The sequence below is a fragment of the Achromobacter sp. T5-5 genome (genome assembly GCF_055397965.1).
The window spans coordinates 3,217,628-3,272,778 of record NZ_AP027919.1 but is presented as its reverse complement, the minus strand read 5'-3'; the positions used below and the strand labels follow the sequence as shown (position 1 = coordinate 3,272,778).

Annotated in this window: 57 protein-coding genes (2 of these 57 running past the window's edge); 25 read left to right on the top strand and 32 right to left on the bottom strand. The window is 67.4% G+C overall.

Annotated features, from left to right (window positions below; translation table 11 throughout):
* Nucleotides 1-586 carry the start of an APC family permease gene (locus ACZ50Q_RS14895; RefSeq protein ID WP_464078808.1) on the bottom strand. It extends 767 nt beyond the left edge of the window, so only the first 586 of its 1,353 coding nucleotides appear in the window; its start codon is at nt 584-586; its stop codon lies beyond the left edge, outside the window.
* Between the two features lie 402 nt (nt 587-988).
* Here ACZ50Q_RS14895 and ACZ50Q_RS14890 point away from each other — a divergent pair, with 402 nt between their 5' ends.
* Entirely contained in the window at nt 989-1,375 is a 387-nt protein-coding gene (locus ACZ50Q_RS14890) for a DUF6152 family protein (RefSeq protein ID WP_464078807.1), read from the top strand.
* An 18-nt stretch (nt 1,376-1,393) separates the two neighbouring features.
* Nucleotides 1,394-1,879: a DUF6644 family protein gene (locus ACZ50Q_RS14885; RefSeq protein ID WP_464078806.1), complete on the top strand. Its 486-nt coding sequence runs from the start codon at nt 1,394-1,396 to the stop codon at nt 1,877-1,879.
* 60 nt (nt 1,880-1,939) lie between these two features.
* Here ACZ50Q_RS14885 and ACZ50Q_RS14880 read toward each other — a convergent pair whose 3' ends face one another.
* On the bottom strand, nt 1,940-2,875 hold the full coding sequence (locus ACZ50Q_RS14880) for an SMP-30/gluconolactonase/LRE family protein (protein WP_464078805.1): 936 nt from the start codon (nt 2,873-2,875) through the stop codon (nt 1,940-1,942).
* Nucleotides 2,876-3,068: 193 nt separating this feature from the next.
* Between ACZ50Q_RS14880 and ACZ50Q_RS14875 the strand changes: the two genes are divergently transcribed.
* Complete coding sequence (locus tag ACZ50Q_RS14875) at nt 3,069-4,391, top strand: tetratricopeptide repeat protein (protein ID WP_464081998.1); 1,323 nt, start codon at nt 3,069-3,071, stop codon at nt 4,389-4,391.
* A 33-nt stretch (nt 4,392-4,424) separates the two neighbouring features.
* Here ACZ50Q_RS14875 and ACZ50Q_RS14870 read toward each other — a convergent pair whose 3' ends face one another.
* Complete coding sequence (locus ACZ50Q_RS14870) at nt 4,425-5,789, bottom strand: ATP-binding protein (protein WP_464078804.1); 1,365 nt, start codon at nt 5,787-5,789, stop codon at nt 4,425-4,427.
* The gene (locus tag ACZ50Q_RS14865) at nt 5,786-6,457 is read right to left on the bottom strand and encodes a response regulator (protein WP_076520884.1); all 672 of its coding nucleotides are present in this window, start codon (nt 6,455-6,457) and stop codon (nt 5,786-5,788) included. Before ACZ50Q_RS14865 ends, ACZ50Q_RS14870 begins: the two co-directional genes overlap by 4 nt.
* Before the next feature lie 195 nt (nt 6,458-6,652).
* On the opposite strand from ACZ50Q_RS14865, the gene ACZ50Q_RS14860 reads away from it, so the two are divergent.
* Genes ACZ50Q_RS14860 through ACZ50Q_RS14840 form a run of 5 tightly spaced genes read left to right on the top strand, consistent with a single transcriptional unit; the run spans nt 6,653 to nt 10,850 of the window.
* Entirely contained in the window at nt 6,653-7,213 is a 561-nt protein-coding gene (locus ACZ50Q_RS14860; RefSeq protein ID WP_231952147.1) for a thermostable hemolysin, read from the top strand.
* Nucleotides 7,210-8,703 carry an AMP-binding protein gene (locus tag ACZ50Q_RS14855; RefSeq protein ID WP_464078803.1) on the top strand — a complete coding sequence of 498 codons (1,494 nt, stop codon included), beginning with the start codon at nt 7,210-7,212 and terminating at the stop codon, nt 8,701-8,703. Before ACZ50Q_RS14860 ends, ACZ50Q_RS14855 begins: the two co-directional genes overlap by 4 nt.
* 7 nt (nt 8,704-8,710) lie before the next feature.
* The gene (locus ACZ50Q_RS14850) at nt 8,711-9,382 is read left to right on the top strand and encodes a TenA family transcriptional regulator (protein WP_464078802.1); all 672 of its coding nucleotides are present in this window, start codon (nt 8,711-8,713) and stop codon (nt 9,380-9,382) included.
* Complete coding sequence (locus ACZ50Q_RS14845) at nt 9,379-10,194, top strand: SDR family oxidoreductase (RefSeq protein ID WP_464078801.1); 816 nt, start codon at nt 9,379-9,381, stop codon at nt 10,192-10,194. Before ACZ50Q_RS14850 ends, ACZ50Q_RS14845 begins: the two co-directional genes overlap by 4 nt.
* 35 nt (nt 10,195-10,229) lie before the next feature.
* Nucleotides 10,230-10,850: a tetratricopeptide repeat protein gene (locus tag ACZ50Q_RS14840; RefSeq protein WP_464078800.1), complete on the top strand. Its 621-nt coding sequence runs from the start codon at nt 10,230-10,232 to the stop codon at nt 10,848-10,850.
* A 30-nt stretch (nt 10,851-10,880) separates the two neighbouring features.
* Here ACZ50Q_RS14840 and ACZ50Q_RS14835 read toward each other — a convergent pair whose 3' ends face one another.
* The 7 genes from ACZ50Q_RS14835 to ACZ50Q_RS14805 all read right to left on the bottom strand — a co-directional run bounded on the left by ACZ50Q_RS14835 (nt 10,881) and on the right by ACZ50Q_RS14805 (nt 17,116).
* Nucleotides 10,881-12,674, bottom strand: a complete 1,794-nt coding sequence (locus ACZ50Q_RS14835; protein WP_464078799.1) for a PHA/PHB synthase family protein — start codon at nt 12,672-12,674, stop codon at nt 10,881-10,883.
* Nucleotides 12,675-12,748: 74 nt separating this feature from the next.
* The gene (locus ACZ50Q_RS14830; RefSeq protein ID WP_092575987.1) at nt 12,749-13,162 is read right to left on the bottom strand and encodes a hypothetical protein; all 414 of its coding nucleotides are present in this window, start codon (nt 13,160-13,162) and stop codon (nt 12,749-12,751) included.
* 150 nt (nt 13,163-13,312) lie between these two features.
* The gene (locus tag ACZ50Q_RS14825; protein WP_092575990.1) at nt 13,313-14,047 is read right to left on the bottom strand and encodes a helix-turn-helix domain-containing protein; all 735 of its coding nucleotides are present in this window, start codon (nt 14,045-14,047) and stop codon (nt 13,313-13,315) included.
* Nucleotides 14,048-14,221: 174 nt separating this feature from the next.
* Complete coding sequence (locus ACZ50Q_RS14820; protein WP_092576304.1) at nt 14,222-14,875, bottom strand: response regulator; 654 nt, start codon at nt 14,873-14,875, stop codon at nt 14,222-14,224.
* Nucleotides 14,872-15,960, bottom strand: a complete 1,089-nt coding sequence (locus ACZ50Q_RS14815) for a PAS domain-containing sensor histidine kinase (RefSeq protein WP_464078798.1) — start codon at nt 15,958-15,960, stop codon at nt 14,872-14,874. The genes ACZ50Q_RS14820 and ACZ50Q_RS14815 overlap by 4 nt, the downstream gene beginning before the upstream one ends.
* Nucleotides 15,961-16,115: 155 nt before the next feature.
* Nucleotides 16,116-16,631: a flavodoxin family protein gene (locus ACZ50Q_RS14810; RefSeq protein ID WP_464078797.1), complete on the bottom strand. Its 516-nt coding sequence runs from the start codon at nt 16,629-16,631 to the stop codon at nt 16,116-16,118.
* A gap of 29 nt (nt 16,632-16,660) precedes the next feature.
* Nucleotides 16,661-17,116: a CBS domain-containing protein gene (locus tag ACZ50Q_RS14805; protein WP_076520874.1), complete on the bottom strand. Its 456-nt coding sequence runs from the start codon at nt 17,114-17,116 to the stop codon at nt 16,661-16,663.
* A 138-nt stretch (nt 17,117-17,254) separates the two neighbouring features.
* Here ACZ50Q_RS14805 and ACZ50Q_RS14800 point away from each other — a divergent pair, with 138 nt between their 5' ends.
* Entirely contained in the window at nt 17,255-18,628 is a 1,374-nt protein-coding gene (locus ACZ50Q_RS14800; protein ID WP_464078796.1) for an MBL fold metallo-hydrolase RNA specificity domain-containing protein, read from the top strand.
* A gap of 78 nt (nt 18,629-18,706) precedes the next feature.
* Here the strand turns inward: ACZ50Q_RS14800 and ACZ50Q_RS14795 are convergent, their stop codons facing one another.
* Both ACZ50Q_RS14795 and ACZ50Q_RS14790 read right to left on the bottom strand, forming a co-directional pair.
* Nucleotides 18,707-19,552, bottom strand: coding sequence for a L,D-transpeptidase (locus ACZ50Q_RS14795; RefSeq protein ID WP_464078795.1), 846 nt, complete (start codon nt 19,550-19,552; stop codon nt 18,707-18,709).
* Between the two features lie 12 nt (nt 19,553-19,564).
* Nucleotides 19,565-19,990: a universal stress protein gene (locus ACZ50Q_RS14790; protein WP_464078794.1), complete on the bottom strand. Its 426-nt coding sequence runs from the start codon at nt 19,988-19,990 to the stop codon at nt 19,565-19,567.
* 413 nt (nt 19,991-20,403) lie between these two features.
* On the opposite strand from ACZ50Q_RS14790, the gene ACZ50Q_RS14785 reads away from it, so the two are divergent.
* From ACZ50Q_RS14785 to ACZ50Q_RS14775, 3 genes are read left to right on the top strand one after another with little or no spacing between them, the layout of a single operon-like run.
* Nucleotides 20,404-21,243 (top strand): universal stress protein, encoded by an 840-nt coding sequence (locus tag ACZ50Q_RS14785; protein ID WP_092576000.1) that lies wholly within the window; start codon nt 20,404-20,406, stop codon nt 21,241-21,243.
* Nucleotides 21,244-21,277: 34 nt separating this feature from the next.
* On the top strand, nt 21,278-21,727 hold the full coding sequence (locus tag ACZ50Q_RS14780) for a universal stress protein (protein ID WP_464078793.1): 450 nt from the start codon (nt 21,278-21,280) through the stop codon (nt 21,725-21,727).
* The gene (locus ACZ50Q_RS14775) at nt 21,724-22,707 is read left to right on the top strand and encodes a zinc-dependent alcohol dehydrogenase family protein (RefSeq protein WP_464078792.1); all 984 of its coding nucleotides are present in this window, start codon (nt 21,724-21,726) and stop codon (nt 22,705-22,707) included. Before ACZ50Q_RS14780 ends, ACZ50Q_RS14775 begins: the two co-directional genes overlap by 4 nt.
* 66 nt (nt 22,708-22,773) lie before the next feature.
* Here the strand turns inward: ACZ50Q_RS14775 and ACZ50Q_RS14770 are convergent, their stop codons facing one another.
* The 17 genes from ACZ50Q_RS14770 to ACZ50Q_RS14690 form a co-directional block, all read right to left on the bottom strand.
* On the bottom strand, nt 22,774-24,534 hold the full coding sequence (locus ACZ50Q_RS14770; protein ID WP_464078791.1) for an adenosylcobalamin-dependent ribonucleoside-diphosphate reductase: 1,761 nt from the start codon (nt 24,532-24,534) through the stop codon (nt 22,774-22,776).
* Nucleotides 24,535-24,562: 28 nt separating this feature from the next.
* On the bottom strand, nt 24,563-25,021 hold the full coding sequence (locus ACZ50Q_RS14765; RefSeq protein WP_076520865.1) for a universal stress protein: 459 nt from the start codon (nt 25,019-25,021) through the stop codon (nt 24,563-24,565).
* 97 nt (nt 25,022-25,118) lie between these two features.
* Nucleotides 25,119-25,841, bottom strand: coding sequence for an arsenical resistance protein ArsH (gene arsH, locus ACZ50Q_RS14760; RefSeq protein WP_092576011.1), 723 nt, complete (start codon nt 25,839-25,841; stop codon nt 25,119-25,121).
* On the bottom strand, nt 25,834-26,256 hold the full coding sequence (gene arsC / locus ACZ50Q_RS14755) for an arsenate reductase (glutaredoxin) (RefSeq protein ID WP_092576014.1): 423 nt from the start codon (nt 26,254-26,256) through the stop codon (nt 25,834-25,836). The genes arsH and arsC overlap by 8 nt, the downstream gene beginning before the upstream one ends.
* Nucleotides 26,257-26,334: 78 nt before the next feature.
* Complete coding sequence (gene arsB, locus ACZ50Q_RS14750) at nt 26,335-27,366, bottom strand: ACR3 family arsenite efflux transporter (protein ID WP_092576016.1); 1,032 nt, start codon at nt 27,364-27,366, stop codon at nt 26,335-26,337.
* Between the two features lie 82 nt (nt 27,367-27,448).
* Entirely contained in the window at nt 27,449-27,949 is a 501-nt protein-coding gene (locus ACZ50Q_RS14745; protein ID WP_464078790.1) for an arsenate reductase ArsC, read from the bottom strand.
* A 9-nt stretch (nt 27,950-27,958) separates the two neighbouring features.
* Complete coding sequence (locus ACZ50Q_RS14740; RefSeq protein WP_464078789.1) at nt 27,959-28,471, bottom strand: ArsI/CadI family heavy metal resistance metalloenzyme; 513 nt, start codon at nt 28,469-28,471, stop codon at nt 27,959-27,961.
* A 13-nt stretch (nt 28,472-28,484) separates the two neighbouring features.
* The gene (locus ACZ50Q_RS14735) at nt 28,485-28,811 is read right to left on the bottom strand and encodes an ArsR/SmtB family transcription factor (RefSeq protein ID WP_464078788.1); all 327 of its coding nucleotides are present in this window, start codon (nt 28,809-28,811) and stop codon (nt 28,485-28,487) included.
* Between the two features lie 84 nt (nt 28,812-28,895).
* Nucleotides 28,896-30,050, bottom strand: coding sequence for an iron-containing alcohol dehydrogenase (locus ACZ50Q_RS14730; protein ID WP_464078787.1), 1,155 nt, complete (start codon nt 30,048-30,050; stop codon nt 28,896-28,898).
* Between the two features lie 4 nt (nt 30,051-30,054).
* Nucleotides 30,055-30,663: an ANTAR domain-containing response regulator gene (locus ACZ50Q_RS14725; RefSeq protein WP_092576035.1), complete on the bottom strand. Its 609-nt coding sequence runs from the start codon at nt 30,661-30,663 to the stop codon at nt 30,055-30,057.
* Nucleotides 30,660-31,799 carry a transporter substrate-binding domain-containing protein gene (locus ACZ50Q_RS14720; protein ID WP_464078786.1) on the bottom strand — a complete coding sequence of 380 codons (1,140 nt, stop codon included), beginning with the start codon at nt 31,797-31,799 and terminating at the stop codon, nt 30,660-30,662. Before ACZ50Q_RS14720 ends, ACZ50Q_RS14725 begins: the two co-directional genes overlap by 4 nt.
* Nucleotides 31,796-33,307: an amidase gene (locus ACZ50Q_RS14715; protein WP_464078785.1), complete on the bottom strand. Its 1,512-nt coding sequence runs from the start codon at nt 33,305-33,307 to the stop codon at nt 31,796-31,798. The genes ACZ50Q_RS14720 and ACZ50Q_RS14715 overlap by 4 nt, the downstream gene beginning before the upstream one ends.
* Before the next feature lie 13 nt (nt 33,308-33,320).
* Nucleotides 33,321-34,025 carry an ABC transporter ATP-binding protein gene (locus ACZ50Q_RS14710; protein WP_464078784.1) on the bottom strand — a complete coding sequence of 235 codons (705 nt, stop codon included), beginning with the start codon at nt 34,023-34,025 and terminating at the stop codon, nt 33,321-33,323.
* A complete protein-coding gene (locus tag ACZ50Q_RS14705; RefSeq protein ID WP_464078783.1) occupies nt 34,009-34,743 on the bottom strand; it encodes an ATP-binding cassette domain-containing protein in 735 nt (244 codons plus the stop codon). Before ACZ50Q_RS14705 ends, ACZ50Q_RS14710 begins: the two co-directional genes overlap by 17 nt.
* Entirely contained in the window at nt 34,740-35,732 is a 993-nt protein-coding gene (locus ACZ50Q_RS14700; protein WP_092576049.1) for an ABC transporter permease subunit, read from the bottom strand. Before ACZ50Q_RS14700 ends, ACZ50Q_RS14705 begins: the two co-directional genes overlap by 4 nt.
* Entirely contained in the window at nt 35,732-36,601 is an 870-nt protein-coding gene (locus ACZ50Q_RS14695) for an ABC transporter permease subunit (protein ID WP_076520848.1), read from the bottom strand. Before ACZ50Q_RS14695 ends, ACZ50Q_RS14700 begins: the two co-directional genes overlap by 1 nt.
* A 7-nt stretch (nt 36,602-36,608) precedes the next feature.
* Nucleotides 36,609-37,850: an urea ABC transporter substrate-binding protein gene (locus ACZ50Q_RS14690; protein WP_464078782.1), complete on the bottom strand. Its 1,242-nt coding sequence runs from the start codon at nt 37,848-37,850 to the stop codon at nt 36,609-36,611.
* A 508-nt stretch (nt 37,851-38,358) separates the two neighbouring features.
* Between ACZ50Q_RS14690 and ACZ50Q_RS14685 the strand changes: the two genes are divergently transcribed.
* From ACZ50Q_RS14685 to ACZ50Q_RS14630, 12 genes are all read left to right on the top strand, one after another.
* A complete protein-coding gene (locus ACZ50Q_RS14685) occupies nt 38,359-39,501 on the top strand; it encodes a formylglycine-generating enzyme family protein (RefSeq protein WP_464078781.1) in 1,143 nt (380 codons plus the stop codon).
* 45 nt (nt 39,502-39,546) lie between these two features.
* Nucleotides 39,547-40,506 (top strand): AAA family ATPase, encoded by a 960-nt coding sequence (locus ACZ50Q_RS14680; protein WP_464078780.1) that lies wholly within the window; start codon nt 39,547-39,549, stop codon nt 40,504-40,506.
* Nucleotides 40,507-40,529: 23 nt separating this feature from the next.
* Nucleotides 40,530-41,465 carry a DUF58 domain-containing protein gene (locus tag ACZ50Q_RS14675; protein ID WP_464078779.1) on the top strand — a complete coding sequence of 312 codons (936 nt, stop codon included), beginning with the start codon at nt 40,530-40,532 and terminating at the stop codon, nt 41,463-41,465.
* Nucleotides 41,462-41,953, top strand: coding sequence for a DUF4381 domain-containing protein (locus ACZ50Q_RS14670; protein WP_092576062.1), 492 nt, complete (start codon nt 41,462-41,464; stop codon nt 41,951-41,953). Before ACZ50Q_RS14675 ends, ACZ50Q_RS14670 begins: the two co-directional genes overlap by 4 nt.
* Entirely contained in the window at nt 41,940-42,941 is a 1,002-nt protein-coding gene (locus ACZ50Q_RS14665) for a vWA domain-containing protein (RefSeq protein WP_464078778.1), read from the top strand. Before ACZ50Q_RS14670 ends, ACZ50Q_RS14665 begins: the two co-directional genes overlap by 14 nt.
* Nucleotides 42,932-44,440 carry a VWA domain-containing protein gene (locus ACZ50Q_RS14660; protein WP_464078777.1) on the top strand — a complete coding sequence of 503 codons (1,509 nt, stop codon included), beginning with the start codon at nt 42,932-42,934 and terminating at the stop codon, nt 44,438-44,440. Before ACZ50Q_RS14665 ends, ACZ50Q_RS14660 begins: the two co-directional genes overlap by 10 nt.
* A complete protein-coding gene (locus tag ACZ50Q_RS14655) occupies nt 44,437-45,825 on the top strand; it encodes a BatD family protein (protein WP_464078776.1) in 1,389 nt (462 codons plus the stop codon). The genes ACZ50Q_RS14660 and ACZ50Q_RS14655 overlap by 4 nt, the downstream gene beginning before the upstream one ends.
* On the top strand, nt 45,825-46,853 hold the full coding sequence (locus ACZ50Q_RS14650; protein WP_464078775.1) for an HAD family hydrolase: 1,029 nt from the start codon (nt 45,825-45,827) through the stop codon (nt 46,851-46,853). The genes ACZ50Q_RS14655 and ACZ50Q_RS14650 overlap by 1 nt, the downstream gene beginning before the upstream one ends.
* 44 nt (nt 46,854-46,897) lie before the next feature.
* Complete coding sequence (locus ACZ50Q_RS14645) at nt 46,898-48,520, top strand: arylsulfatase (RefSeq protein WP_464078774.1); 1,623 nt, start codon at nt 46,898-46,900, stop codon at nt 48,518-48,520.
* Nucleotides 48,521-48,605: 85 nt separating this feature from the next.
* Nucleotides 48,606-51,113: a spermidine synthase gene (locus tag ACZ50Q_RS14640; protein WP_464078773.1), complete on the top strand. Its 2,508-nt coding sequence runs from the start codon at nt 48,606-48,608 to the stop codon at nt 51,111-51,113.
* Between the two features lie 67 nt (nt 51,114-51,180).
* Entirely contained in the window at nt 51,181-51,963 is a 783-nt protein-coding gene (locus ACZ50Q_RS14635; RefSeq protein WP_464078772.1) for a bestrophin-like domain, read from the top strand.
* Between the two features lie 9 nt (nt 51,964-51,972).
* The gene (locus tag ACZ50Q_RS14630; protein ID WP_076520836.1) at nt 51,973-52,956 is read left to right on the top strand and encodes a hypothetical protein; all 984 of its coding nucleotides are present in this window, start codon (nt 51,973-51,975) and stop codon (nt 52,954-52,956) included.
* Nucleotides 52,957-52,973: 17 nt separating this feature from the next.
* Here the strand turns inward: ACZ50Q_RS14630 and ACZ50Q_RS14625 are convergent, their stop codons facing one another.
* Entirely contained in the window at nt 52,974-53,954 is a 981-nt protein-coding gene (locus ACZ50Q_RS14625; RefSeq protein ID WP_464078771.1) for a helix-turn-helix transcriptional regulator, read from the bottom strand.
* 94 nt (nt 53,955-54,048) lie between these two features.
* Here ACZ50Q_RS14625 and ACZ50Q_RS14620 point away from each other — a divergent pair, with 94 nt between their 5' ends.
* A complete protein-coding gene (locus ACZ50Q_RS14620; protein WP_092576080.1) occupies nt 54,049-54,324 on the top strand; it encodes an H-NS histone family protein in 276 nt (91 codons plus the stop codon).
* A 403-nt stretch (nt 54,325-54,727) separates the two neighbouring features.
* On the opposite strand, the gene ACZ50Q_RS14615 is transcribed toward ACZ50Q_RS14620, so the two are convergent.
* On the bottom strand, nt 54,728-55,151 hold the 3' portion of the coding sequence (locus tag ACZ50Q_RS14615) for a (R)-mandelonitrile lyase (protein WP_464078770.1). The gene runs 50 nt beyond the window's last position; the window shows 424 of its 474 coding nt (coding positions 51-474); its start codon lies off the right edge, out of view — the gene reads right to left on this strand; the stop codon is at nt 54,728-54,730.

Sequence of the window (55,151 nt, the reverse complement as noted above, 5' to 3'; positions counted from 1 at the left end):
ACAGGGGGGCGGCCGGCGCCGCCGCATCGACGGACCCGCCACCCGAGGCGGTGAGGCTGGCAAGCAGCACCGCGGCCAGGGCGATGAGGGTCAGCACGGTAAAGAACCATTGCAGGCGCTTGGAATACCGCGTGCCGACCATGTTCAGGCCGGTCAGCAGGACGACGGAGATTGCCGCATGCACGGCGGGTCCCTGCGACCCCAGCGGCAGCAGCCGTTGCGCATAATCGCCGTAAATGAAGGCCACCACCGCGATGGCGCCGGTCTGGATGACGGAACAGCGGGCCCACGCAAACATCAGGCCCACGCGCGCGCCCCATGCCCGGGTGAGGTACAGGTATTCGCCGCCCGCGCCGGGGTACGCCGAGCCCAGTTCCGCATAGCACAGCGCGCCCACCAGCATGACCAGTCCGCCGGCGCACCAGAGGCCGATGTAAATGGCCTCGGATGCGGCGTGCTGCGCCACCAGCGGAGGAAATCCGAAGATGCCGATGCCGACGACCACGCCGACCAGCACCACCGTCGCGTCCATGACCGACAGGCCGGCGCGCGCGCGTTCGTTCAGGGTGTCGGGAACGCTGCTCATGAGCGTGCGCGCCGGAGAATCGGGGCGGCGCGCACGGAAAGGCCGTCTGAAGGGGAATGGTCGGGCGGTCGCGCGGTCGGGGTCGAGGGCGGATTCGCGAGGGGACGCGGACGGAGCAGTGACATGCAATTCTCCTGGAGGGGGCGCGCGACGAAGGATTCGAGGCAACTATCGGCATATGCTGACAATTGTCTGAACATAAAGCGACCGTAACCCAAAGACGAAAGTTCCGCAGGGTTTTCCTGGGGGAGCCTGCGCGCCGCATCGCCGCCGGTGCCCGAAAGCGGCGGTTTCCTGCACCTTGTCTGGCCGCGCCACACTGCTATGCTCTTTTGACCGACGATCGCGTCCGCGCGAGGCCGGGACAGGACAGCAGGCGACCGCAACTTCAGGAGGCACGACATGAAGCTTTCCCCACGCGCGTCCATTGCAGCACTGGCGCTATGCGCATCGGCCGGGGCCGTCCCCTCGGCGATGGCGCACCACGGCTGGAATTGGGCCGAATCCGAACAGATGACCCTGGAGGGCACGGTCGAGCAGGTACAGATCGCGCCGCCGCACCCCACGCTGAAGGTCCGGGCCAAGGACGGGCTCTGGACCGTCGAACTCGGCAACCCCTCGCAGACCAAAGAGGCCGGATTCGTCCAGGGATCGGCCAAGCCGGGCGACGCCATTACCGCCGTGGGCAACCGCGGCCAGGACGCCGCCAACAAGCGCATGAAGGCCGTGCAGGTGACGGTGGGCGGCAAGACCTACGACATCTATCCCAGCCGCATCAAAAAGCCCTGAGCGCGCGCGCCGGTTCCGATGCCAGAACTGCTGCGGCTCGCGCTCGAACAGCTTGAATCCGTGCCGCCGTCGCTGTGGCTGCGCCGGTCGGGCACCTTGTATCTGCTGGTCAATGCCGCCCATATCGGCGCCATCGGCCTGCTGATCGGCTCCATCGTGCCGCTGGACCTGCGATTGCTCGGGATCCTCAAGCCCGGACCGCTGGCCGTCCTGGCGCCCGTGCTGGCGCGCACCGCGGCCACGGGCCTGGCGCTGGCCGTGCTGACGGGCGCCATGCTGTTTTCGGTGCGGCCCTTCGATTACCTGCAGAATCCGGCGTTCGGGGTGAAGATGGGCCTGCTGGCGGCGGGCGCGGCCAACGCCTGGCTGGTGCGGCGGGGCGGGGCGTGGGCCGGCGTGGCGGCCGGGCGCCAGCCATCGGGTGCGCTGCGTGTGCAGGCGGCGGCCTCGCTGGCGCTGTGGCTCGGGTGCCTGGTGGCGGGGCGTTGGATCGGATTCCTGTAGCGGCCAGCCTACCCCTTGGCCGGGCGCTGGCGGCAGGGACGCGCCGGCCACGCACGCCGTTCAGCAGTGGGCTGCGCCCTGCGCATTCACGTACAGCGCGAACAGGCATTGCCCCGTGACCATGAAGAGGCGATTGCGCCGCGGCCCGCCAAAGCACAGGTTGGCGCAACGGTCGGGCAGGGCGATCCGGCCGATCGCCGTGCCGTCCGGCGCATACACCATCACCCCGCTCAGGGCCGGTCCCGGTCCCCAGCCCGCCCAGACATTGCCCGCCGTGTCGCAGCGTATGCCGTCCGGAATGCTGTCGCCATGCGCCTGGACAAAGACGCGTCCGTCGTCCAGCGCGCCATCGTCCCGCACCCCATAAACGAGGATCCGGTTCGGCGCGGAGCCGTTGTCGACGACGTATAGCAGGCTTTCGTCCGGCGAAAAGCAAAGTCCGTTGGGATTCCGGATGTCCCGGATCACGGCCTGCAGCCGCCCCGAGACCGGGTCCAGCCGATAGACGTGCGTGGGCAGCTCGGGTTGCGCCTGGTAGCCCTCATAGTTGTTGAGAATGCCGAACAGCGGGTCCGAGAACCAGATCGACCCGTCGCGGCGCACGATGACGTCATTGGGGGCATTGAGCCGTTTGCCCTCGAAACGGTCCGCCAGCACCGTCAACGTGCCGTCGTACTCGGTGCGCACCACGCGGCGTTCGCCATGTTCGCAACTGATGAGCCGGCCCTGGCGGTCGCGCGTGTTGCCGTTGGCGTAGCCGGACGGTTTACGGTACACGGACACCGCGCCGGTTTCGTCGTCCCACCGCATGATGCGGTTGTTGGGGATGTCGCTCCAGAGCAGGCACCTGGCGTCCCCGAACCAGACCGGGCCTTCGCCATAGCGGATTCCCGTCGCCAGGCGTTCGACGGCGGCGTTGCCGATCCGGATATCCTGGAATCGGGGATCCAGCACCGTGATGGCCGGATCGGGGTAGCTTTCGCTGGGTTCCCACATAGGACCTCCTGTGACGGCAGCCTGCCTGCCCGGGTATCGCCGTTTGGTTCTGCGCCCTGGAACCATAGCGCCGCGCTGCGCCGCCGCGCAAATCCGGTGCAGGCGCACTAGCGCGACTGCGCTTTGCCCGGCGGCCGCGTTCATGCTTATATTTTTGGAGCCCTACGCGGGGGCGGCATCCAAGGAGAGCACCATGGCGCTGAGCGACGTGCGGGGCAATCCCGTTTCGACGGATGAACAGGCGTCCATGGACGCCTACGAACGGGCGCAGACCCTGTTTCACGGCTACTACGGCGACCCCTTGGACATCATCGACCAGGCCTTGGCCGACGACCCCGTGTTCGTCATGGGCCACCTGTTGCGGGCCGGGATGATGATCACGGCCAGCGACAAGTGCGTCGAGCCGCTGCTGCGCGAAAGCGTGGAGGCGGCGGAAGGCCTGTACGACATCGCCAATGAGCGCGAACGGCGCCACACGGCGGCCGCGCGGGCATGGCTGGATGGCGAGTTCTCCCATTCCCTGCGGCGCTACGCCGACATTCTGATCGACTATCCCCACGACACGTTGGCGCTGCAGGTCGGCCATATCGGCGACTTCCTGCTGGGCCGTTCCACCATGCTGCGCGACCGTGTGGCCGGCATCCTGCCCGCCTGGAACCAGGGCATGCCGGATTTCGGCTATGTGTTGGGCATGTATGCCTTCGGGCTGGAAGAGACCAACCTGTATGACAAGGCCGAAGCCCAGGGACGCCGCGCGCTGGACCTGAATCCCCGCGATCCGTGGGCCGTGCATGCCGTGGCCCACGTCCTGGAGATGCAGGGCAGGGTGGACGAGGGCATCGCCTGGTTGAACGGCCGCCGCGATGACTGGTCCACCGACAACATGCTGTCGATCCACAACTGGTGGCATCTGGCGCTGTTTCATCTGGACCGGGACGAGACCGACGAGGTGCTGGCGCTTTACGACAAGCGCCTGCGCGAATCGTCCACCGGGCAGGTGCTGGACCTGATCGACGCCTCCGCGATGCTGTGGCGGCTGTTGCTGCGCGGGGTCGACGTCGGCCCGCGCTGGCGCCAGTTGGCCGACGTGTGGCAGGCGCGCGCCGGAACGGGGTATTACGCCTTCAACGATGTGCACGCCCTGATGGCCTACCTGGGTTCGGGCGACGGGGCCGCGGCGCAGCAATTGATCGAGGCCATGGAAGCCGCCGCGCAGGAAGCGGGCACCAACTCCATGATGACGCGCGACGTGGGACTGCCGGTGGCGCATGCGCTGGTGGCCTTCGTGCGCGAAGACTACGCGCTGACCGTGGACCTGCTGCGGGACGTGCGCCTCATTGCGCATCGTTTCGGCGGCAGCCACGCCCAGCGCGACGTGCTGGCGCTGACGCTGGTCGAGGCGGCCCTGCGTGAAGGCGCGCGCTCGCTGGCGAAGGCGTTGACCGCCGAGCGCATGGCGTTCAAACCCAACAGTGCTGGCAACCGCAAGCTTGCCTCGCGGGCTGCGGCGCTGTAGCCGTATCGCGGCGTGGCCCGCGAGGCCGCCGCGCTACGCGCCGCGCATGATCGAAACGCGCAGGCCAGGACCGAAATCGTCCGCGGCTTCACGCATGGAGAACCTGACGAGCATCCCGTGATTGCGCGCAATCCGCCGGGCGATCGACACGCCCAGGCCGCTGCCCGATTCCTCATTGCCCGCCGCGCGCAGGAACCGGTCTCCCAGTCTGGGCAGGATTTCGGGCGCGATGCCCTGGCCTTCATCGTCCACGGTGATCTGCGCGGCTGAAAATTTCAGCCGCACCTGCGAATGGCGAGGGCCGTAGCGGATCGCGTTGTCCAGGATGTTCTTGAGCATGATCGTCAGCGCCGTCTCGTCGCCGGCCATCGGCAGCGGCAACACGCCGGCCTCGGGCCATTCGATGGCAATGTCGATGTCGCGCCGGTCCGCGATCCAGAGGCAATCGCCCACCGCCTGCTCGGCCACGGCCCGCCAATCGACCGAGCGGTCAAAGCCGCTGTGGTTCGTGGAATCCAGCCGGGCCATCGTCAACAGTTGCGAAACGAGCCGATCCAGCCTTTCCATGCCGCGCGTCACGCTGGTGCGCGCAAGCTGCGCCTGGGCGGGATCGCCGGTGCGCTGGACCACGTCCCATTGCGCCCGCAAGGCGGCCAGCGGCGTGCGCAATTCGTGCGCGGCGTCCGCGGTGAGGCGGCGCTCCTGCTCGATCAGGGCGGCGACACGGGCCAGCAGGCCGTTCATCGCCTTGACCAACCCCCGCAGCTCGCCGGGCACGTCGGCAATCTCCAGTTGCGAGGCGTCGTCCGGGCTGCGGCGTTCCAGCTGATGCGAAAGGTCGTGGACCGGCTTGATCGCCCGCCGGACGGCGATGATCAGCAGGACGATCAGCACGGGCAGGCCAATCAGCCACGGCACGATCTGGCTCGCAATATAGGCCACGACGAGATCGTTGCGTTCGCCCACGCGCTGGCCGACGGCAACGCGCGTCTGGCCGGAAGGATCGTCCAGATACACCAGGCGCCAGGGCACGCCATTGACGATGCTGTCGACGAAACCTTCCCGCTCTGCCGCGCGAGGAAACTGCAGCGCCTCTGGGTCCAGCACCAGGGGTGCGCCTTCGTTGCGCCAGATCGCCACGGACAGGTCGCCCAGGCCCGCGTCGCCGTAATCGCCTGAGGCGGGCGAGCGCGCTGGCACCGGCGCCGGCACCGAGGTGGCCGACGCCGGGATCAGTGCCGCCACGGCGATCGTCTGCTGCGCCAGCCGCAGCATGTCGGTGTCGTAGAGTTCGTTGATCTCATGGGAGGCCCGCCAGTAGGTCCCGGCAATGGCAATCAGCCAAGCCAGGGGCGCTGCGAGCAGCACCGCGAAAATCAGCCTGCGTTGCAGCGTCATGGCTCGGCGTCCACCTGTCCCAGGGCATATCCCGATCCGCGCACCGTGCGCACGATCTTGGGATGGATTTTCTTGCGTAGATGGTGCACAAACACCTCCAGCGCGTTGCTCTCCAGATCGGCGTCCCAATCGTAGAGTTTGTCGCGGATGAAGTCGCGCGTGAGCACGCGGTTCGGATGCGTGAGAAACAGCTCCAGCAGCAGGGCCTCCCGCGTCGTGAGGTCCACCTTGTGCCCCTTCCAGCGCACCTCGTGCAGGGCAGGCTGGTATTCCAAATCGCCGTGACGCCACACCGGTTCGGGCTTGCCCGCCACCCGCCGGGTCACCGCCCGCAGACGGGCCGCCAATTCATCGAGCGTGATGGGCTTGATCAGGTAGTCATCCGCGCCGGCATCCAGCCCCGCGATGCGGCTGTCCACGGACTCGCGCGCCGTCAGGATGACGACTGGAAGGTGGCGGCCGGCGTTACGCCAGCGCGTCAACAAGGCGACGCCGTCCTCGCCGGGCAGTCCCAGGTCCAGCACGACCGCATCGTAGTGCACCACGTTCATGGCCTGGTCGCCATCGCGACCGTTGGCAAACCAGTCGACGGCATAGCCGAGCAGGCGCAGGCCGGACTTCAGGCCATCGCCGATCAGGGGGTCGTCTTCGATGATGAGAATACGCATGTGAAGCTTTGCGACACGTTTGAGGCAGGTTCGACGCAGATTAGCACCGCCGGACCGTTAATTTCTCATTAAGGTTCCTTGCCTAAGCTGCGCCCCATCATGAACCAACCCGAGCAGATGGACGCCAGCATGCCGTTGACAAAGTGTTCGCTCCCCCCAACACGACTGGCGAGTCCATTGCGGATGCCGTCCCCCGTGTCGACCCTGCATATCCACGCGCCCGGCGACCCCTTGCGCGCAGAGGTGGAATCCTACATCCGCCAGCGCTACCAGGAACGGTTTGGCGCCAGGCTGAACGAATGGCTGCCCACGCTGGTCAGCGTGCAGACCAATGGGGAAATCATTGCCGCCGCCGGCTACCGGGGCGCCGAAACGCCGCTGTTTTTGGAGCGATACCTTGCGGCGCCCATCGAGCAGTATCTGCGCGATGAGGATGCGCCGGTTGCGCGCCGCCTTATCGTCGAGGCGGGCCAGTTCGCCGCGGTGCGGCCGGGAGCGGGCAGGCTGCTTGTCCCGCTGCTGGCGCGCCACCTGCACCAGCAAGGGTATAGCTGGGCCGTCAGCACCTTGACCCGAGAGCTGCACCATCTTTTCGCCCGGATGGGCTTGGCCCATCAACCCATCTCGGCGGCCACGGCGCATCACCTGGACGAGAAAACGCGCAGCGACTGGGGCAGCTACTATGCGCACGCGCCCCAGGTCTTTGCCGGCCGCCTGCACACCATCGTCGAACGGTTCCAGGAGATCGAGGCATGAACGCGCAGGAATTTCTGTCTCTCGTGCGCGAACCCGGCAGGGCGGACCGCCTGGCGGTGCAGGATGCATCGCAATCCTTGAGCTACGCGGACCTGGCGCGCCAGGTGGATGCGTGCGCCGAACGCATCGCGGCGCGTCCGGCGCGCCCGGCCCGTGTCCTGGCCTCGGTCATGGATAACGGCGCAGACTGGATCATTCTTGATCTTGCGTGCCTGCAACTGGGAATCGTGCACGTGCCGCTGCCCTTGTTCTTCACGCCGGCGCAATGGCTTGCCACGATCGACGCAGCGGGCGCGGACGTCGTTGCGGGACCGGACTCCCTGGCGCCCATCCTGCTCGAACGGGGTTTCGAGGCGAACAGCGGGCGGCCGGACAGCCCGTCCTTGTTCCATCGTTCGGCGACGCCGGTGGCGTTGCCGGACCGGACGGTAAAGATCACCTTCACGTCCGGCTCGACGGGCGCGCCCAAGGGCGTATGCCTGGGCGCCGAGGAAATGCTCAACGTCGCCAGCGGCCTGGCGGCGGCCACCCGCCCGCTGAACGTGCGCCGTCATCTCACCGCCTTGCCGCTGCCTGTCCTGCTGGAAAACATCGCGGGGGTCTATGCCGCCCTGATCGAAGGCGCGGCAATGATCACGCAGCCCTTGGCTCGGATCGGGCTGCAAGGGTCGTCGCGTTTCGACCCCGCCATGTTCCACGCCGCGCTGGGCGCGTCCGACGCCCAAAGCGCCATCGTCCTGCCCCAGATGCTCCGGGCATATACCGGATGGCTGCGCACAACGGGCGCTCGCGCGCCGAGCGGTCTGCGGCTGTTGGCGGTGGGCGGCGCGGCGGTGGGGCGCGAACTGTTGGCCGCCGCTCGCGGAGAGGGGCTGCCGGCCTACGAAGGGTATGGCCTGTCCGAGGCCTGTTCGGTGCAGACCCTGAACCTGCCGGGCGACGATAGCCCGGGCTCCGCAGGCCGCCCCTTGCCGCACGCGCAAGTGCGGATCGCCCCCGATGGCGAAATCCAGGTCGCCGGCAGCCCCGCGCTGGGCTACCTCGGACAGGACACGGCGCTTCCTCGCTGGTTGCCGACCGGCGACCTGGGCCGCCTGGACGACGCGGGCTTCCTGCACGTCCAGGGGCGCAAGAAGAACCTGCTGATCACCGGCTTTGGCCGCAACGTGTCGCCGGAGTGGATAGAAGTCCTGCTGACGAGCCAGGCTTGCATTGCGCAGGCCGTGGTGCTGGGCGAGGGCCAGGCCGAACTGGGCGCCGTGATCTGGCCGCAGCCCGGCATCGGCGAGGCGCAGCTGCACGCGGCCATCGAACGCACGAACGGCGCGCTGCCTGACTACGCGCGCATCGGTCCCTGGATGCTGGCGCGGGACGAGTTCACGGTGGCGAGCGGCCTGTCCACGGCGAATGGACGCCCGCGCCGCGACGCCATTTCCGCCTTGCACGCAGATCAACTTTTTCCGCGGAAAGCCGCGCAACCCATCCTGTAGAGACGACATGACCTTTTTCGAACAATTGCTGGACGGCACCCGGCAGAGCCGCGAGTCGCTGGTGACGATACCCATCATCCAGGACTGCCTGCAGGGCAAGGTCACCTTGCCCGCCTATGCCGCGTTCCTGCGCGAGGCCTACCACCATGTCAGCCACACCGTGCCGTTGATGCATGCCTGCCGGGCGCGGATTCCCGAGCGCCTGGCCTGGATGCGGGCAGAGATCGATGAATACATCGAAGAGGAAACCGGGCACGACGCCTGGATCCTGAACGACCTGCGCGCGCTGGGCGACGACCCCGATGCCGTCCGCCGCGCCGGGCCCGGTCCCCAGACGGAAGTCATGGTGGCCTACGCCTACGACACGATCTCGCGGCGCAATCCCGTCGGATTCTTCGGCATGGTGCACGTGCTGGAGGGCACCAGCGTCACGCTCGCGCTGAACGCGGCCGACCAGATCCAGCGCGCCCTGGCATTGCCTGCCTCGGCGTTCAGCTACCTGCGCTCGCACGGCACCCTGGACCAGGCGCACACGGCGCACTTCGCCGAGTTGATGAACCGGCTGGACAGCGCCGAAGACCAGTCCGCCGTCATCCACGCCGCCAACATGTTCTATCGCCTTTACGGCGCGATTTTCCGCGCCTTGCCGCGCGCCCAGCCGCAAGAGGAGGCCGCATGAGCCCCAGGGATGCTTCCGTCGTGCTGACCGGGGCCGCCGGCGGCCTGGGCAGCGCCATCGCCCAGCGGCTGTTCGAGGAGGGCGCCCGCCTGCTGTTGGTCGGCCGCACGCCCGGCCCCTTGCTGTCGCTGGCCCGGGCATTGAATGGCGGCGCGGGGGACCGGTCTCGCGTGGATGCGCTGGTCGTGGACGTGACCACCGACGAGGGCCGGCGCGCGATCATCGACGCCGCCGCGGCCCGGCGGGTCAATGTCCTGATCAACAACGCGGCCATTTCTGCGTTTGGCCCCGCGCAAGACCTGAATCCCGACGTGGCGCGCCGCATCGCCGAGACCAACATCGTGGCGCCGATGTTGTTGACCGCCGGAATGTTGCCGCTTCTGCACAGCCGCGAACGGGCGCAGATACTGAACATCGGCTCGACATTGGGCAGCCTGGGTGTCCCCGGATTCGCGGTCTACGGGGCGAGCAAGGCGGCGTTGCGCCTCTACACCGAAGCGTTGCGCCGCGAACTTGCCGACTCCGCGATCCGCGTCCAGTACTACGCGCCGCGCGCCATCGACACCAGCTTCAATACGCCGCAGGTGCAGGCGTTCAACAGCGCGACCGGTTCGGCCAGCGACTCGCCGCAAGCCGTGGCCCGCTGCGTGGCGCGCATGCTGCAAAGCGAGTCGCGCCAGCGGTATGCGGGCACGCTGGAGGCGATTGCCGCCCGCCTCAACGGCATATGCCCCGAATGGCTTGACGGCGCGTTTGCCAAGCACCGCCGGGCGCTGACGTCCTCGAAATTTCCTTCCGGAGCCTCTTCATGATCCAGAACACCCTTGCACGCCAAGGCCTTGCGGGCATGCTCGCCAGCCTGGCGATCTCATTTTCCGCCGGCGCCGCCTCGCCCGCGCCCGATCTCGACGAGGGAATCCGGGCGCTGCAGACGGACTGGGCCACGATCCAGTACGCCGTCCCCGCAGACAAGCGCGCCGCGCGCTTCGAAGCGCTATCGAAGCAGGCGCACGAACTGACTGCCCAATTCTCCGGGCGTGCGGAACCGCACATCTGGGAGGGCATCGTCCTCAGCTCCTGGGCAGGCGCCAAGGGCGGGCTTGGGGCGCTTGGTCTGGCCAAGCAGGCCAAGGCCGAATACGAAACCGCCATTGCGATCGACAGCAAGGCGCTGGGCGGATCCGCGCTGAACAGCCTGGGCGTCCTGTACTACAAGGTGCCCGGCTGGCCGGTGGGGTTCGGCGACAACAAGAAGGCCGAGGAGCTGCTGAAACAGGCCCTGGCCGTGAATCCGGACGGCATCGACGCCAATTACTTCTATGCCGACTACCTGATGTACCGGAATCGCAAGGCCGAGGCGATCCCCTATCTGGAAAAGGCCTTGAAGGCGCCGCCGCGACCGGGCCGGGAAACGGCCGATGAGGGCCGCAGGGCCGAAGCGCGGGCCCTGCTGAACCAGGCCAGGTAGGCCGTCGATGCGACGCGCCGCCGCGGGCGGTCAGCCCTGGCGGACGTAGCTGCCCGGGGCAGCCATCAGCGCGTCCGAATCGGCGTCCGGCTCGCCCAGCCTCGGATTGGCGGGGCGGGGCGCTCCCGATCGGTGGGCCAGCCATTCCACCCACGTCGGCCACCACGACCCGCCACACAAGTTCGTCGCGGCCAGCCAGTCATCGGGCCCGGCGCGCAGTCCGTTCTTCGGCCGCGGGCACAGCCGGTGCCAGCGGCCGGGATGCCCCGGTTCGCTGACCACGCCGGCATTGTGGCCGCCGCTGGTCAGGACGAAGCGGATGTCGGCATCGGTCAGGTAGTGGAGCTTGAACACGGAACGCCACGGCGCAATGTGATCATTGACCGTGCCCAGGGCGAATATGGGCGTGCGGATGTTGCGCAGGGCGATCGTGCGGCCGTCGACCTCGTAGCGGCCGGCGGCCAGTTCGTTCTCCAGGAACAGCTTGCGCAGGTACTCGGCGTGCATCCTGTAGGGCATGTGCGTCGAATCCGCGTTCCAGGCGACCAGGTCCGTGGGGTGGGCGCGCTCGCCGAGGAGATAGGTGCGCACCGCGCGGCCCGCCACGTCCTCGATGGGCCGCAGGGACTGGAAGGCGGCCGCCATCTGGTCGGCCGACAGATAGCCCTGCGCCCACATGACGCTTTCCAGGAAGTGGACCTCGCTGGCGTCGATGTACAGGCCCAGCCCGCCCGGTTCGCTGAAGTCGGTCTGCGCGGCCAGCAACGTGATCGTCGCCAGGCGGTCGTCGGTCTGGCTGGCCATGGCCGCCGCCGCGATCGACAAGAGCGTGCCGCCCAGGCAATAGCCCACCGCATGCACCCGTTGGCCGGGTACGCAGCGGTTCACCGCATCCAGCGCCGCCATGAAACCCAGCCGGCGGTAGTCTTCCAGGGACAGATCCCGGTCCCGCGCGCTGACGTTGCGCCAGGAAATACAGAAGACCGTGAAGCCTTGCGCCACCAGATACCGGATCAGGGAATTGCCGGGCGACAGATCCAGCACGTAGTACTTCATGATCCAGGCCGGCGTGATCAGGATGGGTTCGGGGCGCACCTCGTCGGTGGACGGCGCATATTGGATGAGTTCGATCAGGTGGTTGCGAAACACCACCGCGCCAGGCGTTACCGCGACATTGACGCCGACCTTGAAGTCCTCCAGCCCGTGTTCCGGCAGGCCCCAGGCCTTGCGCGCGAGATCGTCCGCAAGATGGCCCATGCCGGCCAGCAGGTTTAGCCCATGCTCGGCAGCCGTGCGTTCCAAGACCTCCGGGTTCGACCAGGGAAAGTTCGCGGGCGCGAACAGGTCGCACCATTGGCGGGCGCAGAACGAAACGAGGTCGGTGTGATGGGAAGAGACCCCGGGGACGCCGCAGGTCGCGTCGGCCCACCACTGCCGGACTTCCCGAAAGCCATGCTGCCACAACTGGAAGGGTTCGGTTTGCCAGGCGGGCGTGGCGCAGCGGCGGTCGGACGGCGCGTCCGGGCACGCGGGCGGGCGCCCGGACATCAGCAGCGCGGCATGCGTGGCCAGTTCCTGGACGGCATCGTGCCATTTCAGGGCCAGTTCCAGTTGCCGGCCAGGGGCCGCGTGCAGATGGAGCAGCCAGTCGGACAGCGCGAGCGCAACGGCGTTCGGCGAGATGCCGCCCGTCAGTTGCGCAAGAAAGGCCGCCCTGAAATAGTCCAGCGCCGCCAGGGAACTATCCGTCCCGGGCACGGCATTCGCGCAGGGAATGGGCTGCCCGGCTTCGCGGGGCAGCCACACGTCAAAGGCCGGCTTCACAGGAGAACGTCATTGGAGAACGTCATTGGAAAACTTCACTGGCGGGCGTCATCGGCGGGGTGGATGCGCCGGCATCAATGGCTGGCGCGCGCCATCGCGCTTCTGGCGTTGCCGTCCGCCAGGAACTTCGCGGTGCTTTCCGCGATCTGCGACATGCGCTCCTGCCATGGATTCTTGCTGTCGCGCAGCGCGGCGGCGGTCGTGGTCGAGGCCTCGCGCGTGATTTTCTCCACTTCGCGCAGATAGCCGAACTCGCGGTTCATCAGATCGGTCACGAATTTCTGCTGCAGGGCGCAGACCGCCGCGAACGAGTTCGCGGAATCGATCTCGGCGTTGACTTCCTGCGCAAACGCCAGCATTTCCTTGTCGGTCTTCAATTGCAGGGCGCGCAGTTGCCGCGCGAATTCGAAGTAGCCGGTTGCCGCGGCCATCGCGGAATGAAGGCCGTACTTGTACAGCGCCACATAGGGCTCGTAGTCGGGTTGCATGGAACCATCCTCCAGGTCGATCGGGCCGTTCTACCGAACGATGCGCATCGCCGATAGGCGTTATCCAGACAGGTTAGGTCGTCCAGCCGCCGGGATGTTGACCAAACTCAACTTCCGCAGGGACTGCCTGCGCGTCCCCGGGCGGTTTGCTCAGCCGCAGCTCATCTGCCGAAGGGCTTCGACGTCCCGGATCTCCAGTTGCCTTCTGCGGACGTTGACCAGCGAAGCTTCCTGCAGACGCCCCAGCACGCGGCAGACGGTTTCGACCTTCATGCCCAGATGGTTGGCGATGTCCTCGCGCGTCATTTTCAGGGTGAAGACGTGCGGGGAATAGCCATTGGCCGACATCTGATCGGACATGCCGATCAGGAAGTCGGCGACGCGCTCCTCGGTCTTCATGCAGCCCAGGGTCAGCAGCAGCCTGCGGTATTGGTCGATGTCGTGGGCGATGAGCCGGTGGAACTGCTGGGCGAAGACAAAGTCGTCGCGGCACTTCGCCAGCACGTCGCTGAAAGGCAGAATGCAGACCATCGAGTCTTCCAGCGCGATGGCGTCGCAACGGTGCGTGCCGGTTTCCACGGCGTCCATACCCAGCAGCGCACCCGCCGAGGGAAACCCCGTGATCTGCTCCAGCCCGGCCCGGTTGGTGACGCGCATCTTGACGGACCCCGACCGCAGCTCATACAGGTTCTGCAGCGCATCCCCGGCCCGGAACACGGATTCCCCCCGCCGGACCAGCCGCCGGCAGCGTATCGCGGAGGCCGGCGCGGTCGACAGGCCGTCGGCGGCCGCGTGGCACAAGCGTGCCAGGGCGCATCGTTCGCAGCCGGAGGGCAGGGTACCCTGCCATGTCCGGGAGCCGGAGAAAACAAGGGGTGTGTCCATGGCCGCACCTCACTGGGTTGGATGATGGGGGTATCCCGCCTGATGCCAGGAACCCTCCATTCGTGCCTGGCTGAACGTAGTATCGGATGCGGGCTCAGGTCCGGCTATCAGCGCGGATCGCCAGTTTTTGCGCGCGGATGCTGACAGGTGTAGGAATATTCCTACACGGCGCGGTCAGCCGCCCGGCGCATCCTGGTCGTCGACCAGGCGGTGCCGGATCGCATAGCGCACCAGATCGGCCTGGTTGCGCAGATTCAGTTTGATCAGGATCCGGCTCTTGTAAGTGCTGACCGTCTTCACGCTGACGAACAACCGGCCTGCGATGTCCGAATTGCTCATGCCGGACGCCAGGTGGCGAAAGACCGACAGCTCCCGATCCGACAGCAGCATATGCGGCAGCGCGCCCGCATCCGTATGCCGGTCAAAGGCAATGCTTTCGGCGAGCGACTGGCTCAGGTAACGTCCGCCGCCCGCGACTTTGCGCACCGCCTGGACCAGTTCTTCGCTGGCGCTGTCCTTGGTCAGGTAACCGGACGCGCCGGCCTTGATCGCCTGGACGGCGTACTGCTGTTCGCCGTGCATCGTCAGCACCAGGATCGGAACGCTCGGGTGCACGCTTTTTATGTGCCGGATCAGGTCCACGCCATCGCGGCCCGGCATGGACATGTCCAGGACCAGCAGGTCCCATTGCCGCTCGCCCAGCAGTTTCATCGCTGCGGCCCCGTCTCCGGCCTCGCCCTGGACACAGATGTCTCCGGCCTGCTCCAGCAGGCGGCGCAGGCCTTCGCGCAACAGCGTGTGGTCATCCGCCAGCAAGACGGTGATCATGTGGCCTCCCATGGCGTGTCGGACTCTCGGGCCGGTATCCAGACCTCCAGCCGGAATCCGCCTTTCTTGCGCGTGTGGATCGTCACCTCGCCGTTGAGCAGCCGGACCCGCTCGCGGATGCCTTGCAGACCGAGCGAGAGCGGCAGCTTCTTGGTCAGGTTTTCCGGCGTGGCGCCCACGCCGTCGTCGCGCACGGTGAGCGCGCAATGCGTCGCATCGCAGGCCAGCCGAACGTGGACGGTAGTGGCCTGGGCGTGTTTGGCGATATTGGTCAGCGCCTCCTGGACGACGCGAAACAGGGTCGTGGCAACCTGCTTGGGCGGCTCCGAGGGGCCGATCTGGATGTCGGTCTCGGTGTCGATGCCGTATCGGGACACGAAATTTGCGACCAGCCATTCGACCGCCGCGGCCAGCCCCAGGTCGTCCAGCATGACGGGCCGCAGGTCGGCCGCGATGCGCCGCAAGGAGGCAAACGTGCCTTTGATGAGCTTGCGGATCGCCCGCACGCGCTCCCGCGCGTCGGTGTCGCCGGGCGCAAGACCGGCTTCCAGCTGGGACAGTTCCATCGTCAAGGCCGTCAGGCTCTGTCCCAGATCGTCGTGAAGCTCGCGCGCGATGTGCTTTTTTTCCTGTTCGCGCACATGCAGCAAGGCGTTGGACAGGCGGGTCAGTTCATCGCGCGAGGCGCGCAGCGTCTGGTCGATGCGCTGGCGCTCGGTGATGTCGCGCAGGAAGATGGTCAGAAAGACGCCCGACTCGGTGCACGTCTGGGAAATCGACGCCTCCATCGGGAACTCTTCGCCATTGGACCGCAGGCCCCAGAGCGGGGCGCCCAGTCCCATCTGGCGTTCGGATATGCCGGTGTCCATGAAGCGCTTGACGTGCTTGGCATGGATGGAGCGGAAGCGCACGGGGATGAGGATGTCCACGCTGGCGCCTATGGCCTGCGCGGCCGTGCACATGAATACGCGCTCCGCCGCGGCGTTGAACATCACGATGCGCTGCAACTCGTCGACCGTGATGATCGGTTCGGTGGCGGACTGGATGATATCGAGCAGCGGAGGCGCACCAGGGGAGAGCGTCATTGCAGGATATGTGTGCCAGGTTCGGCCCGTCGTGCGGGCCATGGATCATTGCAACACACATTTCCGCGAACAGCGATAGCCGCGTGGCATGGTCCGCTGAATGCACTAGTGCTCGTGCATTCAGCGCCGTGCCTGCGGCCGGCATGGCGCGCGATTCAGTCCACCGAGGACAGCAGGGCGTCTCTGGTCCCCCCCGATCCCGCCGCGAGGGTCTGGTCGCGGAACCGGCAGAGCGCGGCATCGCACTCCTCGGCCAGCACGTCGTACTGTTTCAGGAGCAGGATGGTCCTGGGCTTGGAGCCCGCAATGGCCGCGACGTCGTCCACCGCACGGAACCCGCCATATCCCGACATGACGCAGATGACGGAGTAGGCCCGGATCAAGCGGCCCTGCGCCTGCAGGAATGCGCGCATCGGGGCGGCCAGCGATCGCAGCCACACGGGCGCGATCAGGATCACATGGTCGTATTGGTCCAGGGCAGGGCCGTCGAACCGAAATTCCGGGCTGCGCTTAAGGAAGCAATCGACGACGCAGCGCAGATCCCCCGCGAGTCCCGCGCGGGGCTTGGCGTCCCGCACTTCATGGGCCGGCCAGCCGGTCATCGATGCCAGACGCTCGGCCACCGCGCGCCCGGTGCCCGTGCGCGAATAGAAAACAATGCCGATCCGCATGGCGATCGCTCCTTGGCGCAATGGCGGCCTCAGGATTCCTGGGCGAGCAGCGCCCGGAGTATGTCGCGCCGGCTGACCACGCCGACCAGTTTTCCCTTGCTGGTCACCGGGACGCGCTTGATGCCGCGCTTGAGCAGCACATCCGCGATTTCGGCCAGGTCGGCGGACTCGTCGACGGTGATCGCCGGACTGCTCATCACGGCGGACGCCGTCTGTTCGCCCAGTTGCAGGCTGTGCAGGAACTCCAGGTTCAACGCCTCGCCCTCGGCCAGCAGGGACAGCCAATGGTCCATTTTTTTCTGGTGCGCACTGTCCTGGCGCCGCACCAGATCGCCTTCACTGACCACGCCGAGCAGCGCGCCGTCGTCGCCGGTCACCATCACCGCGCTGATGTCCTGATTCAGCATGGCATGCATAATCTGGGAGACAGGGGTCCTGGCGGATACGCAATAGGGGGCTGCGGTCATGAGGTCGCGCGCTTTCATGGCTTTCTCCAGGGTGACGGGGCGTACCCCGGCATGTGCTTTGTTCCGTTAGTCCGTTATATGGTGACCCTGCGAACGGCAGCCATCTTGATTTTCGTCAAGCAAGAACCTGCCCGCGACGACGTCCGGAGATGACCCATGGCACACAAGCTGCGATTGCACTTTTGCGGCGCCGCCGGCACGGTGACCGGCTCGCGCCACCTGCTCGATGCCGCCGGTCGATTGATCCTGCTGGATTGCGGGATGTTCCAGGGCGTCAAGCCGCTGCGGCAGCTCAACTGGGCGCCGTTTCCCGTGGCGCCGTCAAAGATCGAGGCGGTGGTGCTCTCGCATGCCCACCTGGATCATTCGGGCTATCTGCCCCGGCTGGTCCGCGAGGGATTCGCCGGTCCGATCTACTGTTCGGAAGCCACCTTGGACCTGTGCCGGCTGCTGCTGCTGGATAGCGCCCATCTGCAGGAGGCCGACGCCGACTACCTGAACCGGCACGGGCTGTCGCGGCACCGGCCGGCGCTGCCGCTCTACACCGTGGCCGATGCCCACCGCGCCATTGCCGCGCTGCGGCCGCTGCCGTTCGGCCAGATGACGGCGCTTCCGGCCGGCCTGCAATTCCGGTTCACGCGGGCCGGGCATATCCTGGGCGCCGCGATCGTCGAATTTGCCTGTCCAGGCGCAAGCCTGGCGTTTTCGGGAGACCTGGGCCGCTATGACGACCCGCTGATGCCGCCGCCCGAATCCGTCGCCGCCTCGGACTATCTGATCGTCGAATCGACCTACGGCAACCGGCGCCACGGTACGGAAAGCGTGTCCGACGCGTTGGCGGCCATCATCGGCCGCACCATCAAACGGGGCGGCACCATCGTGATTCCCTCGTTTGCCGTCGGTCGTGCGCAACTGCTGCTGTTTCACCTGTGGCAACTCAAGCAGGCGGGGCGCATTCCGCGCGACCTGCCAATCTACCTGGACAGCCCCATGGCGAGCAGCGCCGTCGATGTCTATCTGCGTCACAGCGCCGACCAGCGGCTGTCGCGCCACGACGCCCGGGCCGCGTACGGCGTGGCCACCTGCGTGGCCGACGTGGAGCAGTCCAAGGCGCTGGACCGCTCGCCGATGCCGAAGATCATTCTTTCCGCGAGCGGCATGGCGACGGGCGGGCGCGTCATTCACCATCTGAAGCACTATGCCAGCGATCCGCGCAATACGGTCCTGTTCGCCGGCTTTCAGGCGATGGGCACCCGGGGCGCGGCGATGCTGGACGGCGCCCGCATGGTCAAGATCCACGGCGAATACGTGCCCGTGCGCGCCGAAGTGGACAATCTGTCGATGCTGTCGGCGCACGCGGATGCGGACGAGATCATGCGCTGGCTGGGCGGGTTTTCCAGGGCGCCCAGGCACACGTTTATCGTGCACGGTGAACCGGACGCCGCCGATGCGCTGCGCCTGCGCATCAAGGACGAACTGGGCTGGCGCTGTCACGCCGTCGAGCAGGCGGAGACCGCGGTGCTGGATTGAACGCGGCAGGGGGCTTAGCCTCCATGCTGGTACGGCGATCTGTGGTCCGGCACCGGTCGGGCCTTGGCGGCCCTGTCCTCATGGCGGGTCCCGTCGGCGATCCGGCGCGGGCGACCAGGCCGGCCGCTCGTCACGCACCGTCTCGACGACGATCAGGTAGCGGCCCGCGCCGAGGACGGGCGTGCGGTCCCGCCGCAGTACCCAGGGTGTAGAGACCAGCTCGGCGGCGAGTTCGTATTCCGCATCCAGCAGGCCCAGGCGGTCGATCAACTGGTTGAGGGTGGCGGGGATGCGAATGCAGCCCTTGGACTGCGGGGTGCCGAGCCGGGGCTCCAGGACGCGCGGGTCGGTTGCGTGCATCTGCAGGCGCATGGTGCTGACGCCGTCCGGCGTCCAGCCTTGCCGGGCGTCCTGCCAGCCAAAATCGTACACACGCATGCCTTTCGCGCCATAGCCCAGGATGCCCTTGGCGTTGGGCGTGCCCTCGGCGCGGAAGTCGGGATTGGACAGCGTGTGGGCAAACACCCCGGCAGGCGTTTCAAAGTGATCGAATTGTCCGACCCGTCCGGTGGAGACCGGCGCGGCGCCGACGTAATGGGGCGGCTCCCCGACGCGCAGCCAGTACAGGATCGCCGCCTGTACCTTGACGTTGCGGTCGACGACCAGGACGTACTGCGGTCCCAGCGGTAATACGCCGGCCGCGTGCAGGGACTGTTCGGCCAGGGCGCCGTACCTGGCTTGCTCGTCTTCCGGCAGCGCGAGCGCGGGCGAGACTTCCTGCCGGAAGGCGCGCTCGACCTCCTCGGGCAACACCTGCGCCAGCACGGGCACCGCGCCGAGGCATACCGCGATTGCGCCGAGCACGTGGCGCGCGCAGGCGGCCGCACTGGAACGCCATGCGCCGCGAGGAGTTCGCTTGCGCATGGCGGCCTCGGCCTAATTGATGAGAACCACGGGGACGTGGGTGGTGTGCAGCACCTTCAAGGCCACCGACCCCAGCAGCAGGCTGCCCGCCGCGCCCAGGCCCCGCGATCCCATGACGATGTGGTCGCAGCCTTGTTCGGTGGCGTAGGCGGTGATGGTCGTGGCGATCTGCCCCACGCGCATGGCGGGCTGGTACATGACGCCTGCCTTGTCCAATGCCGCTTTCGCCTCGTTGAGCGCGGCCTTGGACTCATCATCGTAGTAGTCCTGGATCATCTCTTTGGAAATGAACGCGCGAACCGTCCCCGACACGATGGGCATCTGCACGTTCAGGAGATGGATGGTGCAGGGACCGTATTCCCGGACGTGTTCGATCATGTAGTTGACCGCGCGCAGGCAGTTTTCGGATCCGTCGATGGGGATGAGCACGTTCTTCACAATGACCTCGCGGGTTGGGGTGTCTCGGAAGACAGCCAGGGCTGTCCGGTTCCATCATGACGCATACCTTGCCGCAGCCATTGACGGCGGTCAATGTTTGCATCCGTCCTTGCCGTGCGAGGGCTCATCCATCTGGCCGGCGGGCCGCCTCAGCCAGCCAGGGGTGTCGGCGCAAATCGCAGCGTCCCCGTTTTGGCATTGACAATCGTCAACATTGGCCGGGCTCAACCGCGCAAGATGGACTCAAGGCGGGAGGCTATTCGCGGGAGGCGCTATCCGGTCATTTCCACGACGGAGACAGCCATGGCGCGCTTGCCCGATACCGCCGCAAAAACGCCAGCACAAGTCGCTGCGGATCGAATGACCGCGTGCACCCAGCAACGCCCCGCTGCTTATGCCCCCGGGAGGTCACCATGTTTCGCCGAATTGCCGTCCATTTGGATCATGGCGCCGATTGCCAGCGCCGGATCGACTTCTGCCTGCGCGTCGCGAAGGCGCACGATGCCCACCTGACCGGGATCTACGCGAGCTACGTCGCGCCGGGTTACTTCTACGATGAGGCGGGGCTTTGGGTCCGCTCCATGGACAAGGCCGTGCAGATCAATGAAAAAGCCCGCAGCGCCTTGCAGAAGTCATTCAGCCAGGCGGCCCAGGATGCCGGCGTGGCGGCCTCCTGGCGGCAGGGCGAAGCGGGCACGCCCGCGGAGTGCGCCGCCCGGCATGCGCGCTGCTCGGACATGCTGGTTGTCGGTCAGGCCAACCCTCAGGATCCCGAAGCCGCCACCGGCAACGATTTCGTCGAGCAGGTCGTGCTGTCGGCGGGGCGCCCGGTCATGGTCCTGCCCCTCGCCGGCACGTTCAACACGGTCGGCACCCGGGTGGTGTACTGCTGGGACCGTGGCCGCGAGGCGGCCCGCGCGCTGGCCGATGCGGCGCCGCTGCTGCGCCATGCCGCGGCCTTGCAGGTGCTGACCCTGGACGAAGGCGCCGACACGCGGGGCGACCGCGAGATTCCCTTTGAGGACCTTGCCGCCTACTGCTCCTGCCACGGCTTTCCGCAGCCCGAGCATGAAGACCGCGACACGCGGGATATCGATATCGGCAACGCTATCCTGACGGCGGCCGCGGACTTCAACGCCGACCTCATCGTGATGGGCGCGTATGGGCACAGCCGCATGCGCGAACTGGTCATGGGCGGCGCGACGCGCTCGCTGCTCAAGGCGATGACGGCGCCTGTGCTGTTTTCCCACTAGGCGCACGCCTCGCGCCTCCGACACGGGGGAATCCATGTACCAGCGCATCCTCGTGGCCATTGACAGTAGTCACGCCGCCGAACGCGCCTTGGCCGAAGCCATCGGGAACGCCCGGGCGTCCGGGGGCCGCCTCATCCTCGTCCACGCCCTGGAGGAACCGGCCGACGCCATAGGCGCGAATCCCTATGCGGCCGAGTACGTGCGCGGGCTGAACGAAGACACGAAACAGGCCGCGGCGGACCTGCTGGACCGGGCCCGCGACCGCGCGGCCGCAGCCGGGGTGCAGGCAGAGGCCGTGCTGCTGGAGCCGGGCGCGGCGCCGGTGGCAGAGCGGATCGTCCAGTCCGCCCGGGACCGCAAGGCCGACCTGATCGTCATGGGCACGCACGGGCGCCATGGCGTCAAGCGCGTGATGCTGGGCAGCAACGCCCATGGCGTGCTGCGGGCCGCGGACGTTCCCGTGCTATTGGTGCGGACGCCATGAGGGCGATGGTCCTGCGGGAAGCGGGGATGCCGCTGGCGCTGGAAACACGCCCGACGCCCGAGCCAGGCCCCGGCCAGGTCCGGTTGAGGGTGCTGGCGTGCGCGGTGTGCCGAACGGACCTGCACGTCGTGGATGGCGAATTGCCCGACCAGAGCTATCCGCGGATCCCCGGCCATGAAGTGGCGGGCATCGTCGAAGCGGTGGGCGCGGGCGCCGACGCCGCATTGCTGGGCCACTATGTTGGCGCCGCCTGGTTGGCGCGCACCTGCGGCCATTGCGAATTCTGCCTGGCCGGGCAGGAGAACCTCTGCGAGGAGGCACTGTTCAACGGCTACACCCGAGATGGCGGCTTTGCCACGCACATGCTGGCGGACGCGGACTACCTGTTTGCATTGCCGCGAGCGGGCGTTGCCACGCACGTGGCGCCATGGCTCTGCGCGGGGCTCATCGGGTGGCGGGCGCTGCGCGCCGCCGGCAACGCGCGCCGCGTGGGGATCTACGGGTTCGGATCGGCCGCGCAGCTCGTGACCCAGGTGTGCCGACGCCAGCAGCGGGAAGTCTATGCGTTCACCCGCCCTGGCGACGCCCCGGCGCAGCGGCACGCGCTGGCGCTGGGCGCGGACTGGGCGGGCGACAGCAGCCAGGCGCCGCCGGCGCTCCTGGACGGCGCCATCATTTTTGCCCCCGTGGGCGCGCTGGTCCCGCGCGCCCTGCAGGCCGTGCGACGCGGGGGCAGGGTGGTTTGCGCCGGCATCCACATGTCCGACATTCCGGCGTTTCCGTATCGCCTGCTCTGGGGCGAGCGCGCCGTCTCGTCCGTCGCCAACCTCACGCGCGAAGACGGCAGGGAGTTTCTCGGCAAGGCGGCAGCATGGGATTTGCGCACCGACATCCGCACCTATCGCCTTGAAGACGCCAACCGCGCCCTGGACGACCTGCGCGAAGGCCGCATCCAGGCGACGGCGGTCCTTGTCCCCTGAATGCGCCAGGCGGGGTACGTGCGGTCAGCGTCTTGATTCACTGGCCGGCCTCCCTTCGCACCGGCGTCACAAGCAGACCTCGCACGGCGCGGGCGTCCCCGTTTCCGCATCCCCCAGCACCGCGTCCAGCCCGCGCTCGGGCCGGAACAGCGTCAGTCCCTTCAGGCCGAGCCGCCACGCGGACATGAACAGGGCCTGCGCCCGCTCGACGCTGCAATCCGTCGGCACCGGGACGGTCTTGGAGATGGCGGCGTCGACAAACGGCTGCAGCGCGCCCAGCATGGCCACATGATCTTCCGGCGCGATCTGCGCCGCGGTGCGAAAGCCCGCCGGCAGGGGCGCGTGGGGATGCAGGCTGCGCCAGAGCCGCCAGGCGTGGTTTTCCACGGTCATGTCGACCGGCGTTCCGCGCAGCGTGACCCGGCGGCGGTATGCCCAGCCATAGGGCGGTTCGATGCCGTTTGAGCAGTTGTCCGCGAAGGCCAGGCTGACGCTGCCCGTCGGCGCGTAAGACACCAGATGGCTGTTGCGCAGGCCGTGTTGCCGGATTGCCGCGCGCACGCGGACCGGGAGTGCGTCGCCGATGGCGCCCGCCGTCAGATAGTCACGGGGCCGGTAAAGGGGAAACGGCTTGCGCTCGGCCGCCAATGCGGCCGATGCCGCATAGGCGCTGTCCCGCAGGCACCGCGCGACGGCGCTTGCGGCCTGCCTGCCGGATTCGCTGTCATAGCGCAGTTGCAGCATCGTGAGCATGTCGGCCAGGCCGGTCACGCCGACGCCGACCCGCCGTTTGGACAACGCCTCGGCGCGCTGGGCGGGAAGCGGCCAGCGCGTCAGGTCGATGACGTTGTCCAGCATGCGCACCTGGGTCCGGACCAGGCCGGCCAGCTTCTCCATGTCCACCTCCGCGCGGCCGCCCAGGCCGAAAGGGTGCATGACCAGGCGAGTCAGATCGATGGGGCCCAGCACGCAGCACCCGTAATCGGGCAAGGGCTGTTCGCCGCAGGGGTTGGTGGCGCGCAGGGTTTCGAGCGCGCGCAGGTTGTTGCGCCGGTTGATGGTGTCGATATACAGCAGGCCCGGCTCCGCGCTATGCACCGATTCCTGGACGATGGCGTCCCAAAGCGAACGGGCGGGCGCCAGGCCATACTGCCATTGGCCATCGTCCCGCAGAAGCGCGCCCGCCGCGATGGCCTGAGGCCCGGGCGGCGCGGGATGCACCAGGGGCCAGGGCTCGTTGCGCTGCACCGCGTCCAGGAATGCATCGGTGACCGCGACGGACACGTTGAAGGTGCGCCATCGCCGGCGCCCATGCTTGGCCCGGGCAAACGCCAGCACGTCGGGATGCGCGCAGGAAAGCACCGCCATCTGCGCTCCGCGCCGGCTGCCCTGGAATTGCAGGCTGGCGCAAGCGCTGTCGTAGCGGTCGATGGCGTCGCATACGGCCGGCGCCGCCGTCCCGGCCGCCGCGGCCACGGGCGCCAGCGCCGAGAAGTCATAGCCCACCCCGCCGCCCATGGCCAATGTCGCACAGGCCTGTTCCAGCCCGGCCTCGAAGGAGAGGGCGCCCGGGCCGCCGCCCACCGGCTGCACGAAGCAGTTCACCATGGTCGCGCAGGTGTCCGTGCCCGCATTCGCCATGATCCGGCCCGCGCCGATCGCGCCGGCCTGCATGTTGGCCAGAAACTGCCTGGCTCGGTCGGCCTGCAGCGCGGGGGGCTCGGCGAGGGCGAGCGCCGCCGCCACGCGCGCATAGATGCGCAAGGCGTCCCGCTCCCCGGGCGCCGCATAACGGTCCGCCAGCACCTGCGCGCAAATGGGTTGCACCCGCGGCACGGCGCGGCCCCCCGGCAGGTCAGGAGGTGCCTTCCGGAGACCGCACCAGCAGGACCGGCACCGTCGCTCCCCGCAAGATGCCTTCGGCGCTGCTGCCCAGCACCAGGCGCCGGGCACCCCGGCGGCCGTGCGTGCCGATGACGATCAGATCGGCTTTCCAGGCGGCGGCTTCGTCCAGCACCCGCTGTTGCACGGTCCGGTCCAGGTTCTCGTACAGGGCCGTGTCCGCTTCGATGCCTTGGGCGCGGACCGTGTTCTGCGCGGTTTCCACCAGCTTGGCGCCGTTCTTGCGCATCAGGTCCAGCAGCTCGCCGGCGTGATAGCTGTAGGCGTCGACCGTCAGCGCAAACGACAGCTCGTCGATGACGTGGATCAGGCGTATGCGCGCATGCGCCAGCTTGGCCACCCGGATGGCTTCTTGCAGGCCGAATTGGGAGGTGTCGCTTCCGTCGATGGGAACAAGGATTCTCTCGTACATGCTGGTCTCCGGTGGATGGGGCGTGCCACCAGTATCAGCGCACGCGCACGCCGGATATTGATTCCGGTCAATCTACGCATCGGGAAACGCCAACTGCCTAGAGGGAAGCCTGTTTCATGCGGCCCGACAGCGCGGCGGCCGTTTCCTTGCGCTCGCTGTAGCGGTCCACCAGATACGGCGCGACGTCCCGCGTGAGCAGGGTGAACTTCATCAACTCCTCCACGACGTCGACCAGGCGGTCATAGTAAGGGGAGGGCTTCATCCGGCCCGCGTCGTCAAACTCCTGGTAGGCCTTGGCCACCGAGGACTGATTGGGAATGGTCAGCATGCGCATCCAGCGCCCCAGCACGCGCATCTGGTTCACGGCGTTGAAGGATTGCGACCCGCCCGAGACCTGCATGACGGCAAGGGTCTTGCCCTGGGTGGGCCGCAACGCGCCCACCGACAACGGTATCCAATCGATCTGCGTCTTCATCAGGCCCGTCATGGCGCCGTGCCGCTCCGGCGAACTCCAGATCATGCCTTCGGACCACTGGACCAGCTCGTGCAGTTCCCGGACCTTGGGATGATCGTCGGTGGCGTCATCCACCAGCGGCAGCCCGGAGGGGTTGTACAACCGGGCCTCGCCGCCGAGCGCCTGCACCAGCCTGGCGGCTTCCTCGGCGGCCAGGCGGCTGTAGGACCGCACGCGCAGGGACCCGTAGAGCAGCAGGATGCGGGGGGCATGCGCGGCGCGCACCGGGGCGTAGAGCTTGCCGGTATCGGGCGGTGCGAACAGGGCGGGATCGATATTGGGCAGGTCGGTCGCCGTCTCAGACACGGTTTCCCTCCGCGTCGATGAGCGGCTCGCCGTCTTCCTTGTTGAAGGCGCCGCGCTGCGGCTGGGGCAGGATGTCCAGGACCGTCTCCGACGGGCGGCACAGCCGGGTGCCCAGCGGGGTGGTCACGATGGGGCGATTGATCAGGATCGGATGCTGGAGCATGAAACCGATCAACGCATCCTCGGTCCAGGCGGGATCCGAGAGCCCGAGTTCGTCGTACGGCGTGCCTTTCTGGCGCAGCAGGTCTCGCGCCGGCATTCCCATGGCATGGAGCAGCGACCGCAAGGTATCGGCGTCGGGCGGCGTTTTCAGGTATTCGATGATGGTCGGTTCCGCGCCGCTATTGCGGATGAGCCCAAGCACGTTGCGCGACGTGCCGCAGGCGGGGTTGTGATAGATCGTGATGGAACTCATGACTTGTCTCTGTTGAGGGTGCGGGAATGGATGTCAAAGGGGGCCGCATGCCGCGGCAGGGCGGCTGGCCCTTCCGCGTCATTGCCGCGGGATACCGGCCTCGTACCATCCCTTGCTTCGATTGACGATGCGCACGACGAGCAGCATGACCGGCACCTCGATGAGCACGCCGACCACGGTCGCCAGCGCGGCGCCCGACTGGAAGCCGAACAGGCTGATCGCGGCGGCGACGGCCAGTTCGAAAAAGTTGGACGCGCCGATCAGCGCCGACGGGCACGCAATGCTGTGTTTTTCGCCCACGCGGCGATTGAGCCAGTACGCCAGGCCCGAATTGAAAAACACCTGGATGAGGATGGGAACGGCCAGCATGGCAATCACCAGCGGCTGGCCGATGATGGCTTCGCCCTGGAAGGCGAACAGCAGCACCAGCGTCAGCAGCAGGGCCGCCATCGAAAACGGCCCGATGCGCGCCAACGCCGCGTCGAACGCCGCCTGGCCGCGACGCAGCAGCGCCCGGCGCCAGACCTGGGCAAGGATGACCGGAATCACGATGTACAGTCCCACCGACACCAGCAAGGTGTCCCACGGCACGGTGATGGCGGACAGGCCCAGCAACAGTCCGACCACGGGCGCGAAGGCGAACACCATGATCGTGTCGTTCAGCGCCACCTGAGAGAGCGTGAAAACGGGGTCTCCGCCGGTCAGCCGGCTCCAGACGAAGACCATCGCGGTGCAGGGCGCCGCCGCCAGCAGGATCAGGCCCGCGATGTAGCTATCCAGCTGGTCGGCGGGCAGCCACGGCGAAAAGACCTGGCGGATGAACAGCCAGCCCAGGAACGCCATGGAGAACGGCTTGACGGCCCAGTTGATGAACAGCGTGACGCCGATGCCTCGCCAGTGCTGCCTGACCTGGCCCAGCGCGCCAAAATCCACCTTGAGCAGCATCGGAATGATCATCACCCAGATCAACACGCCCACGGGCAGATTGACCTGGGCGACTTCCATGCGCCCGATGGCCTGGAAGACCGTCGGCATGGCCTGGCCGAGGATCACGCCCGACACGATGCACAGGAAGACCCATACCGTGAGGTAGCGCTCGAAAACGTTCATGCCGGGGCGCTGGCGTGGCGCCGGCGCCGATGCCGCGTTTGTGCTCGCGTTTGTGCCCGCGTTTGTGCTGGACGACATCGATTCACTCCCCCGATTGGCCGATGCCGCGCAGCTTGTGCTGGAGCGACAGGGCATCCAGGCGGTCCAGCGGCAAGGACAGGAAGAGTTCGATGCGCCGCTTGAGCATGCGGGCCGCATCGTGAAAGGCCTTGAGGCGTTCTTCTTCGCTGCCTTCATGGGCGGCGGGGTCCGACACGCCCCAATGCGCGGTCATCGGCTGGCCGGGCCATACCGGGCAGACTTCGCCCGCGGCGTTGTCGCACACGGTGATGATGAAGTCCATTTTCGGGGCATCGGGCGCCGCGAACTCGTCCCAGCTTTTACTGCGATAGCCCGCCGTGGGCAGCGAATACGATCCCAGCGTGGCGATGGCCAGGGGATGGACCTCGCCCTTGGGCGAACTGCCGGCGGAGTAGGCGCGGAAGCGGTCGCCGCCCAGGCCATTGAGCAGCCCTTCGGCCAGGATGGAGCGTGCGGAGTTGCCGGTGCAGAGAAAGAGCACATTGAAAGGGGAGTGCGACATGGGGTGGTCCTAGCAGCAGGGGGAAGCAGAATTCGGGTTGGGGACGCAGCAACCGGCCGGAGCCGGCGCTTGGGTTTTGACTCGGGCAGGGGCTGCCGGCGGACAGCAGGCGGGCGTCTGCGGCTGGCTGGCAGCCGTGCCGTGCGATTCGCCAAAGACGGGAATCGTGCCCAGGGTGTGGAAGTGTTCCCACGCCAGCCCCTGGGGGTCGGTGATCCAGTATTTCTCGCTGCGCGCGTAGCAGCAGGCCGTTTCACCCTGGTCCTGCAGGGACAGGGCGGCGGCATTGGCCCGGGACTTCAGCGCGGCCAGCTCGTCGGCGCTGTCGGCCTGTATGCCGAAATGGTCGACGCCCTGGGTATTGCCGCGGGTCGAGATCGCAAAATTGACCGGTGGATCGTCCAGCATCCACTTTGCGTAATCAGATTCGACGCGGGCCGGCTCGCAGGCGAACAGCCGGGAGTAGAAACCGATGTTCGCGGAGAGGTCATCGACGTGCAGGTGAACGTGAAAGCGCTTCATGGAAAGCTCCTGATCAGCAGGTCGTGCAGGCGCCCGGGGCGGACGCCTCGCAAGATTCGCCCTGGCAGCAGTGTTCGGTGAGATAGCCGAGCAATCCATTCATGCGCGAGAAATCGGCGCGGTAAATCAGATTGCGTCCTTGTTGCTCGACGCTGACCAGGCCGGCGTGGGCAAGCTCTTTCAGATGGAAAGACAGCGTGTTTCGCGCGACCTCAAGCTGGTCCGCCAACACGCTGGGCGTCAATCCGGGCGGCCCGGCCACGACCAGGGCGCGGAATGTCCGCAATCGTTGGGGATGGGCTAGGGCGCCGAGCGCCATGATGGCTTGGTCTTCGTTCATGAGTCGATAATACAACGATTATTGAATTATTAGCGAATGGAAAAGCGCGGGCGCGGGACGGGATCCCGGCCCGCGCCAACCGAGTCAATAGGCAGCGCGATAGATTTGCAGGGCCTGGACCTCGTCTATCGGCAGCGGATTGTTCATCAGCAGGCGCTGCTGGTCCATGGCGGCGCTGGCCAACCCGGGCAGGTCCGCCTCGCCGATACCGACGGCGCGCAGGCCCTGTGGCAGTTCGGCCTGACGGATCAGGTCTTCCAGAAAGGCGATGAAGGCGGCCGCGCCTGCTGCCGCGTCGGCGGCGGGCGGCAGGCCCACGGCCTGTCCCAGCTCTGCGTAGAGGGGCGCCGCCGCCTGCGCGTTGAAATGCAGCACGGCGGGCAGCACCAGCGCGTTCGACAGCCCGTGCGGCACATGGAAAATGCCGCCGATCGGATAGGCCAAGGCATGAACGCCGCCCACAGGGGCATTGGCGAAGGCCTGGCCCGCCAGCATGGCGCCCAGCAGCATGTCCGAACGCGCCTGCAGATTGGCGCCGTCGCGGCAGACCGTAATCAGGTTGGCGGAGAGCAGTTTCAGGGCCAGGATGGCCAGATGATCGGACAAGGGGTTCTTCAGGCGCTTGCTGGTGTAGGCCTCGATGGCATGCACCATGGCGTCCACGCCGGTGGCGGCGGTGGCCGAAGACGGCAGGCCGACGGTCAGTTCGGCGTCCAGGAAGGCCGCATCGGCGTACAACTGCGGCGCGACCACGCCGCTTTTCGTGGTGGCGCCCGTGGTCACGATGGAAATGGGCGTGACTTCCGAGCCGGTGCCGGCCGTGGTCGGCACCTGGATCAGCGGCAGGCGCGAGCCGGTGACCTGATTGATGCCGTACATGGCCGACAGGGGCTGCTCGCTCTTGCATAGCACGGCCACCAGCTTGGCGACGTCCATCGACGAACCGCCGCCAAAGCCGATGACCACGTCGGCATTGAACTGGCGCGCGCGCTCGGCGGCGGCCTGGACCACGGCTTCGGGCGGGTCGGCGACGACGTCGTCGATGACCAGGGTTTGCCAGCCGTGGTCGGCCAGGCTGTCCAGCGCCGGCGCCAGCGCGCCGCTGCGGTGCAAAAATGCGTCGGTTACCAGCACGGCTCGCGCGCCGGCATGACGCTCGCGCAGCAGGGCGCCCAAGCGGCGGGCCAGGCCAGGTTCAACAAGGATGTGGGCGACGGTCTGGAAGGAGAAGGCGGACATGGGATCAGGAGAGTTCGTTGATGATGGTTTGCGCCACGTCTTCCAGCGAGGATCGCGTGGCCATGGCGCGGCCCTGGATACGGCGGTGCGCTTCGTGTTCGGTAATGCCCTCGCGGGCGATCAGCAGGGTTTTCGCGGTGGCGACCTTGCTGACGGCGGCGTAACGGTCTTCGAGCTTGCGCACGTGGGCCAGCGTGGCGGCCTGCTGGCGCCAGGCGGTGCGGGCCAGCAGGAGCTGGGTCAGGAGACCGAAGGGCCGGATGGGGCGTTCGATGACGCCGGTGCAGCCGCTTTGCAGCACCAGTTGCAACGTGGCCGGGTTTTCGTATTCGACGATGCCGACCAACGGCGGGCTCAGCTCGTTCAAGCCGTCGGCCAGCTTCTGGATCGCGTCGCGCTGGTCTTCCTCGATGGGCAGGACCACCACGTCGGCGTCGGCGCCAAGCTTTTCGGGCAGCGGCCATTGCTGGGTCGGCACGCACCCGATCCGCTTCAAATGCGACATCAACAGGCGCGACTCGGCGTCTTGCGGGTGCAGAACCAGCACACGCAGGCCATTGAGTTCACGCAGCGCCGTGGTGCTGCGGCCGGGCCGGGTCGGGGGAGCGGTCACGGTAGCGCCAGGGCCTCAGGGTCCAGCGCGTGGTCAACCAGGTAAGGCACCGGCCGCACCGCGGCACGCGCGGCATAAATGATTTCAAATTGCCGCTGGGCATTGATGCGGGCGATGCGTGGCCAGAGCGAGGTGTGCTGCGTGTCGCCGTCTATGGTGACCAGGCCCTGCGGCGCCTCGAACTGGGCGCCGTCCAGCGCCCGCACCAGATCGGGCGGGGCCAGGCTGCCGGCCTGGCGCGCGGCCAGGGCAACCAGATGCACCTGGAAATACGCGGCCTCGGCGCCAGCCGTGATCGGGCTGTCTTCACCGAAGCGGGCGCGATAGGCCTGGGCAAAGCGTCGGCTGGGCTCGGTGTCCAGGGTGGCGAAATACGGCGCGGCCGTGATGTGCCCTTCGGCCTGTTCGGCGGTCAGCGCGGCGACGTCGGTCTCGTTGGTGGCGAGGCTGACGATGGGCATGCGGGCCGGATCCAGGCCCAGTTCGCGGTAGGCACGATACAGCTTGACGATGTCACGCCCGACCATCGTCGAGTAAATGGCGTCCGGGCAAAGCGCCACCGCGCGCTTTAGCACCTGGGTCACGTCCTCCTGCGGGGCGTTCAGCGGCAGATAGACCTCGTCGACCACCTCGCCGCCCGCCTGTTCATATAGCTCGCGCATGATGCGGTTGGACTCGCGGGGGTAGACATACTGGCCGCCAATGAAGAACACCCGGTTGCCAAAGTGCCGGATGACATAGCTGGCCAGTTGCACCGAGTTCTGATTGGGCACCGAGCCGCTGTAGAAGCAGTTCGGGGAATACTCGAAGCCTTCGTACAGCGTGGCGTAGAACAGCAGCGCGCGGCGGCTTTCGATGACGGGCAGCACCGCCTTGCGGGTGCTGGACATATGCGTGCCGAAGATCAGCGGCACGCGCTGCACGTCGCACAGCCACTCGGCGGCCTGGCGGTAGTCGGGCGGCTGCGCGCCGACCTGGGCGCGCACCGGGATCAGCGGCACGCCGGCAATGCCGCCGGCGGCATTGACCTCGTCGATGGCCAGCAGGGTGGCGTTTTCCTGGGTGACCTCGGTGGCCGCCGTCAGGCTTTCGTGCGAAAACAGCAGGCCGACCCGATGACCGTGTGCGGGGCTCACAGCGCCGTCCAGTCGAGCAAACGCTCGAAAGCATGGGCGGCGCGGTACAGCGTCGATTCGTCGAAATGACGGCCGATCAGCATCATGCCGACCGGCAGGCCATCGCGCAGGGCGCAGGGCACGGAAATGGCCGGGTGGCCAGTGACGTCGAAGGGCGCGGTGTTGGCGTTCATCTCAAGGGCGCGGGTCACGAAGAGGTCGGGCGCCGCGCCGGCATCGATGAGGCGCGGCGCGCGCATCGGCACCGTCGGCATCAGCAGCACGTCGACGCGGGCCAATGCCTGATCATAGGCCTGGCGCAGGCGGCGCGCGAGGTTTTGCGCCTTGCCATAGTACTGGCCGCCGTAGCGCGCGTAGAAATACTCGCCAGCCAGCAGGCAGGTCTTGACGTCGTGGGGGAACTCGTCGGCGTGGTCGCGCCAGTGGCGCTGCGCCTGCATCAGGCCGGTCACGTACAGGCCCTTCCAGTTGGTGCCGTAGTTGAAGCCCTTCATCTGCTGGGTCGTGCCTTCGACGGCGATCGGCGTCCAGATCGCGTGGCCCTTGCGGTGCAGGGGCACCGGCAGCTCGATGACCTCGGCGCCCAGCGCGGCCAGTTCGGCGGCGGCCCGGCGCACGCCGTCGTCGACCTCGGGTTCGCTGTTGTGCCAGCCAAAGCCTTCGGGCACCACCCCGATGCGCAAGCCCTTGAGCGGCTGGCCCAGCGCGTCGCAATAGGCGGGGCGCCCGGCCGGCAGGTTCTGCTGGCGCGGATCCAGGCCATCGGCGCCCGCGATGGCGTCCAGCAGCAAGGCGTTGTCGGCCACCGTGGCGGTCATGATGCCGGCGTGGTCCAGCGTCATTTCAATCGGCATGATGCCGGTGTAGGGAATGAGGCCATGAGTGGGCTTCATGCCATAAATGCCGGAGTACGCGGCGGGAATGCGCACCGATCCGCCCTGATCGGTGCCGATCGCCATGTCGGCTTCGCCCGCGCCGACCAGGGCCGCCGCGCCCGAGGAGGAGCCGCCCGCCGAATGGTCGGGGTTGCGCGGATTGCGCACGGGGCCCGCGGCATTGGTATGGCTGCTGCCCGACACGCAGAAATACTCGCAGTGCGCTTTGCCCACGATGCGGCCGCCCGCGTCCAGGATGCGGGTGGCGACCGTCGCGTCCTGGTCGGGCACATAGCCGCGCAGCGTGGCCGCGCCGTTCATCATGGGCACGCCGGCCAGGCACACATTGTCCTTGAGCACCACGCGCTTACCGGCCAGCGGGCCGCCGGGGCGGCCATCGATGTCGGTGCGCACATACCAGGCGTTGAGCGGGTTGTCTTCGGGCTGCTCGCCCGGCGTGCGCGGATAGCGCACGACCGGGGGCTGGTCGATCAAGGCATCGACCTGGTCATAGTCGGCAAACGTGGCCTCCAGAATGCGGTCGTAGGCCCGCAGTGTGGCGTCGTCCAGATTCAGGCCGATGCGGCGCGCGGCCTGGTCCAGCGCTTCCAGAGTGGGACGGGGAAGGGACATCTCGGATTCCGTATCAGGATTGCAGACCGCCGAAACGCCGGGCGATCTCTTGGGGAGTGGTGGTGGCGGTGGGAACGTCGGCGATCAGCTCGCCTTTTTCCAGCACCAGGATTCGATCGGACAACGCGCACAGAAAGTCGATGTCCTGTTCGACCAGCAGGATGGCAATGCCATGCGAGGCGCGCAGGGTCTGCAAGGCTTCGACGATTTCATCGCAGATCGAGGGCTGGATGCCTTCGGTGGGTTCGTCCAGCAGCATGAGCCGGGGCTCGCCGCACAGGCAGCGGGCCAGCGCCAGCAGTTGCTGCTCGCCGCCCGACAGGCTGCCGCCCGGGCGGTCCAGCAGGCGCTGCAGGCGCGGAAAAACCGTCAGCACCGAAGCGATCCTGGCGTCGGCCTCGCGCAGATTCTTCACGCAGCCCATGCGCAGGTTCTCGGCCACGCTCAGCGCTGGGAAGATCTGCCGCCCCTGGGGCACGAAGCCCAGGCCCTGGCGGGCCCGCGCGTGCGGCGCCAGCGCGCCTATCTTTCGTTCGCCCAGCGTCAGCTCGCCGCCGGTGAGCGGCAGTTCGCCCATCAGCGCGCGCAGCAGCGTGGTCTTGCCCATGCCGTTGCGGCCCAGGATGCCGGTGAATTCTCCGGCGGCCATCTGGAAACTGACGCCATGCAGCACCGGGATGCGGCCGTAGCCGGCTTTCAGATCATGCGCGTGGAGCATGCGTTTCTCCTTGCTTGCCCAGATAGGCGGCGCGCACGCCCGCGTGCGCCATGATGTCGTCGAAACTGCCTTCCGCCAGCACTTCGCCCTGGTTGAAAACGGTGATGCGGCCCGCGATCAGGCGGATGAAGGCCATGTCATGCTCGACCACGACGACGGTGCTGTGGCGGTTGATGGCCGCGATCACCTCGGCGGTCCTGCGCACTTCCTGGTGCGTCATGCCGGCCGCCGGTTCATCCAGCAGAACCAGTTCGGGCCGCGATGCCAGGATCATGCCCAGCTCGACCCACTGGCGTTGACCGTGGGCCAGCGCGTTGACGGGCGTGGCGGCCTGCGCCTGCAGGCCGATCTCGGCCAGCACTTGGGCGGCGATCTCGGCCGGCGCACCCTCGGCGCGCCGCGCGGCCGCCAGCCGCAGGTTCTCGCGCACGTCCAGGCCTTCGAAGACGCTGGGCACCTGGGTCTTGATGCCGATGCCCAGCCGCGCCACTTCGTGCGTCGCCAGGCCGCGCAGGGGTTGGCCCTTGAAGCGGATCTCGCCGTGGGTCGGGCGCAACTGTCCCGACAGCATCTTGAAGAAAGTGCTCTTCCCGGCGCCATTGGGACCGATCAGGCAGCGCACCTCGCCCAGTTCCAGGCGGAAATCGACTTCACGCACCGCGTGCACGCCGCCAAAACTTACGCCCAGGCCCTGGGTTTCCAACAAAAGCGTACTCATGCCTGCTCCTTCGGCGAGCGCAACAGACGGCGGGCGGCGTCGGCCACCGTCGGCGCCAGGCCCCGGGGGATCAACAGCACAAACAGGATGAGGATCACCCCGAGCACGAGGCCGGTGTCCACGGTGTGCTGTGCGCCCAGTTGCGTGACCATGGCTTGCAGCGCCACGCACGCGATGACGGGACCGATCAGGGTGCCGCGTCCGCCGACAATCACCCAGATGATGATCTGCGCCGACTGCGACAGGCCGAAGACGCCGGGACTGACGAACGCGCCCCAGTTCGCGTACAGCATGCCCGCCAGCCCGGCCAGCGCGCCGCCCAGCGTAAAGGCGGCCAGCTTGTACAGGCTGGCGTCGTAGCCCAGCAGCAGGGCGCGCTGTTCGTTCTCGCGCACCGCGGCGACCACGCGTCCAAGGCGCGACGCCATGACGGCGCGCAGGCCGAAATAGGCCGCGATCAGGAGCAAGGCAGCCAGCGTGAAGCTGCCTTCCGGAGACAGCGGTTCGGCCGCGCCGGGCAAGGTCAGCGGCGGGATCGACGGAATGCCGTTGAAGCCGCCCAGCAGGGCCTCGCCGATGCGATAGCTGTCGCCCGACGTGGAATTCATCAAGTTAAAGAGGATCAGCGTCACGGCCAGCGTGATGACGCCCAGGTACACGTCGCTGATCTTGCCGTAGAACATGAAATAGCCGAGCAGCGCGGCAAAGGCCGCCGGCACGGCGACAGCCAGCGCCATGGCCCCCAGGCCCGGCCCGAAGTTGAAGGCGCCGACCGCCCAGGCATAGGCGCCCAGGCCAAAGAAGGCCGCCTGTCCAAAGCACAGGATGCCGCCATGCCCCCAGACAAAAGCCAGGCTCAAGGCCAGCAGGGCCATGACCAGGTAGACGGTCATGGACAGCAGGCTGAACATATCGACGACGGTGGGCAGGAACACCGCGGCCGCGATGGCCACGGCGCCCAGCCCCAGAGAAATCACGGGTACACGCATCAGATTGCTCGCTTGAAGAATCGGCCGGTGATGCCTTGCGGCAGCAGACGGATCAGCACGATGGCGGCCAGCAGCAGCGCCACCTGGCCGTAGACCGGCGTGGCCAGAAACGTCACGCCCTGGCTGATGGCGCCGAAAAAGCCCGAGGCGCTTACCGTGCCGGCGATGACGGCGCTGCCCCCGCTGATCACCGTGATGAAGGCCTTGGCGATATAGGCCGCGCCGATGGTCGGGATGACGCCGGTCAACGGCGCCAGCACGGCTCCGGCCATGCCGGACAAGGCCGCGCCCAGGCCGAAGGTCAGCTTGTAGACGCCATTGGGGTTCATGCCCAGGGCATTGGCCATGGCCGCGTTCTGCATGCAGGCGCGGGCACGCAGGCCGAAGTCGGTAAAGCGCAGCAAGCACCACAGCGCCACCATGACGCCCGCGGCCAACGCGATCAGAAAGAGGGTGTAGCCGCTGGCCTGGCGCGTGCCGATGGCAACGCCGCCCAAGGGCGAAGATATCCCGACGGTGGTGTTGCCGAAGACCATGGTGGCCAGGCCGATGACCGCCAGCGACAGCCCCCACGTGGCGAGCATGGTGTCTATCATGCGCCCATAGAGGTGACGCACCAGCAGGTGTTCAACCAGCACGCCAAACAGGCCGACGGCCAGCGGCGCCAGGACCAGCATGGAAATCCAGATCGGCACGCCCCATTGATTGGTGGCCAGGATGGCGACATAGCCGCCCAGCATCATGAACTCGCCATGCGCGAGGTTGATGATCTTCATCATCCCGAATACCACCGCCAAACCGACGCTCAAGAGCGCCAGGATGGCGATCGCACCCAGGATATCGATGGCATAGATGACAACGATATCCATGGATCGCTCAGAACTTGATGGCGTACTGACGGTTGTCCGCCGGGTTCTTGATCAGGTCGCAGACGGCGGCCGTGTCGCCGGGCTGCTGCTGGGGAAAGCTCTCGACCAGATTGAGCTTGCGGTCACGCACCTCGGCGATGTGCACGTCCAGGGTGCAGTGGTGGGTTGCCGGATCCAGCGTCACGCGGCCGCTGGGGGCATCGATGGCAATGCCGGATTCCAGCGCTTCGATGACCTTCATCCGGTCCACCGAGCCGGCCTTGCGCACGCCTTCGGCCCAGAGCATGAAGCCCTGGTAGGCGCCCATGGCCAGTTCCGTGATGTAGGGATAGTCGGCGCCGTAGCGGGCATGAAAGCGTTTGACGAAGTCGGCGTTGACCGCCCCGGGCAGCTCTTGCAGATAGTTCTGGCAGACCAGGAAGCCGTTGCATTCCTCGGGCGACAACACAATGTGCTCGTTGCCGCCGGCGAAGGTCGTGGAGGCGAGGGGGATCTTGCCCGTCATGCCGGTGGCTTTCCATTGGCGATAGAACGACATGTGCGCACCGCCCACCAGCGCCGACCAGATGAAGTCCGGCGAGGCCGCCTGGATCTTCGAGATGGCCGCGCCGAAGTCGGTGACGTCCAGCGGGAAGAACTCGGTCGCCACGGTCTTGCCTCCCACGTCGGCGGCGTACTTGCGCACCCAGTTGGACACGATCTGGCCGTAGTTGTAGTCGGCCGCCACGATGTAGACCTTCTTGCCCCATTTCTTGACCGCGTGGGGCGCGAGCTTCTGCACGGTCTGCGCAGGCGTGACGCCGGCGGCGAAGTAGTTGCGGTCGCACACGCCGCCTTCGTACTGGTTGTCGTAGAAGTACAGCGTGCGATAGCGGTTCAGCACCGGGCGCACGACCTCGCGCGAAGCCGACGTAATGCCCGCGTGCACCACGGCCGCCTTGTCGCGCAGCGCGGCTTGCTGCGCGAACTGGGCATACAGCTGCATGTTCGACTGCGCATCGTAGGCAATGAAGTTGAGCTGCTTGCCCAAGAGGCCGCCCTGGGCGTTGATTTCTTCGGCCGCAAACCGCAGCGCGTCCATCACCGGCTTGCCGTAGATGTCCAGGCCGCCCGACAGATCGTAGATGGCGGCGACATTGATTTTTTCCTCGCCGGCCGCAAACGCGCGCGTGCCGGAGAGCCCCATCAGGGTGGCGGAGGCGGCGGTAGCCGCGGTGGACGAGAGGAACTGACGGCGGTTCATGCTCATGTTAATAGGCCCCTTGAGCGCTTGCGGCGCGCACGGACCCACGCCCGGCGCAAAAGACAGGGACGAGCAGGGGCCAACGCCGAAAGTCGCGTAGACGTGTGTAGGTGTTTGGATGTGCCGAGAAGTCGGCTGGATGTCGACGCCGTTGTCGACGAGAAAAACTGAGCGGCCTTGTTGGCAGTTGCGCCTTTGGAACTTGCCCGGCCGGTCCTCGGGGAAGAGGACAAGGCGAATTCTAGGGGAAGGATTTGGCGCGGAATAGCCCCGGGATTTCCCTAGGCTGGTTTGCGCGGGCAGGGCACGACGTCCCGCGGCTGTGGGCATATCGGTCGCGCACCGATGGCGTATCGATGGTGCATCGACGCCGCATGAAAAAACTTTCCCCCGGTTTTCGCATTTCGGATAGCGCCTGGCCCAATCAGGAACTATTTTTGATTCAGCGCAATAAGAGACTTCTCAATTCCTGACACACCATCGTCCGCCTTGCCCCCCATGTCGGAGAACGAACGTGAGACAGAAGCTGAAGATCGGATTGACCGTGGCGGCGATTCTTGGGGCTTCGGCCGCAATCGGCGCCTATGTGGCGGGAACCTTCACCACACCCCAAGCCACTGTCGCCAAGTTGGGCGACGGCAAAAGCGGCCCGGCAGGCATGGCCTGGATCCCCGGGAACGAATTCCTGATGGGCAACGACCATCAGATGTCGCAGCCCAACGAACGTCCCGCGCACAAGGTGCGGGTAAGCGGCTTCTGGATGGACGTTAACGACGTCACCAATGCGCAATTCCGCCGTTTCGTCGACGCCACCGGCTATGTCACCACCGCAGAGCAAAAACCGCGTTGGGAAGACCTGCGTCCGCAATTGCCGCCCGGCACGCCGCGCCCGGACGACAGCGCGCTGGTGCCGGGCGGCATGGTCTTCATCGGCACCGAAACCGAAGTCTCGCTGCGCGATTTCTCGCAATGGTGGCGCTTCGTGCCCGGGGCCAACTGGCGTCATCCGCTGGGGCCCGGCAGCAATATCGACGGCAAGGATGAACACCCGGTCGTGCAAGTGTCATACGAAGACGCGCAGGCCTATGCCAAATGGGCCGGCAAACGTCTGCCGACCGAGGCCGAATGGGAGTTCGCCGCGCGAGGCGGGCTGGAACAGGCGACCTATAGCTGGGGCAATGAACTGCAGCCCGACGGCAAGGCCATGGCCAACATCTGGGACACCCGGCAGCAGCAACCGTTTCCCGTGGTCAAGGATGAGAAGGTGCAAGTGGGCACGACGCCGGTCGGCAGCTATGCGCCCAATGGATACGGCCTGTACGACATGGCCGGCAATGTCTGGCAATGGACGGCCGACTGGTATCGCGCGGACGCCTTTCAGGTGCAGGCGCAATTCCGCCAGCCCCCGCAGGACCCTGCGGGACCGGCCGACAGCTTCGACCCCGACGATCGCAGCGTGCCGGCCGCGGCGCCCAAGCGCGTGACCCGCGGCGGCTCGTTTCTCTGCAGCGATACCTATTGCATCAGCTACCGCGCCAGCGCCCGGCGCGGCACCGACCCGCTCAACCCCATGTCGCACCTGGGCTTTCGCACCGTCATGACGCCGGACCAATGGAAGCTGGCCAAGACCCGGCAGGGCAGCATCGCCAGCCGTTGATCATCCGCTCCTTGCGAGCGGCCTATCCTGGTGGGGGGAAGAGGCATGGCGAATCGTGACGGCATTCTGGCGCTTGAACAGGCGGTGTCCCGGGAAGTGCTTGGGCAGGCGCCGGTAATCCGCAAGATCATCCTGGCGCTGCTGGCGGACGGACACGTCCTCCTTGAAAGCTTGCCTGGCCTGGCCAAGACGCGGTCGGTCAAGGCGCTGGCCGCGCACCTTGCGGCTGAGATGCGCCGCATCCAGTTCACCCCGGACTTGCTGCCGTCGGATATCACCGGCGCCGACGTCCTGCAGCAGGACGCGCAAGGGCGGCACCAGGTCGCCTTCCAGCCGGGCCCGCTGTTCGGCAATCTCATCCTGGCCGACGAGGTGAACCGGGCGCCCGCCAAGGTCCAGTCGGCCCTGCTGGAAGCCATGGAGGAACGGCAGATCACGGTCGGCGGCGAAACGCGCGCCATGCCGCCGCTGTTCATGGTGCTGGCCACGCAGAACCCGATCGAGCAGGAGGGCACCTATCCCTTGCCCGAGGCACAGATGGACCGATTCCTGATGAAGATCAGCTTCGATTATCCGGCGGCCGACGACGAGGCGGCGATGCTCGCGCTACTGCGCCAGCCGCGCGAGGCGAAGGCGGCGCCGACGCGCCTGTCCCAGGAAGAGCTGTTCGCCTGCCGGGCCGACGCCGCGGCCGTCCACGTGTCGGCGGCGACCGACCGCTACATCGTCGACCTGGTCAACAGCACGCGGCGTCCGGGCGACCCCGAGCTGGCGCGCTGGATCCAGGTGGGTGCCAGTCCGCGCGGCGCCATCGCGCTGGACCGCGCCGCGCGCGCGCACGCCTGGTTGTCGGGCGCGGACTTCAGCTCGCCCGACGACGTGCGCGAGGTGGCCCACGCGGTGCTGTGCCATCGCCTGCATTTGTCTTACGACGCGGTGGCCGATGGCGTGACCCCCGGCGCGGCGATCGACCGTCTGCTGGACACGGTCGCGGTGCCCGCCTAGGGACCCGCCCAAGGGACGCCAACGTGGAATCGCACCCCGTCCATCCGCCGCTGCACGAGCTCGTCGCCCTGGAAGGGGCGATCGCCGGGCTGTCCTTTCATGCGGCCCAGCCGCTGGGCAGCGTGCTGGCCGGCCTGCATGGCTCGCGGCTGCGCGGCCGAGGGCTGGACTTTGCCGAGCTGCGCCGCTATGTGGCCGGCGACGACCTGCGCCAACTGGACCTGCGGGCCTCGCTGCGCTACGGCAAACCCTATGTGCGCGCCTACACCGAGGAGCGCGACCGCCCCACGCTGGTGCTGGCGGACCAGCGCATGAGCATGTATTTCGGATCGGTGCGGGCCTTCAAGTGTGCGGTCGCCGCGCGGGTCGCCGCGATGGCGGCCTGGATGGCGTTCCGGGCCGGTGACCGCGTCGGCGGCATCGTCTTCGACGATGACGGCCAGCGCAGCATCAAACCCCTGCGCAGCCGGGACCGCGTGCGCACGTTCCTGGCGGAAGTGGTCCGGGCCAACCAGGGCCTGTCGGCCGAGCGTCCTGACCGCCTCCGGACGGGGGGCCTGAACGCGGCGCTGCGCGCGGCCCTGGCGCAGGCGCCGCACGATAGCCTGGTCTGCATCGTCAGCGACTTCTCTGGCGCCGACGACGACACCTTGCGCAGCCTGCGTCTGCTGGCGGCGCACAACGACGTGGTCGCGGCGCTGATCTTCGACCCGATGGCGCAGAACATTCCGGCCCGCGGCCATTTGCTGGTGACCCAGGGCGAGCTGCACCTGGAAATCGCCGTGGGAAGTCAGCGCGAACGCCAGCCGCTGGCCAACTTCTTCAGCGGCCGTTTGCGCGAGGTGGCCGAGCTGCTGCGCCGCAGCCGCGTGCCCTTGCTTACCATCGACACCGCGCAGGACGAGGCCACGCAGTTGCGCAGCGAGCTGGGCCGGCGTGCCACAGGAGGGCGGCCATGAACGCCGAACTGCCCGGCCTGGATCAGTTGCGCGAGCTGCCTTTGCCCGCGCCGGTTTCCTATTGGCCGCAGACCTGGGGCTGGGCGGTGCTGGCCTTGCTGTTGGCGGTGGTGGCGGGCGGACTGGCGCTGCGCGGGTTGCGGCGCTGGCGCAGGAACCGCTACCGGCGCGAGGCGCTTTCCGAGTTGGGACAGATCGAGGCCGCCGCCGCGTCCGATCCGCTGGCGGCGCGCGGCCTGCCCGCGCTCCTCAAGCGCACCGCGCTGGCCGCGCAAGCGCCCGGGGGCAAGGCCGCGCCCCTGACGGGCGAGGCCTGGGCGGCATGGCTGGCCCGCAACGGCCCGCCGCTGCCCGGCGATGGCGCGCATCTGCTGGCGACGCTGGCCTATGGGCCGGACGCGGCCGTGCGCACCCTGGATCCGGCAGAGGTGCGCCGGCTGCTGGCGGCGGCCCGGCACTGGATGGAGCGTCATCATGTGGCGGCTTGAGTATCCCTGGCTACTGGCGGCGGCGCCGCTGGCCTGGGCCGCCTATCGCTGGCTGCCGCCTTATGTGCAGGCTCGCAGCGCACTGCGCACGCCGTTCTTCGACACCATGGCAAGGCTGACGGGCAAGTCGCCCACGCGCCCCGGCGTGGCGGCCGGTGCGGGGCAGCTATGGCTGAACGTGGCGGTGTGGCTGCTGCTGCTGTTAGCGATTGCCCGCCCGCAATGGGTCGAGCCGCCCCTGACCCATACCGAGCCGGTGCGCGACATCCTGCTGGCGGTGGACATCTCGCAATCCATGGATAGCGCCGATTTCCACGATGCCCAGGGCAGGCCGGCCACGCGCTGGCAGGCAGTCAGGGACGTGGTGTCGGATTTCATCGCCAAACGCGGCGACGACCGGCTGGGGCTGATCGTGTTCGGCACGGGGGCCTATCCCCAGGCGCCGCTGACCCGCGACCATGCAACCCTGAGCCTGCTGCTGGACCAGACCGCCGTCGGCATGGCCGGGCCGAATACCGCCATCGGCGACGCGATCGGGCTGGGCATCCGCATGCTGGACGCGGCCCGGGAGCGCGACAAGGTCATGATCCTGCTGACCGACGGCAACGATACCGCCAGCGCGGTGCCGCCGCCGCGCGCGGCCCGGCTTGCCGCCTCGCACCACATCGTCGTGCATACGATAGGCATTGGCGATCCCCAGGCCAGCGGCGAGGACCGGGTGGACTTCGATGCGCTGCAGGCCATTGCCAACGCGACGGGCGGGCGGTTCTTCCGCGCCGGCGACCTGACCGCGCTGCAAGAGGTCTACGCCGAACTGGATCGCCTGACGCCGCAAGAGGTGAACACGCTGCGGCATCAGCCCAAGCACGAGTATTTCTGGGCGCCTCTGGCCGCGGCGCTGGCCTTGCTGGCGCTCTGGCACGCCGTCGCGGCCCTGCGAATGCACCTCGGCGCGGGCAAGGGCAGGGGGAGCGCATCGTGGACCTGAGCGCCTTTCACTTCCTGCGGCCATGGTTCCTGCTGGGCATTGCGCTGGCCATCGCCCTGTGGGCGGCCGGCCGCGCGCACCGGGGCGGGGTGGGGGACAGCGGAATCGCGCCCCATCTGTTGCCCTATCTGACCGTGCGGTCGGCCGGATCGCGCGGTCCTCGGCCGCTGGACCTGGTGGCGGCGATGCTGGCGCTGGGGTCGGTGGCCGCGGCGGGACCCGCCTGGCAACGGGACGAACCCGACTTCCTCGACAACGTGGCGCCGCTGGTCGCCGCGGTCGACCTGTCGGCGACGATGGACGCCACGGATGTGCCCCCCTCGCGGCTGGAAGCCGCCAAGCAAACGCTGCGCGACCTGGCCGCCAGGCGGGCGGGCGCCAAGACCGGCCTTATCGCCTACGCCGGCAGCAGCCACCTGGTGCTCCCGCCCACCGACGACCGGGAACTGCTGGACCTGTTTATCCAGGCGCTGTCCACCGACCTCATCGAACGGGACGGGCGCGACGTGCCGGGCGCCATCGCGCTGGCGGCGCAGGTGCTGGCGACCGAACGCGCCGGCGGCACGTTGCTCCTGATGACCGACGGCGCGTCCGCCGCCGACCCCGTCCGCCGGCAGGCGCAGGCCGCCGGCAATCTGCAGATTCTCGTCATGGCGGTGGGCAGGGCCGACTCGCAGGGAGGCATCGACGAGCCCGCCTTGCGCGCCCTGGCCCGTGCCGCCGATGCGCCGCTGGGCAGCCTGACCGCCACCCCGGAGGACCTGGACTGGATCACCTTGCACGCGCAACAGCACTTCGAGTCCGTGCAGGACGCCGGCGCCGGTCCGTCCCACTGGAAAGATGCGGGATATTGGCTGTGCTGGCCCTTGGCCTTGCTGGCGCTGCTGGCCGTGCGGCGCGGCTGGCGGGTGCCGTGGCAGGCCTGCGTGCTGGCGGGCGTGTTTGCCTTTGCGGCGCCGCCGCAGGTCCACGCCAACGGGCTGGCCGACGCGTTCCTCACGCCCGACCAGCAGGGCCGCCTGGCGTTCGACCGCGGCGACTTCAGCGCCGCCGCCGGGCATTTCCAGAATCCTTACTGGAAAGGGCGCGCGGCCTATGCGGCCGGCGATTATGCCGCCGCCCTGGCGGCCTTTTCGCAGCAGACCACGCCCGAGGCGTATTTCTATGTTGGCAACACGCAGGTGCGGCTGCGCCGGTATGACGCGGCGCTGGCGGCCTACGACCGGGCGCTGGCGCTTCGGCCCGGGTGGCCGGCAGCGGTGGAGAACCGCGGCATCGTGGCGCGCCTGCTCGCCGCGATGAGCGAGGAGCAGCAGGGCGACCAGGCCGAGCCCCCCGATCAGACCATCGCCGACAAGACCGCCCAGGCAGGCCAACTTGCCACCGTGCAGGTCCAGCAGGCGGCGTCGGAAGACATCTGGCTGCGCACGCTGAGCCTGTCGCCCGCGCGCTTTCTGCGCGGCAAGTTCGCGGTCCAGGACGCGGGGAGGCAGCCATGATGCGCCGGGCCCGCCGATGCGGCCTGCTGCCGGGGATGGCGGCGTCGATGGCACTGGTGCTGGCGGTGGTGCTGGTGCTGGGAATCGCGCTGCCGCTTCCGCTGCACGCGCAGGACACGGCGGTTCTGCGTGTGACCGCCCAGGCGCCCGCCCAGGGCCAGACAGGCGCCACGGTCGAACTGCATCTCGAAGTCATGACCAGCACCTGGTTCACCCAACCGCCCCAGTTGCCGAAACTGGAGCTGCCCGGCGTCATGGTGACCCCGCCGTCAGGCCAGGGCGAACTGGTGCGCGACGAGCGGGACGGCGTGGCCTTGAACGGCTTGCGCTACACCTACCTGCTCAGTGCGCAGTCCGCCGGCACCCTGCACATACCGGCCTTGCGGGTATCGGCCCACCTGGGCCCGGGCGGCGCCGCCATCACGGCCGAGAGCGCGCCGCTGTCCATCGCGATTTCGGGCGAAGCCCGGCCGGACAAGGTCGTCGGGGAACTGACCGTGACGCAGTCCTTTGCGCTGGCCCCCGATCCCCTCGTCCAGGGCGGCCGCATTACCCGCAGCGTCACGCAGCGCGCCGACGGCGTGCAGCCCATGCTGCTGCCGCCCGCTCCGTTGGCGGACGTGCCGCATTTCAAGCGCTATCCGCGCGAGCCCGAGGTCATCACGCTGACGGACGGACGCGGCGGCTTCGTGGGCGCGCAACGGATCGACCGCGCCGACTATGTGGCGCAGGAGGCGGGCAGCTTCGCGTTGCCGCCGCTGACATTGCACTGGACCGACGGACGCAGCGGCGCGGCGCAAAGCCAGACCTTGCCCGGCCGCCAAGTGGACGTCGCCGCCGCGCCCGCGGCCCCGCCGCCTTTTTCGCTGAGCGAGGACCTTGCCAAGCTGCGCCACGGCGCGCGCTGGGCGCTGCCTGCGTGGGCGATGCCCGTGCTGGCCGGCCTGGCCGCCGTGGGACTGGCGCTGTGGCTGGGCTGGTCCTGGTGGAAACGGCAGGCGCGGGCCCTGGGCGCCGCCGTCCAGCGCGGCAGGCAACGCTGGCGGGCAAGCGAACCGTGCTATTGGCGGGCCTGGCGCCGCGAGGCGCGCGCGTCGCGCCCCGTGCTGAGCGATTTCTACCGATGGATGCGGCGCAGCGGCGGCGCGGTGGCGCTGCGGGCGGCGCTGGCCCCGATGAACGAGCGGGACCGCGAGTTTGCGCAAGCCACGCTGCGCCAGGTGTACGGAACGGGCGCAGGCGGGGACGGCTGGCGGGCTCGCCTGGCCTCGCGCAGCCGCGCATGGCGCAAAGCCTGGCGCCGGTCCACGCCGGCCCGCCACGCCTTGCCTGTGGAACTCAATCCTGTGAACCAAGGGCGCGATCCGCGCACGGGGAGAAGCTGATGCGGCGTTTCAATGAACTCGAACCGGTGCGGCGCTGGCTCGCAATGATGTGGCTGCTGGCGCTGTGCCTGCTGGCCGGCTGCGCGGCGCCGCAATCCCATACGCATGCCGACCTGCCTTCCTGGGCGGACGGCCCCTCGCGCGACGCCATCGTCGAATTCGTGAAGGCCGTGACACAGCCGGGCAGTCCGGATTTCGTGGCGCCGGAAGCCCGCATCGCCGTCTTCGACAACGACGGCACGCTCTGGAGCGAACAGCCTTTGTACTTCGAGGTGCTGTTCGCATTGGACGAGGTCCGCGCGCAGGCGCCTTCCCATCCCGAATGGCAGGTGCGCCAGCCGTTCAAGGCCGCGTTGCAGAACGACCAGGCCGCGCTCGCCAAGTCGGGCTCGCACGGCATGATGGAGATCATCGTTGCCACTCACACCGGCATGAGCGTCGACCAGTTCAGCCAGCGCGTCGATCGCTGGCGGCAGACCGCGCACCATCCCCAGACCGGCATGCTCTACAGCAGCATGACGTACCTGCCGATGCGGGAGCTGCTGGACTACCTGCGCGCCCGCGATTTCAAGACGTACATCGTCTCTGGCGGCGAGACCGAGTTCATGCGTCCTTGGACGCAGGCGGCGTACGGCATCCCGCCGGAACAGGTCATCGGCACTGTTCTCGCTACCGATTTCGTGTCCGACGGGGCCTCGTTCCAGCTCATGCGCCAGCCCAAGCTGGAGTTCAACGACGACGGCCCCGGCAAGCCGGTGGCGATCCAGCGCCAGATCGGACGCCGGCCGATCCTGGCGTTCGGCAACTCGGATGGCGATCTGCAGATGCTCCAGTGGACCATGGCCGGCCCCGGCAAGCGCTTTGCCGGCCTGGTCCATCACACCGACGCCAAGCGCGAATGGGCGTATGACCGCCAATCCCACGTCGGCCGCCTTGACAAAGCCCTGGACGCAGCGCGCGTCCAGGGTTGGACGATTGTTGATATGGAAAAGGAGTGGAAGCGAATCTATCCGTCTGAAAAACCTTGATTTTTTGTTGACTAGGTGCCCGTGCGCGGGCAAGGAGAGCAGCGATGAAAGCAGGACGATGGTGGGGAGCGGCCTTGATGGTCGCCAGCAGCCTCGCGCTGGCGGGCGGGGTCCATGCCCAGAGCGCGCCGCCCAAAGCCCAGGATTCCGGCAAGAAGCCCAACATACTCGTCATATTCGGCGATGATGTCGGTCAGACGAACATCAGCGCCTATGGCAAGGGCGTGGTCGGTTACACCACGCCGAATATCGACCGCATCGCCAAGGAAGGGCTGATCTTCACGGACTACTACGCCGAGAACAGTTGCACGGCAGGCCGCTCGACGTTCATCACCGGTCAGGTCGCGCGTCGTACGGGGCTTTCCAAGGTGGGTATGCCCGGCGCGCCGGTCGGCCTGCAGGATCGTGACATCACGATCGCACAGGCGCTGAAATCCCACGGCTACGCCACGGCGCAGTTCGGCAAGAATCATCTGGGCGACCGGGACGAGTTTCTGCCCACCAAGCACGGCTTCGATCAATTCTTCGGCAATCTCTATCACCTGAATGCCGAGGAAGAGCCCGAGCGCCCGTACTGGCCCAAGAACTCCAACGACCCCATCATCAAGAGCTATCAGCCGCGCGGGGTCATCAAGGCCAGTGCCGACGGGAAGATCGAGGATACCGGCGCGCTCACCGCCAAACGCATGGAAACCATCGACGATGAGACCGTGGGCGCGGCGCTGGACTACCTGGACAAGCACGGCAAGGCCGAGAAGCCGTTCTTCCTCTGGATGAATACGACCCGCATGCACGTCTACACCCATATCCGCCCGGAGCATCGAGGCAAGAGCGGCATGCCCGGCAACGACTATGCCGACGGCATGTGGGAGCATGACCAGGACGTGGGCAAGCTGCTGAAAAAGCTCGACGACCTGGGGATCGCGGACAACACCATCGTGATCTACACCACCGACAACGGACCCAATCAGTTCAGTTGGCCGGACGCTGCCACGACGCCGTTCCGCAACGAGAAGAACTCGAACTGGGAAGGGGCGTACCGGGTGCCCGCGATGATACGTTGGCCGGGTCACATTCCCGCCGGCGAAGTCAAGACGGGCATTGTGTCGGGGCTCGACTGGTTTCCCACGCTGCTCGCGGCAGTCGGGGACCAGGACGTCAAACAGCGCCTGCTGAAAGGCTGGACCCCCGACGGGGCCGGCCGGAGCTACAAGGTGCACCTCGACGGCTACAACCAGCTTGATTACCTGACAGGCAAGGCACCCGACAGCGCGCGGGAAGACTTCTTTTACTTCAACGACGACGGCATGTTGGTCGCGATGCGGTATCAGAACTGGAAGGCGGTCTTTTGCGAGCAGCAGGCGCCCGGCGGGTTCGCGGTGTGGAAAGACCCGTTCGTGTGCCTGCGTGTGCCCAAGCTCTTCAACCTGCGCATGGACCCCTATGAACGCGCGGATGTCGTCTCCAACCAGTATTACGACTGGCTCGTGAAGAACGATTACCTGCCGCTCATCGCGTCGATGAAGGCCGGGGAGTTCCTCAAGACGTTCATCGAGTATCCGCCCAGCCAGCGGCCTGCCACGTTCAGCGTGGACCAGGTCCAGGAGGAAGTGGATCGCGCGATCGAAAAACAGTTCGAAGAGGCGGCCAAAAAGCAGGCCAAGTAGGACGGGGCGCGGCGGCGGTCATGTCCGCCGCCGGGCATCGCCAACGTTGAAGGGCAGAGGGGTTATGAACGCTTCGGTGCGAAAGATGCCGGTCCACGCAACGGCCGGCGCGCGGGCGAGGGCGGTCGGGGGCCTGTGGGCGCCGGCGGTCCTGCTGGTCGTTTCCGGCATGGCTGCCCTGATCTTCCAGATTCTGTGGATCAAACAGCTCTCCTTGATCGTGGGCGTGGAAGTTCATGCGATCGCCCTTGCCGTCAGCGCCTTCTTTTTCGGCCTGGCCGTGGGCAGCGCCTGGCTGGGACGCGTGGCTGACCGCAGCGCCAACCCCTTGCGGCTGTATGCGGGCATCGAACTGGGCGTGGCCTTGCTTGCCCTGGGGGTGACCTGGGCGCTCTCGCATGGCGCGGCGCAGTTTGCGCGCGCCGAACAGGCCTGGTCCTGGGGGGCCTGGCTGACGCTGCTTGCCGTGGTGGCCATCCCGCCGATGCTGATGGGCGGGACGCTGCCCGTGCTGTTGCGGGCCTGCGGCGCGGCCCAGGTCGGCAGGGCCGGCGGAATTCTGTATGCCGCCAATACCGCGGGCGCCATTGCCGGCGCGCTGCTGCCTGCCTTCGTGCTGATTCCCGCCTACGGCGTCGGGCGCACGGCGTGCGCTGCAGCCGCCTTGAATCTTGCGGCCGCGGCTGGCGCCTGGGCGCTGCAGCGCCGCGCGGCGGCCCCCGCGCCGCGCGCCCCGTCCACCGCGCCTGCCCGGGCCTTGTCGGGCGAAGCCTGGCTGGCCATCGGGCTGTACAGCGCGGCGGGCGCCATCGCGATGGGCTATGAAGTGCTGTGGTCCCAGATGGTGGTGCCTTTCATGAGCACCCGGGCTTTCGCGTTCTCGGTGGTGCTGGCCGTCTATCTGGCCGGACTGGCGCTGGGCGCGGCGTTATACGCGCGCTGGGAGCATCGCCTGCGCGACCCCTGGCGGGTATTTGCGCTGCTGATCGCCGGCGCGGGTCTGGTGGCGCTGTTGGAAGTGGTGCTGCTGGGCCCATGGCTCATCGATGCCCAGTCGATGGCCGAGGCCGCGGTGCGGCAATGGAGCGACAGCGGCCTGGCCGGCATGAGCGCCCGGTTCGCGGTCGTCGCCTCCTGGGTAGTGCTGTTGCCGACCCTGCTGCTCGGCGCGGCCTTTCCGGCCGTGCTGCGCATCGCGGTTCCTGCCGACCGCCGAGGGCAGGGCGCGGGGCTGGTCCTGGCGGGAAATACGCTGGGCGGGATCGCCGGCACCCTGCTTGTGGCATTCGTCCTGTTGCCGCGCCTGGGCACGGTGCACGCGCTCGCCGTCCTGGCCGCAGCCGCCTGCGCCGTCGGCATCGCGGCGGTCTGGCGCACCGGCGAGCCGATGACCCGCGCGGTGGCGGTTGCCCTGTTTGGCGCCGTGCTGATCCTGGGTTGGGCGCTGCCGGCGGATCACCTGGCGCGGCGGCTGCCGGGGGCCAAAGACGGCAAGCTGGTCTTTTACGACGAAAGCCGGGGAGGCACGGTCGCGGTCGTGGAACGAGGCGAAGGCGAGCAGCGGTTCCGGCGGCTCTACATCCAGGGCGTTTCCAACTCCGGCGACGCCATGCCGTCGCTGCGCTATATGCGGCTGCAGGCGTTGCTGCCGCTCGCCGTCCACGCGGGCGAGCCGCGCTCCGCGCTGGTAATCGGCTATGGCACAGGCATCACGGCCGGGGCTTTGTCGCGATATCCGGGCCTGGAACGGCGTGTGGTCGCGGAATTGCTGCCCGGCGTCCTGCGGGCCGGCGCGCTGTTCAAAGGCAGCTATGACGCGGCAGCCGATCCGGGCCTGGATCGCCGTCTGCGCGACGGACGGCGCGAATTGCTCACCAGCCAGGAGCGCTATGACCTGATCACGCTTGAACCGCCGCCGCCCTCGGCCGCGGGCGTGGTCAACCTCTATTCGCAGGATTTTTATGAACTGGCGGCCACGCGCCTGAATCCTCAAGGGGTGGTTGCGCAGTGGCTGCCGCTTCCCACGCAGAACCTGGACGACACCCGGGCACTGGTGGCCAGCTTTATCGCGGTGTTTCCCCATGCCACGCTGTGGACGACGGAATTGCACGAGATGCTGCTGGTCGGCTCCCTGCAGCCAATGCCCCTGGACGCGGCGCGGATAGCAGGGCGCATGGCCGACCCGCGGCTACGCCAGGCCCTTGCGGACGTTGGCGTCGGTTCGCCCGCCGCGCTGCTGGCGACGTGGGTGACGGACAGGGAAGGTTTGGCGCGCTTTGTGGGGCAGACCCCGCCGGTGACGGACGATCGTCCCGCCATCGAGTACGCCGCCTGGGTCCGGCCGCGCGAGATCGTGCATACGCTGCCCGCCTTGCTGGCGCTGCGTGGCGAACCGCCACTGGGCGGCGGCGCCCCGGCCCTGACCGCCGACATCAAGCAGGAACGCGCCGTTCTCGATCTGTTCTATCGGAGCGCGTTGGCCGCCTACCGCGGGGACCGGCAGGAGTGGGGCCGGCATGCGGACGCGTTGGCGCAACGGGCGCGGGACAATCCCTATCTGCGCTGGTTCATGGCAGGGACCGACACCAGATGAGCAATACAAAGGGCTGGCGCCAGCAGCAACCTGCGCCGTTAACCATCACGATGCACCGGGTGACCGAATGAACTACTCGCTTCTTCTTGCCGGATTGGCAGTCGCGTTCTTCGTATTGCTGCTGGCGGCCATGCAGCTCGGGAAATGGGTGGGCCGGCGCAACGAGGAGAAAGGCGCTTCGGGCGTCTCCATCGTCGAAGGCTCGGTCTTCGCGCTGCTGGGTTTGCTGGTGGCTTTCACGTTCTCGGGCGCCGCCCAGCGGATGGCCGACCGCCGCGATCTGCTGGTCCAGGAGGTCAACGCCATCGGGACGGCGTGGCTGCGCATCGACATGGTCAACGCGGCCGACCAGCCGCGGCTGCGCGATCAATTCCGCCGCTATGTCGACGAGCGCATCAACTACTATCGCAGCGTGGCCGATTTGGCGCAGCGCGACGTCGTCGCCGGCCGCGTCGGGGCGCTGCAAAAGGAAATCTGGGGCACGTCGATGCAGGCCGCGCGCGCAAGCCTGCCGCCCTTTGCCGCGTCCTACGTCGGCGCGGTCAACGAAATGTTCGATGTCGCCACCGCCCAGACCGTGGCGCAGAAAGTGCATCCTCCCGTGGCGACCTACGCCTTCCTGGGTTTCCTGACCCTGGTGGCGGCCGGCCTGGTCGGCCTGAACCTCGGCGCTTCCAAGCGCGGGACGTTACTGCACCAGGTGGTGTACGCCGTCGTCATGACGGCGGCCCTGTACATCATCATCGATTTCGAGTTTCCCCGTATCGGCACGATACGCATCGACCAGAGCGATGCCTTGCTGCTGTCGCAGCGGCAATCCATGGTCGATCCCGACGGCGGCACGCGCTAGGAGAAGCCCATGGCCACCGGTGGCGAGCGCTTGGCGCAGCGGGCAGCCGTAGGTTTCGGGGCATGGACGCTGGCGGCGGCGTGCGGCGCGCCAGCCGCCGCCTGGGCCCAGGAGGGCGTGCGCCTGAGCAATGACGACCTGCAGAAGCGCGCCAACGGCGTGCTGGCGCTGATGTCGTTCTCGATTGTTCCCGACATCACGACCAGCTCGCTCAACATCGGCAGCGGCGGGGGCTCGACCTCGGGATCCACCCAGTTCTTCATGACGCAGCTGGGGGGAGGGGACACGATTTCCGATTCCGTACCCATCTATCTGGAAGGCGTGCTGGCCGGCAGCCGATACGATCCGACCTTCGTCGCCTCTCAGGGCGCCGAAACACGGCGCATCCCCGCCAAATGGAATAGCGTCTCGGCCACGGGAGGCATCGGCTGGGATTTCAAGCTGACCGATGAACTCAAGCTGCGTCCCATCTTCAACATCGCGCTGGGCAATGTGACCAGCGACCTGCGCGCCGCAAGCTGGTATGTGGGGCAGCGCACCGGCAGGGATGTCGACTTCCTGGACCGGGGCTCCCTGAACGCGTATGGGCTGGGGGGTTCCATCATGCTGGATTACGAACACTACCGGCCGGGCTACGAGGTGGACGTGGAATTGCGCTATTCCGATATCCGCCTGAGCAGCTTTGACAGCTCCGCGGCGGTAAGCGGCAATGCCATCGCGCAATCCGCCAATCTATGGGCGCGCTATCGGGCGCCCACGGGCATCGTCGCGCTGCAGCGGCCGCTGCGCTACGTGCTGGAGCTGACCCACTCCGAATTCCTGGGCGATCAAAAAGGAATTCTCGGGTTCGACCGCCTCACTTCCGTGGGTGCGGGCCTGGAATTGGATTCAAGCGCCTACAACCTGTTCATCACCCGCACGCGCCTGGTGGGCCGCTACGTGTTCGGCAACAACGTGTCCGGCTTCTCGGTCGGGCTGGCGGTGAGCTTCTGATGGACGGGGCTACAGAATCAGGGCCGGGGGCTCGAGCGGGCGAGGGTGGCGCTGGGCAACTCGCCGAACGTGTTGCGGTAGTACTCGGCAAACCGCGACATGTGCCGAAAACCCCACTTCAAGGCGATGTCGGAGACCGTGGCGTCGGGGCCGCAAGTCAGCAGATCGCGCAATGCGCCGTTCAGCCGCGCCGTCATGAACCACCGCCCGGGCGGCATGCCGACGCTGCGGCGAAAAATCATCTCGAGCGAGCGCAGGGTGTAGCCGCTGCGCCGGGCCACGTCCGTCAGCGCGACGTCGGTGGCTTCGCCAGACAGGACCAGCCGTTCGCACGCAGCGATCAAATGGTAATGGCGTTGTTCCACGGCCATTTTCTCCGGCTTGCCTGGCGGCGCCGCCGCGGAGAGGGCGTCCACGTAGCCTGTCAGCAACGACTCGCATACCTCTACGGCCAGCGCCGGCGCCATGCCGCCATCGGCCTGAAGCCGCCGCGCCAGCCCCAGCGCATCGCTGGTGAGCGTGGTCAACGCAAGCCGTCCGCCCCGGCGCAGATATACCGAATGCAGCCCATGCCTGCGCAGCCGCAAGGGCCGGCCGGTACGCGCAATCGCGATCTGCTGCATGCGTCCTTCGGGCGCCGTGAAGTTCACCCAGCGGGAGTGTCCTCTGGCGTGATACAGAAGCTCGATGCCTTCCGGATAGACCTGTATCTCTTCGGAGTGGATCGCGGCCGTATTGCAGCGGGTCCATTCGCCGCCTTCCGCCATGAATCCGATACAGATCCCGTCCGTGGGCATGGTGCCATGGGCGATCACGGGGAATTCGTAGCGGCCTGTCTCCAGCCGCACTTCGCCGAGCGTCAATCGTTGATGCTCCATTTCCGCGAGCTTGGACGAGATCAATCGGTGCTCGAAGCTGCCGCCATACACGACATCGAAAGCCTGCAAAGGCTCGAGCCCCGCATAGACGTGCTGCATGTAGACGGCTTGAATCGGCATTGCAAAAACTCCTCGGAGAATTCGCTTTTCGGATAACCCCCCACAGACGGGGCGGGTTCTCTTATTGATTGCAAACTTCAGACCGGGTGAATCCATGAAGCAAGACCAAGACTACTGGCAGGTCAAGGAGCGCATACGCAGCCTCGAAGTCGAGGCGGAACACTTGCGCCGTCAGGCGTTGCAGCTGCTCGTGGCGGACATTCGCCAGAAAATTCGGGAATACGGAATCACGCAAGGTCAGTTGTTCGGCCCTGATCTTTCCGATTTGGTGCGGTATCGCCATCCCGAAACGGGACAGACATGGAACGGCATCGGCAGGCCGCCGAACTGGATACGAGGGCAAGACCGCAAACGTTTTCTTGTGGTCTGAGTCGTGCGGGGCGTTCTGTGGCGTGCGGCGAATCCAGAAGCGCGACCGATTACGGTGCCATCATGAGCCCCGTTGGGCAGATAAGTCAGTAACGGCTTGTGTCTGCTGCCTTGGCTGTACTGGGCGGCGCGCGACGTGCCAGCCGGGAGAGGCGTCTTGTCGAAACGTTGCAGTAGGGGCGAATACCCGGCACTTTGGCCTATCCATTACTTTACATAATACACATTATGCGCATTAACGATAGCCCCAGCTTCTCCATTCTGGCAACGCCCCGCGTGGCCGGCGTGCCCAGGCATTGATTACGCCTTGGTGTGCAAACGGCCAAGCGTCAAGGTTATATACAGCAACACTCTCCCCCTCCTCTCATCTGACTGCACGGGTCCCCACGCACAGTCGTTGCGAATCACTGCCCGTACTGTTCTTGGCTGACCTTTTCCATCCACTCCACCGACTTGCCCTCCAGGGACTCAGAGATTGCAATGTGGCTCATACCCACCGTCGGACTGGCTCCATGCCAGTGCTTGACGCCAGGAGGAATCCAGACGACGTCGCCGGGGCGGATCTCCAGCACGGTATCGCCCCATTTCTGTACTCGCCCCACACCTGACGTAACGATCAGCGTCTGGCCCAATGGATGCGTATGCCAGGCTGTGCGTGCACCTGGCGCAAAGGTAACAACGCCTCCCCCCACGCGCGCGGGCGCAGCGGCTTGAAAGCGCGAATCTACAAACACAGATCCGGTGAAGTTTTGCTCCGCACCCGCGCTGCTTGGGCTGGAACCGACCCGCGTAACGTTAATCGGCTCCTGTTCGGCCGCATAGACGGCC

Coding starts and splice junctions, on each gene's coding strand:
- ACZ50Q_RS14890 (WP_464078807.1), top strand. CDS start 989: ATGAAGCTTTCCCCACGCGCGTCCATTGCAGCACTGGCGCTATGCGCA.
- ACZ50Q_RS14885 (WP_464078806.1), top strand. CDS start 1,394: ATGCCAGAACTGCTGCGGCTCGCGCTCGAACAGCTTGAATCCGTGCCG.
- ACZ50Q_RS14880 (WP_464078805.1), bottom strand. CDS start 2,875: ATGTGGGAACCCAGCGAAAGCTACCCCGATCCGGCCATCACGGTGCTG.
- ACZ50Q_RS14875 (WP_464081998.1), top strand. CDS start 3,069: ATGGCGCTGAGCGACGTGCGGGGCAATCCCGTTTCGACGGATGAACAG.
- ACZ50Q_RS14870 (WP_464078804.1), bottom strand. CDS start 5,789: ATGACGCTGCAACGCAGGCTGATTTTCGCGGTGCTGCTCGCAGCGCCC.
- ACZ50Q_RS14865 (WP_076520884.1), bottom strand. CDS start 6,457: ATGCGTATTCTCATCATCGAAGACGACCCCCTGATCGGCGATGGCCTG.
- ACZ50Q_RS14855 (WP_464078803.1), top strand. CDS start 7,210: ATGAACGCGCAGGAATTTCTGTCTCTCGTGCGCGAACCCGGCAGGGCG.
- ACZ50Q_RS14850 (WP_464078802.1), top strand. CDS start 8,711: ATGACCTTTTTCGAACAATTGCTGGACGGCACCCGGCAGAGCCGCGAG.
- ACZ50Q_RS14845 (WP_464078801.1), top strand. CDS start 9,379: ATGAGCCCCAGGGATGCTTCCGTCGTGCTGACCGGGGCCGCCGGCGGC.
- ACZ50Q_RS14840 (WP_464078800.1), top strand. CDS start 10,230: ATGCTCGCCAGCCTGGCGATCTCATTTTCCGCCGGCGCCGCCTCGCCC.
- ACZ50Q_RS14830 (WP_092575987.1), bottom strand. CDS start 13,162: ATGCAACCCGACTACGAGCCCTATGTGGCGCTGTACAAGTACGGCCTT.
- ACZ50Q_RS14825 (WP_092575990.1), bottom strand. CDS start 14,047: ATGGACACACCCCTTGTTTTCTCCGGCTCCCGGACATGGCAGGGTACC.
- ACZ50Q_RS14820 (WP_092576304.1), bottom strand. CDS start 14,875: ATGATCACCGTCTTGCTGGCGGATGACCACACGCTGTTGCGCGAAGGC.
- ACZ50Q_RS14815 (WP_464078798.1), bottom strand. CDS start 15,960: ATGACGCTCTCCCCTGGTGCGCCTCCGCTGCTCGATATCATCCAGTCC.
- ACZ50Q_RS14810 (WP_464078797.1), bottom strand. CDS start 16,631: ATGCGGATCGGCATTGTTTTCTATTCGCGCACGGGCACCGGGCGCGCG.
- ACZ50Q_RS14805 (WP_076520874.1), bottom strand. CDS start 17,116: ATGAAAGCGCGCGACCTCATGACCGCAGCCCCCTATTGCGTATCCGCC.
- ACZ50Q_RS14800 (WP_464078796.1), top strand. CDS start 17,255: ATGGCACACAAGCTGCGATTGCACTTTTGCGGCGCCGCCGGCACGGTG.
- ACZ50Q_RS14795 (WP_464078795.1), bottom strand. CDS start 19,552: ATGCGCAAGCGAACTCCTCGCGGCGCATGGCGTTCCAGTGCGGCCGCC.
- ACZ50Q_RS14785 (WP_092576000.1), top strand. CDS start 20,404: ATGTTTCGCCGAATTGCCGTCCATTTGGATCATGGCGCCGATTGCCAG.
- ACZ50Q_RS14780 (WP_464078793.1), top strand. CDS start 21,278: ATGTACCAGCGCATCCTCGTGGCCATTGACAGTAGTCACGCCGCCGAA.
- ACZ50Q_RS14775 (WP_464078792.1), top strand. CDS start 21,724: ATGAGGGCGATGGTCCTGCGGGAAGCGGGGATGCCGCTGGCGCTGGAA.
- ACZ50Q_RS14765 (WP_076520865.1), bottom strand. CDS start 25,021: ATGTACGAGAGAATCCTTGTTCCCATCGACGGAAGCGACACCTCCCAA.
- arsC (WP_092576014.1), bottom strand. CDS start 26,256: ATGAGTTCCATCACGATCTATCACAACCCCGCCTGCGGCACGTCGCGC.
- arsB (WP_092576016.1), bottom strand. CDS start 27,366: ATGAACGTTTTCGAGCGCTACCTCACGGTATGGGTCTTCCTGTGCATC.
- ACZ50Q_RS14745 (WP_464078790.1), bottom strand. CDS start 27,949: ATGTCGCACTCCCCTTTCAATGTGCTCTTTCTCTGCACCGGCAACTCC.
- ACZ50Q_RS14740 (WP_464078789.1), bottom strand. CDS start 28,471: ATGAAGCGCTTTCACGTTCACCTGCACGTCGATGACCTCTCCGCGAAC.
- ACZ50Q_RS14735 (WP_464078788.1), bottom strand. CDS start 28,811: ATGAACGAAGACCAAGCCATCATGGCGCTCGGCGCCCTAGCCCATCCC.
- ACZ50Q_RS14730 (WP_464078787.1), bottom strand. CDS start 30,050: ATGTCCGCCTTCTCCTTCCAGACCGTCGCCCACATCCTTGTTGAACCT.
- ACZ50Q_RS14715 (WP_464078785.1), bottom strand. CDS start 33,307: ATGTCCCTTCCCCGTCCCACTCTGGAAGCGCTGGACCAGGCCGCGCGC.
- ACZ50Q_RS14710 (WP_464078784.1), bottom strand. CDS start 34,025: ATGCTCCACGCGCATGATCTGAAAGCCGGCTACGGCCGCATCCCGGTG.
- ACZ50Q_RS14705 (WP_464078783.1), bottom strand. CDS start 34,743: ATGAGTACGCTTTTGTTGGAAACCCAGGGCCTGGGCGTAAGTTTTGGC.
- ACZ50Q_RS14700 (WP_092576049.1), bottom strand. CDS start 35,732: ATGCGTGTACCCGTGATTTCTCTGGGGCTGGGCGCCGTGGCCATCGCG.
- ACZ50Q_RS14695 (WP_076520848.1), bottom strand. CDS start 36,601: ATGGATATCGTTGTCATCTATGCCATCGATATCCTGGGTGCGATCGCC.
- ACZ50Q_RS14690 (WP_464078782.1), bottom strand. CDS start 37,850: ATGAGCATGAACCGCCGTCAGTTCCTCTCGTCCACCGCGGCTACCGCC.
- ACZ50Q_RS14680 (WP_464078780.1), top strand. CDS start 39,547: ATGGCGAATCGTGACGGCATTCTGGCGCTTGAACAGGCGGTGTCCCGG.
- ACZ50Q_RS14670 (WP_092576062.1), top strand. CDS start 41,462: ATGAACGCCGAACTGCCCGGCCTGGATCAGTTGCGCGAGCTGCCTTTG.
- ACZ50Q_RS14665 (WP_464078778.1), top strand. CDS start 41,940: ATGTGGCGGCTTGAGTATCCCTGGCTACTGGCGGCGGCGCCGCTGGCC.
- ACZ50Q_RS14655 (WP_464078776.1), top strand. CDS start 44,437: ATGATGCGCCGGGCCCGCCGATGCGGCCTGCTGCCGGGGATGGCGGCG.
- ACZ50Q_RS14650 (WP_464078775.1), top strand. CDS start 45,825: ATGCGGCGTTTCAATGAACTCGAACCGGTGCGGCGCTGGCTCGCAATG.
- ACZ50Q_RS14645 (WP_464078774.1), top strand. CDS start 46,898: ATGAAAGCAGGACGATGGTGGGGAGCGGCCTTGATGGTCGCCAGCAGC.
- ACZ50Q_RS14640 (WP_464078773.1), top strand. CDS start 48,606: ATGCCGGTCCACGCAACGGCCGGCGCGCGGGCGAGGGCGGTCGGGGGC.
- ACZ50Q_RS14635 (WP_464078772.1), top strand. CDS start 51,181: ATGAACTACTCGCTTCTTCTTGCCGGATTGGCAGTCGCGTTCTTCGTA.
- ACZ50Q_RS14630 (WP_076520836.1), top strand. CDS start 51,973: ATGGCCACCGGTGGCGAGCGCTTGGCGCAGCGGGCAGCCGTAGGTTTC.
- ACZ50Q_RS14625 (WP_464078771.1), bottom strand. CDS start 53,954: ATGCCGATTCAAGCCGTCTACATGCAGCACGTCTATGCGGGGCTCGAG.
- ACZ50Q_RS14620 (WP_092576080.1), top strand. CDS start 54,049: ATGAAGCAAGACCAAGACTACTGGCAGGTCAAGGAGCGCATACGCAGC.